The organism is Ancylobacter sp. GW821-FHT10E12 (assembly GCF_058809335.1).
In genome coordinates, this window is the sequence record NZ_JBXASN010000014.1 from 54,156 (window position 1) to 108,900 (window position 54,745).

Annotated in this window: 56 protein-coding genes (2 of these 56 only partly in view); 27 read left to right on the top strand and 29 right to left on the bottom strand. The window is 68.9% G+C overall.

Translation table 11 applies throughout. The annotated features are described in order from the left end of the window. The 5 genes from AC1RU4_RS18650 to AC1RU4_RS18670 form a co-directional block, all read left to right on the top strand. Positions 1–285, top strand: the end of a protein-coding gene (locus tag AC1RU4_RS18650) for a transglutaminase family protein (RefSeq protein ID WP_492892622.1). 603 nt of this gene lie to the left of the window's left edge; the window shows 285 of its 888 coding nt (coding positions 604–888); its start codon lies off the left edge, out of view; it ends in the stop codon at positions 283–285. Positions 286–638: 353 nt separating this feature from the next. Then, positions 639–1,625, top strand: a complete 987-nt coding sequence (locus AC1RU4_RS18655; protein WP_492892623.1) for a TRAP transporter substrate-binding protein — start codon at positions 639–641, stop codon at positions 1,623–1,625. 26 nt (positions 1,626–1,651) lie between these two features. Continuing rightward, positions 1,652–2,446, top strand: coding sequence for a maleate cis-trans isomerase family protein (locus AC1RU4_RS18660; RefSeq protein WP_492892624.1), 795 nt, complete (start codon positions 1,652–1,654; stop codon positions 2,444–2,446). Continuing rightward, positions 2,443–2,970, top strand: coding sequence for a TRAP transporter small permease (locus tag AC1RU4_RS18665; protein WP_492892625.1), 528 nt, complete (start codon positions 2,443–2,445; stop codon positions 2,968–2,970). The genes AC1RU4_RS18660 and AC1RU4_RS18665 overlap by 4 nt, the downstream gene beginning before the upstream one ends. Beyond that, positions 2,967–4,256: a TRAP transporter large permease gene (locus AC1RU4_RS18670; RefSeq protein WP_492892626.1), complete on the top strand. Its 1,290-nt coding sequence runs from the start codon at positions 2,967–2,969 to the stop codon at positions 4,254–4,256. Before AC1RU4_RS18665 ends, AC1RU4_RS18670 begins: the two co-directional genes overlap by 4 nt. A gap of 17 nt (positions 4,257–4,273) precedes the next feature. On the opposite strand, the gene AC1RU4_RS18675 is transcribed toward AC1RU4_RS18670, so the two are convergent. After that, complete coding sequence (locus tag AC1RU4_RS18675) at positions 4,274–5,170, bottom strand: universal stress protein (RefSeq protein WP_492892627.1); 897 nt, start codon at positions 5,168–5,170, stop codon at positions 4,274–4,276. A 330-nt stretch (positions 5,171–5,500) separates the two neighbouring features. Here AC1RU4_RS18675 and AC1RU4_RS18680 point away from each other — a divergent pair, with 330 nt between their 5' ends. After that, the gene (locus tag AC1RU4_RS18680; protein ID WP_492892628.1) at positions 5,501–7,237 is read left to right on the top strand and encodes an ABC transporter ATP-binding protein; all 1,737 of its coding nucleotides are present in this window, start codon (positions 5,501–5,503) and stop codon (positions 7,235–7,237) included. A 120-nt stretch (positions 7,238–7,357) separates the two neighbouring features. Here AC1RU4_RS18680 and AC1RU4_RS18685 read toward each other — a convergent pair whose 3' ends face one another. The 7 genes from AC1RU4_RS18685 to AC1RU4_RS18715 all read right to left on the bottom strand — a co-directional run bounded on the left by AC1RU4_RS18685 (position 7,358) and on the right by AC1RU4_RS18715 (position 13,910). Further along, on the bottom strand, positions 7,358–8,101 hold the full coding sequence (locus AC1RU4_RS18685) for a DUF2076 domain-containing protein (RefSeq protein ID WP_492892629.1): 744 nt from the start codon (positions 8,099–8,101) through the stop codon (positions 7,358–7,360). A 139-nt stretch (positions 8,102–8,240) separates the two neighbouring features. Further along, positions 8,241–8,963 (bottom strand): Bax inhibitor-1/YccA family protein, encoded by a 723-nt coding sequence (locus tag AC1RU4_RS18690; RefSeq protein WP_492892630.1) that lies wholly within the window; start codon positions 8,961–8,963, stop codon positions 8,241–8,243. Positions 8,964–9,002: 39 nt separating this feature from the next. Next, the gene (locus tag AC1RU4_RS18695; protein ID WP_492892631.1) at positions 9,003–9,791 is read right to left on the bottom strand and encodes an anti-sigma factor family protein; all 789 of its coding nucleotides are present in this window, start codon (positions 9,789–9,791) and stop codon (positions 9,003–9,005) included. Further along, positions 9,775–10,335, bottom strand: a complete 561-nt coding sequence (locus tag AC1RU4_RS18700) for a sigma-70 family RNA polymerase sigma factor (RefSeq protein ID WP_492892632.1) — start codon at positions 10,333–10,335, stop codon at positions 9,775–9,777. The genes AC1RU4_RS18695 and AC1RU4_RS18700 overlap by 17 nt, the downstream gene beginning before the upstream one ends. 95 nt (positions 10,336–10,430) lie before the next feature. Further along, positions 10,431–11,627: a class I SAM-dependent methyltransferase gene (locus tag AC1RU4_RS18705; protein WP_492892710.1), complete on the bottom strand. Its 1,197-nt coding sequence runs from the start codon at positions 11,625–11,627 to the stop codon at positions 10,431–10,433. Positions 11,628–11,718: 91 nt separating this feature from the next. Continuing rightward, the gene (locus AC1RU4_RS18710) at positions 11,719–12,561 is read right to left on the bottom strand and encodes a DUF1365 domain-containing protein (protein ID WP_492892633.1); all 843 of its coding nucleotides are present in this window, start codon (positions 12,559–12,561) and stop codon (positions 11,719–11,721) included. Further along, positions 12,558–13,910, bottom strand: a complete 1,353-nt coding sequence (locus AC1RU4_RS18715; RefSeq protein WP_492892634.1) for an NAD(P)/FAD-dependent oxidoreductase — start codon at positions 13,908–13,910, stop codon at positions 12,558–12,560. Before AC1RU4_RS18715 ends, AC1RU4_RS18710 begins: the two co-directional genes overlap by 4 nt. Positions 13,911–14,125: 215 nt before the next feature. On the opposite strand from AC1RU4_RS18715, the gene AC1RU4_RS18720 reads away from it, so the two are divergent. Both AC1RU4_RS18720 and AC1RU4_RS18725 read left to right on the top strand, forming a co-directional pair. Next, complete coding sequence (locus tag AC1RU4_RS18720; protein WP_492892635.1) at positions 14,126–14,704, top strand: sigma-70 family RNA polymerase sigma factor; 579 nt, start codon at positions 14,126–14,128, stop codon at positions 14,702–14,704. After that, complete coding sequence (locus tag AC1RU4_RS18725; RefSeq protein ID WP_492892636.1) at positions 14,701–15,357, top strand: ChrR family anti-sigma-E factor; 657 nt, start codon at positions 14,701–14,703, stop codon at positions 15,355–15,357. Before AC1RU4_RS18720 ends, AC1RU4_RS18725 begins: the two co-directional genes overlap by 4 nt. Before the next feature lie 92 nt (positions 15,358–15,449). Here the strand turns inward: AC1RU4_RS18725 and AC1RU4_RS18730 are convergent, their stop codons facing one another. Further along, positions 15,450–15,860, bottom strand: a complete 411-nt coding sequence (locus AC1RU4_RS18730; RefSeq protein WP_492892637.1) for a DUF2177 family protein — start codon at positions 15,858–15,860, stop codon at positions 15,450–15,452. Between the two features lie 446 nt (positions 15,861–16,306). Here AC1RU4_RS18730 and AC1RU4_RS18735 point away from each other — a divergent pair, with 446 nt between their 5' ends. After that, positions 16,307–17,629: a UDP-glucose dehydrogenase family protein gene (locus AC1RU4_RS18735; protein ID WP_492892638.1), complete on the top strand. Its 1,323-nt coding sequence runs from the start codon at positions 16,307–16,309 to the stop codon at positions 17,627–17,629. A 3-nt stretch (positions 17,630–17,632) separates the two neighbouring features. Then, a complete protein-coding gene (locus AC1RU4_RS18740) occupies positions 17,633–18,652 on the top strand; it encodes an NAD-dependent epimerase/dehydratase family protein (RefSeq protein ID WP_492892639.1) in 1,020 nt (339 codons plus the stop codon). A gap of 127 nt (positions 18,653–18,779) precedes the next feature. Here AC1RU4_RS18740 and rfbA read toward each other — a convergent pair whose 3' ends face one another. The 4 genes from rfbA to AC1RU4_RS18760 all read right to left on the bottom strand — a co-directional run bounded on the left by rfbA (position 18,780) and on the right by AC1RU4_RS18760 (position 23,015). Continuing rightward, entirely contained in the window at positions 18,780–19,658 is an 879-nt protein-coding gene (gene rfbA, locus AC1RU4_RS18745; RefSeq protein WP_492892640.1) for a glucose-1-phosphate thymidylyltransferase RfbA, read from the bottom strand. A 100-nt stretch (positions 19,659–19,758) separates the two neighbouring features. Further along, positions 19,759–20,664, bottom strand: a complete 906-nt coding sequence (rfbD, locus tag AC1RU4_RS18750) for a dTDP-4-dehydrorhamnose reductase (RefSeq protein ID WP_492892641.1) — start codon at positions 20,662–20,664, stop codon at positions 19,759–19,761. Between the two features lie 140 nt (positions 20,665–20,804). Next, a complete protein-coding gene (rfbC, locus tag AC1RU4_RS18755; RefSeq protein WP_492892642.1) occupies positions 20,805–21,410 on the bottom strand; it encodes a dTDP-4-dehydrorhamnose 3,5-epimerase in 606 nt (201 codons plus the stop codon). A gap of 105 nt (positions 21,411–21,515) precedes the next feature. Further along, a complete protein-coding gene (locus AC1RU4_RS18760) occupies positions 21,516–23,015 on the bottom strand; it encodes a phosphomannomutase/phosphoglucomutase (protein ID WP_492892643.1) in 1,500 nt (499 codons plus the stop codon). 236 nt (positions 23,016–23,251) lie between these two features. Here AC1RU4_RS18760 and AC1RU4_RS18765 point away from each other — a divergent pair, with 236 nt between their 5' ends. From AC1RU4_RS18765 to AC1RU4_RS18800, 8 genes are all read left to right on the top strand, one after another. Beyond that, the gene (locus AC1RU4_RS18765) at positions 23,252–24,076 is read left to right on the top strand and encodes an ABC transporter permease (RefSeq protein ID WP_492892644.1); all 825 of its coding nucleotides are present in this window, start codon (positions 23,252–23,254) and stop codon (positions 24,074–24,076) included. 122 nt (positions 24,077–24,198) lie between these two features. Beyond that, positions 24,199–25,164 (top strand): ABC transporter substrate-binding protein, encoded by a 966-nt coding sequence (locus AC1RU4_RS18770; protein WP_492892711.1) that lies wholly within the window; start codon positions 24,199–24,201, stop codon positions 25,162–25,164. 13 nt (positions 25,165–25,177) lie between these two features. Continuing rightward, on the top strand, positions 25,178–26,011 hold the full coding sequence (locus AC1RU4_RS18775; RefSeq protein WP_492892645.1) for an ABC transporter ATP-binding protein: 834 nt from the start codon (positions 25,178–25,180) through the stop codon (positions 26,009–26,011). 14 nt (positions 26,012–26,025) lie between these two features. After that, complete coding sequence (locus AC1RU4_RS18780; RefSeq protein WP_492892646.1) at positions 26,026–27,429, top strand: enolase C-terminal domain-like protein; 1,404 nt, start codon at positions 26,026–26,028, stop codon at positions 27,427–27,429. Next, positions 27,426–28,622, top strand: coding sequence for a Gfo/Idh/MocA family protein (locus tag AC1RU4_RS18785; protein ID WP_492892647.1), 1,197 nt, complete (start codon positions 27,426–27,428; stop codon positions 28,620–28,622). The genes AC1RU4_RS18780 and AC1RU4_RS18785 overlap by 4 nt, the downstream gene beginning before the upstream one ends. Before the next feature lie 28 nt (positions 28,623–28,650). Next, entirely contained in the window at positions 28,651–29,847 is a 1,197-nt protein-coding gene (locus AC1RU4_RS18790) for a dihydrodipicolinate synthase family protein (RefSeq protein ID WP_492892648.1), read from the top strand. Positions 29,848–29,894: 47 nt separating this feature from the next. Continuing rightward, entirely contained in the window at positions 29,895–30,758 is an 864-nt protein-coding gene (locus tag AC1RU4_RS18795; protein ID WP_492892712.1) for a sugar phosphate isomerase/epimerase family protein, read from the top strand. 45 nt (positions 30,759–30,803) lie between these two features. Then, positions 30,804–31,499, top strand: coding sequence for a TetR/AcrR family transcriptional regulator (locus AC1RU4_RS18800; protein WP_492892649.1), 696 nt, complete (start codon positions 30,804–30,806; stop codon positions 31,497–31,499). A 65-nt stretch (positions 31,500–31,564) separates the two neighbouring features. On the opposite strand, the gene AC1RU4_RS18805 is transcribed toward AC1RU4_RS18800, so the two are convergent. The 4 genes from AC1RU4_RS18805 to AC1RU4_RS18820 form a co-directional block, all read right to left on the bottom strand. Beyond that, the gene (locus tag AC1RU4_RS18805) at positions 31,565–32,128 is read right to left on the bottom strand and encodes a fasciclin domain-containing protein (RefSeq protein WP_492892650.1); all 564 of its coding nucleotides are present in this window, start codon (positions 32,126–32,128) and stop codon (positions 31,565–31,567) included. Positions 32,129–32,258: 130 nt separating this feature from the next. After that, positions 32,259–32,969: an anti-sigma factor gene (locus AC1RU4_RS18810; RefSeq protein WP_492892651.1), complete on the bottom strand. Its 711-nt coding sequence runs from the start codon at positions 32,967–32,969 to the stop codon at positions 32,259–32,261. Further along, positions 32,966–33,520 (bottom strand): sigma-70 family RNA polymerase sigma factor, encoded by a 555-nt coding sequence (locus AC1RU4_RS18815; RefSeq protein ID WP_492892652.1) that lies wholly within the window; start codon positions 33,518–33,520, stop codon positions 32,966–32,968. The genes AC1RU4_RS18810 and AC1RU4_RS18815 overlap by 4 nt, the downstream gene beginning before the upstream one ends. A gap of 44 nt (positions 33,521–33,564) precedes the next feature. Further along, complete coding sequence (locus tag AC1RU4_RS18820) at positions 33,565–34,458, bottom strand: DMT family transporter (protein WP_492892653.1); 894 nt, start codon at positions 34,456–34,458, stop codon at positions 33,565–33,567. 127 nt (positions 34,459–34,585) lie between these two features. On the opposite strand from AC1RU4_RS18820, the gene AC1RU4_RS18825 reads away from it, so the two are divergent. After that, the gene (locus AC1RU4_RS18825; protein WP_492892654.1) at positions 34,586–36,028 is read left to right on the top strand and encodes an aminotransferase-like domain-containing protein; all 1,443 of its coding nucleotides are present in this window, start codon (positions 34,586–34,588) and stop codon (positions 36,026–36,028) included. 12 nt (positions 36,029–36,040) lie between these two features. On the opposite strand, the gene AC1RU4_RS18830 is transcribed toward AC1RU4_RS18825, so the two are convergent. The 5 genes from AC1RU4_RS18830 to AC1RU4_RS18850 all read right to left on the bottom strand — a co-directional run bounded on the left by AC1RU4_RS18830 (position 36,041) and on the right by AC1RU4_RS18850 (position 38,758). Next, positions 36,041–36,931, bottom strand: a complete 891-nt coding sequence (locus tag AC1RU4_RS18830) for an anti-sigma factor (protein ID WP_492892655.1) — start codon at positions 36,929–36,931, stop codon at positions 36,041–36,043. Beyond that, complete coding sequence (locus AC1RU4_RS18835) at positions 36,928–37,443, bottom strand: RNA polymerase sigma factor (RefSeq protein ID WP_492892656.1); 516 nt, start codon at positions 37,441–37,443, stop codon at positions 36,928–36,930. The genes AC1RU4_RS18830 and AC1RU4_RS18835 overlap by 4 nt, the downstream gene beginning before the upstream one ends. Before the next feature lie 107 nt (positions 37,444–37,550). Continuing rightward, positions 37,551–37,964: a DoxX family protein gene (locus AC1RU4_RS18840; protein ID WP_492892657.1), complete on the bottom strand. Its 414-nt coding sequence runs from the start codon at positions 37,962–37,964 to the stop codon at positions 37,551–37,553. Between the two features lie 96 nt (positions 37,965–38,060). Next, positions 38,061–38,492 (bottom strand): tetratricopeptide repeat protein, encoded by a 432-nt coding sequence (locus AC1RU4_RS18845; protein WP_492892658.1) that lies wholly within the window; start codon positions 38,490–38,492, stop codon positions 38,061–38,063. Beyond that, a complete protein-coding gene (locus tag AC1RU4_RS18850) occupies positions 38,489–38,758 on the bottom strand; it encodes a hypothetical protein (RefSeq protein ID WP_492892659.1) in 270 nt (89 codons plus the stop codon). The genes AC1RU4_RS18845 and AC1RU4_RS18850 overlap by 4 nt, the downstream gene beginning before the upstream one ends. Positions 38,759–38,955: 197 nt before the next feature. Here AC1RU4_RS18850 and AC1RU4_RS18855 point away from each other — a divergent pair, with 197 nt between their 5' ends. After that, entirely contained in the window at positions 38,956–40,338 is a 1,383-nt protein-coding gene (locus tag AC1RU4_RS18855) for an aminotransferase-like domain-containing protein (protein ID WP_492892660.1), read from the top strand. A 111-nt stretch (positions 40,339–40,449) separates the two neighbouring features. Here AC1RU4_RS18855 and AC1RU4_RS18860 read toward each other — a convergent pair whose 3' ends face one another. The 3 genes from AC1RU4_RS18860 to AC1RU4_RS18870 all read right to left on the bottom strand — a co-directional run bounded on the left by AC1RU4_RS18860 (position 40,450) and on the right by AC1RU4_RS18870 (position 43,330). Further along, positions 40,450–40,851 carry a DUF983 domain-containing protein gene (locus AC1RU4_RS18860; RefSeq protein WP_492892661.1) on the bottom strand — a complete coding sequence of 134 codons (402 nt, stop codon included), beginning with the start codon at positions 40,849–40,851 and terminating at the stop codon, positions 40,450–40,452. A 79-nt stretch (positions 40,852–40,930) separates the two neighbouring features. Further along, the gene (locus AC1RU4_RS18865; RefSeq protein WP_492892662.1) at positions 40,931–42,469 is read right to left on the bottom strand and encodes a GMC family oxidoreductase; all 1,539 of its coding nucleotides are present in this window, start codon (positions 42,467–42,469) and stop codon (positions 40,931–40,933) included. Positions 42,470–42,604: 135 nt separating this feature from the next. Beyond that, a complete protein-coding gene (locus AC1RU4_RS18870) occupies positions 42,605–43,330 on the bottom strand; it encodes a FadR/GntR family transcriptional regulator (RefSeq protein ID WP_492892663.1) in 726 nt (241 codons plus the stop codon). Positions 43,331–43,725: 395 nt separating this feature from the next. Between AC1RU4_RS18870 and ppaT the strand changes: the two genes are divergently transcribed. Beyond that, positions 43,726–44,901 carry a pyridoxamine--pyruvate transaminase gene (ppaT, locus tag AC1RU4_RS18875; protein WP_492892664.1) on the top strand — a complete coding sequence of 392 codons (1,176 nt, stop codon included), beginning with the start codon at positions 43,726–43,728 and terminating at the stop codon, positions 44,899–44,901. A 17-nt stretch (positions 44,902–44,918) separates the two neighbouring features. Here the strand turns inward: ppaT and AC1RU4_RS18880 are convergent, their stop codons facing one another. From AC1RU4_RS18880 to AC1RU4_RS18895, 4 genes are all read right to left on the bottom strand, one after another. Further along, positions 44,919–45,854, bottom strand: a complete 936-nt coding sequence (locus AC1RU4_RS18880; protein WP_492892665.1) for a putative B6 ABC transporter permease subunit 1 — start codon at positions 45,852–45,854, stop codon at positions 44,919–44,921. Positions 45,855–45,866: 12 nt separating this feature from the next. Beyond that, a complete protein-coding gene (locus AC1RU4_RS18885) occupies positions 45,867–46,976 on the bottom strand; it encodes a putative B6 ABC transporter permease subunit 2 (RefSeq protein ID WP_492892666.1) in 1,110 nt (369 codons plus the stop codon). 26 nt (positions 46,977–47,002) lie between these two features. Next, positions 47,003–48,574, bottom strand: coding sequence for a putative B6 ABC transporter ATP-binding protein (locus tag AC1RU4_RS18890; RefSeq protein ID WP_492892667.1), 1,572 nt, complete (start codon positions 48,572–48,574; stop codon positions 47,003–47,005). A gap of 338 nt (positions 48,575–48,912) precedes the next feature. Beyond that, the gene (locus AC1RU4_RS18895; RefSeq protein WP_492892668.1) at positions 48,913–49,950 is read right to left on the bottom strand and encodes a putative B6 ABC transporter substrate-binding protein; all 1,038 of its coding nucleotides are present in this window, start codon (positions 49,948–49,950) and stop codon (positions 48,913–48,915) included. Positions 49,951–49,964: 14 nt separating this feature from the next. Here AC1RU4_RS18895 and AC1RU4_RS18900 point away from each other — a divergent pair, with 14 nt between their 5' ends. The 6 genes from AC1RU4_RS18900 to AC1RU4_RS18925 form a co-directional block, all read left to right on the top strand. Then, complete coding sequence (locus AC1RU4_RS18900; RefSeq protein ID WP_492892669.1) at positions 49,965–50,498, top strand: hypothetical protein; 534 nt, start codon at positions 49,965–49,967, stop codon at positions 50,496–50,498. Positions 50,499–50,526: 28 nt separating this feature from the next. Next, complete coding sequence (locus AC1RU4_RS18905; RefSeq protein ID WP_492892670.1) at positions 50,527–50,781, top strand: hypothetical protein; 255 nt, start codon at positions 50,527–50,529, stop codon at positions 50,779–50,781. 197 nt (positions 50,782–50,978) lie between these two features. After that, positions 50,979–52,475 carry a 4-hydroxyphenylacetate 3-hydroxylase N-terminal domain-containing protein gene (locus AC1RU4_RS18910; protein WP_492892671.1) on the top strand — a complete coding sequence of 499 codons (1,497 nt, stop codon included), beginning with the start codon at positions 50,979–50,981 and terminating at the stop codon, positions 52,473–52,475. A 139-nt stretch (positions 52,476–52,614) separates the two neighbouring features. Further along, complete coding sequence (locus AC1RU4_RS18915; RefSeq protein WP_492892672.1) at positions 52,615–53,070, top strand: nuclear transport factor 2 family protein; 456 nt, start codon at positions 52,615–52,617, stop codon at positions 53,068–53,070. Further along, positions 53,067–54,536 carry an amidase gene (locus AC1RU4_RS18920; RefSeq protein ID WP_492892673.1) on the top strand — a complete coding sequence of 490 codons (1,470 nt, stop codon included), beginning with the start codon at positions 53,067–53,069 and terminating at the stop codon, positions 54,534–54,536. The genes AC1RU4_RS18915 and AC1RU4_RS18920 overlap by 4 nt, the downstream gene beginning before the upstream one ends. 2 nt (positions 54,537–54,538) lie before the next feature. Continuing rightward, on the top strand, positions 54,539–54,745 hold the start of the coding sequence (locus AC1RU4_RS18925) for an amidase (protein ID WP_492892674.1). 1,077 nt of this gene lie beyond the right edge of the window; only the first 207 of its 1,284 coding nucleotides appear in the window; it begins with the start codon at positions 54,539–54,541; its stop codon lies off the right edge, out of view.

Below are 54,745 nucleotides of genomic sequence, written 5' to 3' on the forward strand. Positions count from 1 at the left end.
GGCCTCGCGACCCGCTTCGTCACCGGCTACCTCTATGACGACGCCGACGGCACCACCCGCGGCGGTGGCAGCACCCATGCCTGGTGCTCGGTCTATCTGCCCGGTGCCGGCTGGGTGGAGTATGACCCGACCAACGGGTTGGTGGCCGGCGCCAATCTCGTGCGTGTCGGGGTGACGCGCAATGCCGAGCAGGCCTCGCCGATCTCCGGCGGCTATTTCGGCGAGGCGGGCGACTCGCTCGGCATGAATGTCGATGTAAGCGTGCGCGCTTCCCCGCTGGGCTGAGATCGGGGGCCTGAGCCGGAACCTTGCCGGACTTGACTATACAAACACGCCGGATGATCGGAAAATATTATCCACAAGATCATTTAAAGTAATTACTGATCATATTACATCCAGATGGCGCATTCTTTACGTCGTCACGTCGAATGAAAAATGCATTGAATAGTTTTTTATTATGTAATAGATAAAATTGCATAATAATTCCTGATCAAATAATCATCCTCTGATACTGGACTCTGCTCTCCTGATGGGCATCGTCAATTTTACCTAGAGGAAAATCGACGAAATCGCTCTATTGGCACGATCGCTGCAATTCTTCCGCACGGTTCACACTGCAAGCGGCAAGGATGCGAAACATGCGTGCTCTCGTTTCTCTCGGTAAGCTGGCCGGCGCCGGGCTTCTCGCGCTCTCCCTCGCCGCTGGCCCGGCCGCTGCCGCGGCCAAGATGCGGATGGCGGTCGAGACCAATCAGGGCGACCCGCTCAACATCATGCTCGCGAATTTCCGCGACGCGCTGGCCAGGTCGGCCGGCTCCGACGTCACCATCGAGTTCTTCGAGGGCGGCGCGCTCGGCGACGAGACGGCTCTGATGGAGCTGATCCGCGCCGGCGAGGTGCAGGTCGTGCCGATGGGCTCGGACGTCGTCACCCTCGACAAGAGCTTTTCCGTGCTCGACACGCCGTTCCTGTTCGCCGACAAGGCGACCGCGCGCGCCGCCTTCGATGGCACGTTCGGCGAGCTGCTTGCCGCCTCGCTGCGCGAGAAGGCCGGGCTCGAGGTGCTGGCCTTCGGTGAACTGGGCTTCCGCACCATCTCCACCACGGCCAGGCAGATCAACACCCCGGCCGATCTCAAGGGGCTGAAGATCCGCACCCCCGGCAGCCCGACCCGCATCATGGCCTTCAAGACGCTGGGCGCCGCTCCGACGCCGATGCCGCTGGGCGAGGTCTACATGGCGCTGAAGCAGGGCGCGCTGGACGGCCAGGAGAATCCGCTCTCGGTGATCAAGGACTTCTCCTTCTTCGAAGTGCAGAAGTATATCGCCCTCACCAACCATGTTTACACGCCGATCACCCTCGCCATGAACGGTGTCGCCTATGACGCGCTCGCCCCGGAGCTGAAGGTGAAGCTGAAGGAGGCCGCCAAGGCGGGCAGCGCCGCCACCCGCAAGGTCTCCGACGACAGCGACGCCCGCCTCGTCGACGAGTTCAAGGCGAAGGGCGTCACCGTCACCACCCCGGACCTCGCCGCCTTCCGCAAGGCCGCCGAGCCGATCAAGAGCGAGATCGCCAAGGTCGTCGGGCCGGCCTTCATGACCAAGGTCGAAGCGGCACTGAAGTGAGCGGTGCTGAAGCGAGTGTGCCTGCAATGACCACAATCACTGGTGCCGGGGCCAAACCCGGCTTCCGCTACGACGGCTACGGAACGCTGGGCCGCATCGGCCTCATCTATATCGCCTCCAGCATCGTCATGGACGCCGAATGGGCGGCCATGGCGGCGCCGGGACTCTCGGTCCACACCACCCGCGTGCGCCTGCCCAAGGTCACGCTGGAGGGGATCGACGCCATGATGAACGCGCCGGAGCTGGAGCAGTCCGCCCGGCTCGTCGGCTCGGCGCCGATCGACGTCCTGTGCTTCGGCGGTACCAGCGCCTCCTTCGTCTACGGCACCTCCTACGACAAGGCGCTGATCGGCCGCATGGAGGGCTGGGCCCCTGGGGTGAAGGCGACCACCGCCTCCACCGCCTCGCTGGCGGCGCTGGCCGAGGTGAAGGCCGGCCCGGTGGCGCTGGCGACGCCCTATGTCGACGCCATCCACCAACGGGCGATCAGCTTCCTCGAATCCAACGGCCATCCGGTGCTGAAGCACGGCAATCTCGGCATCGACGAGGATTGGGCGCTCGCCGAGGTGCCGCTGGAGAAGGTGTTCGACCATGTGGTCGCCTGCGACCACCCGGACGCCACCGCCATCTTCATCTCCTGCACCAATTTCCGCTCCGCCGGCGTCATCGAGGCGCTGGAGACGGCGCTGGGCAAGCCGGTGATCTCGGCGGTGCAGGCGTCGTTCTGGCATTGCCTGGAGGTCGCCGACATCGACGGCGCGCGCTCCGGCTATGGAAGGCTGTTCGACCGGCGTCTGGCGAGAGAGGGCGAGGCGATATGAGCGATCAACTGACATCCGCCAGCCTTCATCCGGCACCAGCGCCGGGTCTCGTCGCGCTGGTCGGCCGGGCGGCCAACTGGCTGCTGGAGGCCGCCGGCATCGTGCTGATGACCGCGCTGAGCCTCCTCGTGCTCGCCAATGCCATGGGCCGCTACTTCTTCTCGGAGCCTCTGCCATGGACCGAGGAACTGGTGAGCATCCTCCTCGTCTGGATCGCCGCCATCGGGGTGGTGCTGGCGGCGAGCCGAGGCGCGCTGGTCGGCTGCGATATCCTCATCTGCCGGCTGCGCCCGCCGCAGGCCCGCACGGTCGGGCGCTTCGTCGCCCTTGTCGGGGCGCTGCTGATGCTGGTCGTCGCCTGGTATTCGTGGCGCTACATGGGCGTCTTCGGCCGCGACACCACGCCGATGCTCGACATCCCGAAGGCCTGGATCTCCGGCGGATTGCTGGCGGCCTCGCTCGGCATGGCGGTTGTCTTCACCTATCGCGCGATCTCGCCGCCCCGCCCGGAGATGCTGCCATGATGCTCGCCCTCGCCGGTGGATCGCTCGTCGCGCTCTGCGTGCTGGTCGTCTGCGGATTCCCGATCATCGTCGGCCTCGTCGCCGCGGTGCTGATCTTCCTCACCGTCAGCGGCGGCTGGGCGCTCGCCCTGCCGCAGCAGACCATCACCGGGCTCGCCGACTACATCCTCGTCACGCTGCCCCTGTTCATCCTCGCCGGCGGCATCATGAACAATGGCGGCATCGCCAAGCGCCTGTTCGACTTCGCGGTGGCGCTGGTCGGCTGGATGCGCGGCGGCCTCGCCCATGTCGACGTGCTCACCTCGGTGCTGTTCGGCGGCATGATCGGCACGTCGGTCGCCGATCTCGCCGGCACCGGCTCGGTCACCATCCCGCATCTGAAGAAGCACGGCTATCCCGGCCCCTTCGCCGCGGCGGTCACCGCCACCTCGTCCGGCATCGGCGTGCTGATCCCGCCATCCTCGCCGATGATCCTGTATTCCGCCGTCACCGGCACCTCGCTCGGCGCGCTGTTTCTCGCCGGCGTGGTGCCGGGCCTGCTGATGGGTGGCATGATGATGGGCGTCATCTCCTGGCTCGCGCCTCGTCGCGGCTGGGGCACGGCGGGACCCTTCGTGCCCAGCGAGGTGTGGCGCACCGGCAAGCGGGCGGTGCTGCCGCTCGGCCTGCCGGCCTTCATCCTGATCAGCCTGATCAGCGGCGTGTGCACGCCGAGCGAGGCCGGCGCCTTCGCGCTCGCCTATGCCTTCGTGCTGTCGAAGATCGTCTACCGCTCGATCTCGTGGAGCGAGCTGCGCCAGGTGGTGGTCGACGCCACCATCATGACCGGCGAGGTGCTGATCGTGGTCGGCTTCTCCACCGCGCTCGGCTGGGCGCTGTCGCAGGCCAAGGTGCCGATCGCGCTCGCCGACGGGCTGCAGATGCTGTTCCCCTTCGAGGCGCCGACGCTGAAGATCCTGGTGCTGCTCCTGCTGGCGCTGATCGCCGGCATGGTGCTGGACCCGCTGATCCCGATGATCATGCCGGTGCTGCTGCCCTCGCTGATCGCGATGCAGGTCGACCTGGTGCATTTCGGCGTGCTGATCGTGGTGACGGTGGTGATCGGCCAGATCACCCCGCCGGTCGCCATCGCGATATTGGTCTCGGCCAAGATCGCGCGCGAGGACGTGGTGCATGTGTTCCGGGCCAACATGCCGTTCTTCTGGGGCATGCTGGCGTTCCTGGTGCTGCTCACCGCGGTGCCGTGGCTCTCCACCGGCCTGCCGTCGCTGATGATGGCGGAATGAGCCCTGGCGCCTCCGCCTCAGGCGGGGGCGTCGCCCTTCGGCACCACGAGTATGTCGCAGGGCACCTCGGCGAGGATGGTGGTGTCGGTATCGCCGGCCAGAAACCGATGCAGCAGGCTCTTTTCGCCGCTGCCGATCACCACGAGGTCGACGTCGCGCGCCTCCACATGGTCGGCGAGCGCCGCGGCTGGGCTGCCGGGCACGAATACCAGCTCCAGCCTGTCGCGCGACAGGCCCGAGCCCGGCAGGTCCGCCGCCGTGAGGAAGGCCTCCGCCTCCTTCGCCACCACGGTGCGATATTCCTCGACATAGGCCTCGCGGTCGGAGGTCAGCCCGGCGAAGGGGGCGTCATAGGCGTGGAGCAGGGCGAGGCGCGCTTCGGGAAACCACGCCGCCGCGGTGGCGAGCGGGGCGGCGGAGCCGTCGCTGAAATCGCTGGCGACGACGACGCGCGCATAGGCGCCGTGCGGCCGGTCGCGCACCATCAGCAGCGGCAGATGCGCCTGCCGCACCAGCGTGTCGACGCTGCGGCCGATATGCAGCCGCCCCAGCGCCTCGTCGCGGGCGACGCCGGTGATCACCAGCCCGGCGTCGCGGCCGAGCGCGGCATCGGCCACCACCTGCGCGCAGTCGCCTTCGGCGACCATCATCCCGACCTCGTCAATGGCCTCGCCGAGGCTGCGGCGGAGCCGGCGCTTGGCGATCCCAAGCGGATTGATGGCGCGCGGCTGGGCGACGAGATGATGCGCGCCGTACCAGCCCTCCACCTCTGCGGCCGGCTCGACGGCATGGACGACCAGCAGGCTCGCCTCCCATTGCGCGGCGAGCTGCCGCGCGCGGTCCAGCGCCCGGTCGCAACGTGCCGAGAGGTCGGTTGCCAGCACCAGCCGTTCAGGTGTCGCGACAGGGTTCACGCCGTGCACTCTTTCCATTTCCGGGGCAACGCCCGCGGCGGGTTTCCGATCCTCTTGCCCGGACCGTGTCCAGGGGCACACGAGGCCATTCGCGATGGTATAAAGGTAAAGGCGTCATGCGTCGTCACCCGACTGTGCCATCCCGACCCCCGCATCGGCCAGACCCTTTGAGGCCGGACCGACAGGATGCGCCGGTCGCCGTTGCCAGGACCGGGAGCGGCCGGGCATGCGCCGCCGGCCTGCGTCTCGGCCGGTTGGCGGGCTTGCAAGCGGCGGTCGGCTCTGGAATGGAAGATGCCGGCCGGGCGCAGCGCCGCGGCGGAGTGAGTGATGATCAAGGCGTTCTTCTCGTATTACCGCCCGCACTGGCATCTCTTCGTCGTCGATTTCGGCTGTGCGGTGGTATCCGGCGTGCTCGAGCTCGGCTTTCCGATGGCGATGAAGCTGTTCGTCGACCGGCTGCTGCCGGGCGGCGATCTCGGGCTCGTCGCGCTGGCGGCGATCGGGCTGCTGCTGGTCTATGCGGTCAACAGCGCCCTGATGGCCGTCGTCACCTATTGGGGCCACGTGCTCGGCATCAATATCGAGACCGAGATGCGCGCCCGCGCCTTCGAGCACCTGCAGAAACTGTCCTTCCGCTTCTTCGACAACATCAAGACCGGCAATCTCGTCGCCCGCGTCACCAAGGACCTGGAGGAGATCGGCGAGATCGCCCATCACGGCCCCGAGGACCTGTTCATCGCGGTGATGACTTTCATCGGCGCCTTTATCCTGATGCTCTACGTGCATCCGCCACTCGCCTTCCTGACCGCGCTGATCGTGCCGATCACCGTGCTTCTGGTCGCCCGCTATGGCGGCCGCATGACGAGCAACTGGCAGGCGCAGTTCGGCCGCGTCGGGCAGTTCAACGTGCGGCTGGAAGAGAATATCGGCGGCATCCGCGTGGTGCAGGCCTTCGCCAACGAGGCCCATGAGCGCGAGCTGTTCGCCGGCGACAATGCCCGCTACCGCGCCACCAAGCTCGACGGTTACCGCGCCATGGCGGCGGGGCAGGCGCTGAACTACATGGCCATGCGCCTCGTGCAGCTCGCCGTCATGCTCGCCGGCGCCTGGTATGTCGTGCAGGGCCAGCTGTCGATCGGCGGCTTCGTCGGCTTCCTGCTGCTGGTCGGGGTGTTCTACCGCCCGCTCGACAAGATCGCCGCGGTGATGGAGACCTATCCGAAGGGCATTGCCGGGTTCCGCCGCTATCAGGAACTGCTGGCGACCGCCCCGGACATCGCCGACCGGCCCGGTGCCGTCGACGTGCGGGAATTACGCGGCGATATCCGCTTCGAGAATGTGAGCTTCGGCTACACGCCGGACCGCGCCGTGCTTTCCGGCATCGATCTCGACATCCCGGCCGGGCAGACCGCGGCCTTCGTCGGGCCCTCGGGCGCCGGCAAGACCACGCTTCTGTCGCTGGTGCCGCGTTTCTACGAGCCCACGGGCGGGCGCATCACCATCGACGGCATCGACATCGCCCAGATGACGCTCGCCTCGCTGCGCCGGCATATCGGCATCGTGCAGCAGGACATCTTCCTGTTCGGCGGCACGATCCGGGAGAACATCGCCTATGGGCGGCTCGGTGCCTCGGAGGCGGAGATCGTCGAGGCGGCCCGCCGCGCCCGGCTCGACGGCCTGGTCGCCTCGCTGCCGGACGGGCTCGACACCCTCGTCGGCGAGCGCGGGGTGAAGCTGTCCGGCGGGCAGAAGCAGCGTCTCGCCATCGCCCGCATCTTCCTCAAGAACCCGCCGATCCTCATCCTCGACGAGGCGACCTCGGCGCTCGACACCGAGACCGAGCGAGAGATCCAGGTCTCTCTGGACGAATTGTCGGAAGGCCGCACCACCCTCGTCATCGCCCATCGCCTTGCCACCATCCGCCATGCCGACCGCATCGTGGTGGTCACGCCGCAGGGCATTGCCGAGGAAGGGCCGCACGAGGAACTGCTGGCGCGCGACGGCATCTATCGTCGCCTGCATCTGGCGCAGACGCAGGGGGCGTCCGAGGCGGTGGAGCCGTAAGCCGGACAAATCGTTCTCCGCGAATGGCGGTGCGAGCCGGCCGGGCGATCCTCCTTAAAAAATGGGCCGGCGTGAGCCGGCCCAGGAGAGGAAACATATCGGGGAAGTGACGGGAGGCGATCAGAAATCCTCGCTGCCGCCGCCGCCGAAAAAGTCGTCGAAGAAGCCGCCGCCATCAGCCGCACCGGGGTCGTCGGCCATGCCGGGATCGTCGGCGGGGGTGTCGTCCGCCACAGGCTGCTCTGCCGGCGGGGGATCGGCCGGTGGGGACTCGGCCGGTGCGGCCTTGGCCTCGTTGCCGCCGAACATGCTGCCGATGGCTTGGCCGAGCAGCACGCCGCCGGCAACGCCCATCGCGGTCTGCGCGGCGCCGGCCAGAAATCCGCCGCCGCCGAAGCCGCCGCGGCCCATCGCGCCGACCTGCTGCCCGCCCCAGGGTTGGGTGCCCGTTGGCTGATTGCCTGTCGGCTGGCCGGCCATTTCCGCGGCAGCCATCGGCGCCACCGCCGGTGCGCCCATGGGGCGCGGCACGGCGGGAACCGACCCGGCGCGCGATGCCGGCGACTGGGAGGATCCGAACAATCCGCTGAACAGGCCCCCGGAGGCGGGACGGGCTCCGTCCGCCTGTGTCCGCTCCAGCTCGGCCTTGGCCTGTTCCAGCTCGGCGATGCGGGCCTGCGCCTGCCTCAGCGCGTAGTCCTGCATCACGATGGTCTGCGCCATATAATAGGGCGCGCCGGGCTGGCGGGCGATCTCCTCGCGGATGAAGCCCTCCGCACCGGCGTCGCGCGGCGGCGAATTGCGCTCCGCCCCGGCGAGGCGGGAGAACAGCGCTTCAATGGCCTGACGATCCTGCTCGTTCATCTCAATTCTCCTCGTCCGATCGGCCGGAGCCCGTTTCGCGAAGGCCGGTGGCCGTCGCGCCGGACAGGCTCCAGCGTGGGGAAGCTAGAGCACTTTCTTGTCGATCTGGTGTTCCACCGGGTCGGAAAGGCTCCGGCGATCACTCGCGCTCGCCGGTAAGGTTGAGAAGCAGCTGGAAGATGTTGATGAAATTCAGGTAGAGCGAGAAGGCGCCGAACACCGCCAGCTTCTGCTGCGATTCCGCGTCGAAATTGTCGGCATACTGCTCCTTGATCGACTGGGTGTCCCAGGCGGTCAGGCCGACGAAGACCAGGATGCCGACCACCGAGACGATGAACTGCAGCATGGTCGAGCCGAGGAAGATGTTGACCAGGCTGGCGATCACCACGCCGATCAGGCCCATGATCAGGAACGAGCCGAACTGCGACAGGTCGCGCTTGGTCGTGTAGCCGTACAGGCTCGTCGCGCCGAACATGGTGGCGGCGATGAAGAAGGTGCGGGCGATGCTGGTGCCGGTGAACACCAGGAAGATCGAGGCCATGGACAGGCCCATCACCGCGCAGAACGCCCAGAACATCGTCTGCGCGCCCGAGGCCGACATCGACTGCATGCGGAACGAGAAGACCAGCACGAAGGCGAGCGGCGCCAGCATCACCACCCATTTCAGCGGGGTGGAGAAGATCGGCACATACAGCGCCGGCGTGGTGCCGACGAAGAAGGCGACGGCGCCGGTCAGCACGAGGCCGAGCGCCATGTAATTATAGACGCGCAGCATGTGGCGGCGCAGGCCCTCGTCGAAGACGGCCTGGTCGACGCTGCGGGCGCTCGTGCCCCATTGGAAGCCGGAATTCGGCGTGTTCATCTGCTTGACTCCTTGAGAAGCGCGATCGACAAAGCGCGATCAGTAAAGCGATCTGGCGAGCCGCGAGGCCGCCTGATCGAGTTGTTTCGCGTCGCTCTGCGCCACCAGCGCATAGGCGACCTCGCCGACCTGCCAATAGGCGGCGCTGAAGGTGTCCTTCATCGCCACCGTGGCCGGCACGACGTCGAAGCTGCCGGGGCGCACCGCGAACAGCGACACCTTGCCGAGCCCCTCGGCCTCCAGCGCCAGCTCGACGCTCGGCCCGAAGGTAGAGGGGAAAACCTGCACGTCGGTGACGGACCAGCCCTTGGGCAGCTCCGGCATGACGATGGCGGTGGCCGCGCGGATATCGGCGGGGTCATAGGCGTCCGAGCCAGCCTGCGAGGACATGGCGGCGCGCATCTGCGCCGTGCGGTGCGCCATCACCGCCGCGTCGACATAGGCCGGCGGCAGGCCGGAAGCGACAACTTCGCTGACGCCGAACGGCCCGAGCTGGGCGTGGGCGAACCAGCCGGCGCCGACCAGCAGCGCCACCGCCGCCGCCGCGCGCAACTGGCGCCAGACCCGCACCCGGCCGAGCGCCCGCTCCAGCCGTCGCGCGGCCTCCACCGTCGCCACCCGCGCCGGGGCGTTCATCACCGAGCGCGGCGTATCGGCGAGCGCGAGGCGCAGCTCGTCGCGGATGCGCAGATCCGCCATCACCCGCGAGGCCGCCTCCGGCCGCTCGCTGAGATAGGCCTCGACATCGATGCGCCGGGCAACGTCCAGCTGGTCGTCGACATAGCCGGAGAGGTCGTCGTCGGACACGGGATCAACGGGTCGGTTCATCCGAGCCTCCTACGAGCTTCAGGCGCGGACGGCCGGTCGATGCCGTGCCGTCCTCGACGGCGCGCAGGCTCGCCCGCGCACGGGAGAGGCGCGACATCAGCGTGCCCTGGGGAATGTTCAGCGCGGCGGCGGCCTCGGCATAGCCGAGCCCCTCGATGGCGACGAGATGCAGCGCCGCGCGCTGCTCCTCCGGCAGGTCGAGAAAGGCGTCGCGGATCTGCGCCAGCCGGACATGGTGTTCCTGGGCGGGCTCGCTCGCCGGCACCTCTATCTGGGTAAGGCGACCGGCCCGCTCGACCTCGGCGCGGCGGGCGCGGCGGCGGTCGACGAACACGTTGTGCAGGATGGAGAACAGCCAGCCGCGCAGCCCGTGCGCGGAACGGCCGTGCCCCGGATCGAAACCGGACCGCTTTTCATAGGCGCGCAGCAGCGCGTCCTGCACCAGGTCCTCGGCGTCGGCCTCGTCGCGCGTCAACGCCCGCGCATAGCGCCGCAGCGCCGCGAGCTGGCCGAGCACGTCGAAGGTCGGATTTTCCTGCGTCATGCTCCATATACGGAGCCGGAGCCGTTCCTATTCCACCCCGATCGCACGAATCTTTCAACGCGCGGCTTCAAGCCTCGCGTATCAGGCCTCGCGTATCAGGCTTCCTGCAATCGGCGCAGCACATAGAGACCGACATCGGTCGCCCCGCTGCGGAACCCGGCCTCGCAATAGCTCAGATAATAGTCCCACATCCGCCGGAAGCGCTCGTCGAAGCCTAGCGGCGCCAGTTCCGCCGCGCCGGCGAGGAAGCGGCGGCGCCATTCGGCGAGCGTGCGGGCATAGGAGGGGCCGAAGGTCTCGCCGTGTTCGAAGGCGAGGCCGGCCCGCGCGGCCTGCTCGGCGATGATTCCGGTGGTCGGCAGCATGCCGCCGGGAAAGATGTAGCGCTGGATGAAGTCGGGATGGCTGCGATAGCCCTCGAACCGCTCGCCGGCAATGGTGATCACCTGCAGCACCGCCGTGCCGCCCGGTACCAGCCGCTCGCGCAGCGTGGCGAAATAGGTCTCCCAATAATCCTCGCCGACCGCTTCCAGCATTTCGATGGAGACGATGCGGTCGAACTGTCCCTCGACGTCGCGATAGTCCTGCAGCCGCAGCTCGACGCGATCGGCGGCGCCGATTTCCGCCATATGGGCCCGCGCATGGGCGAGCTGCTCGTGCGACAGCGTCAGCCCGGTCACGCGTGCGCCGGAGGCGGCGAGGAAGGCGGCGAGCGCGCCCCAGCCGCAGCCGATCTCCAGCACGCTCTCGCCGCCCCGGAGCGCCATCAGCTCGCGGATGCGCAGCAGCTTCGCCGCCTGCGCCGCCTCCAGCGTCTGGTGCTCGTCGGTATAGAACGCGGAGGAATAGATCATGCCGGGGTCGAGCCACAGCCGATAGAACGCGTTGCCGAGATCGTAGTGGAACGAGATGTTGCGCCGGCTGCCCTCGCGCGAATTGCGATGCGCGAGGTGCCGCAGCCGGTTGACCAGGCGTACCGGCGCGATGCCGGCGATCTGTTGGTCGAAGCCGGGGCCGTTGGCGGCGGCGAGCTCGATGAGCCGGGTCAGGTCCGGGCTGGTCCAGTCTCCGGCGATATAGCCCTCGGCAAAGCCGATATCGCCGCCGGTGACGATGCGGCGAACGGCGCGCCAATTGGCCAGCACCAGCCGCGCCTCCGGTCCCGGCCGCCCGCCGCCGCAGGCGATCCGCCCGCCGCCCGGCAGGTCGATCACCAGCCGGCCGATGGCGAGGCCGGCCAGCAGCCGCTGCAGCACGGCGGCCCCGAACCGATCGCCCCAGCGGCGGGGCATGTGGAGGCCGGCAAGCGTCTGGCCGGCGAGCGTCTGGTTGGAAAGAGTTTGGCTGGAAAGAGTTGGGCCGGTCAGCGTGGGGTGGGCTTCGCTATCGGAGTATATGGGTGGACGCATGGGCGGGCAGCTCCTTTGGCAGCGAGGCGGACGTCACGGTGACCGCGCGCTCCGGCGGCGGCGGGCGGCGGCGCAGGCCGATGCCCTTGGCCCAGATGCGCAGCGCCTCCCAATGGATGCCGGCGACGACCTTCAGCGTCAGCAGCGGATAGGCGAGGAAGGCCTTCGCGAGGGTGCGGTCGGTAAGGGGGCGGCGTTCGGCGCGTTGCACGGCGCTCAGCACCGGGCCATCGCGGTCGCAGGCGACGATGCCGACGGACAATGTCTCGCCGGGCGGACGCAGGCGGAAGGAATAGGTGAGTTCCATGTCCATGAAGGGCGAGACATAGAAGCATTTGGCGGCGCTCTGGCGCAGCAGCCCGTCGCGGCTTTCCCCGGCCGGGACGAGATAGCCGTGGCGCTGGCCGAAGGTGTTGTTCACCTCGTAGAGCACCGCCATCAGCGAGCCGTCGCGGCGATGGCAGAAGAAGATGCTCAGCGGGTTGAAGGCGTAGCCGAGGATGCGCGGCATGGTCAGCAGCCGGATCGCCCCGCCATCCGGTTCCATGCCGGCGGCACGCATATGCCGTTCCACCTGCAAGCGCAGCGGCGCACTGGAGCCGTCGCCATAGTCGCGGTCGTAGAAGCCGAACAGGTTGAAGCGGTTGCGCGAGAACAGCCGGAGGCTCGCGTCGAGCGCCTCGATCTCGTCGAGGTCGATCAGCAGCGAAAAGATGCGGTAGCTCAGCCGGTGAGCGCGCGGGCGCACCCGCTTGTGGATCACCGATCCGGCATAGAGTGAGGAATTGTCGGTGCCATTGCCGTTTCCAGCCCTCATTCCGCCGCCTCCAGCAGCGTCACCGGTGCGCGCGGGATCGGCGCCGGGCCAAGATGGATGCGACCGGACTCGTCCTCCACCTGCCAGGGCCGGCGGACCCCTCCGAGCTGTTCGGCCACCGCGAGGCCGGCCTGCAAGCCGTCTTCGTGGAATCCGGCGCCGAAATAGGCGCCGCAGAACCAAAGGCCCCCCTGTCCCTGCAGCGACCACAGGTGCTTCTGCGCCTCCATCGCCCGCGCGTCGAATTGCGGATGCGCGAAGCTCTGGCGCAGGATGACGCTATCGGGCGCCGGCTCGTGCTGCGGGTTGAGGGTGACGAAGCGCGGCGTCGCCTCCGGGATGTGCTGAAGCTTGTTCATCCAGTAGGTCACCGCGAGCCCCTCGCGGTCGCCCATATAGTTCCACGCCGCCCAGGCGCGCCGGCGCTTCGGCATCAGCCGCGGGTCGGTGTGGAGCACCACGTCGTTGGCGCGATAAGGGATGGCGCCGAGCCGCGCGGTCTCCTGCGGGGTCGGGGTTTCGATCATCGCCAGCGCCTCGTCGGCATGGGCGGCGATCACCACCCGGTCGAAGCGTTGCGCCGTGCCGCCGGCATCGACCACCGTGACGCCCTCCGCCTCGCGAATGATCCGGCGGGCGCCGCGTCCCGTGTGCGCGGTGCCGTAGAAGCCATTCATCAGCCGTTTCACATAGGCGCGGCTGCCCTCCTCGACGGTGCGCCAAACCGGGCGCCGCGTCAGTTTCAGCAGGCCGTGATTGTCGCAGAAGCGCACGAAGGAAGCGGCCGGGTAGCGGCCGACCGCCTCGCCCGGCATCGACCAGATCGCCGCCGCCATCGGCTTGAGATGATCCTCGCGGAAGGCCGCGCCATAGCCGCGCGCGTCGAGATAGTCGTCGAGGCTGGCGCCGCCCATGGTCGGCAGGTCGCGCGGTGCCTCGCGATAGAAGCGCATCAGGTCGCGCAGCATGATCCAGAAGCGCGGGCGCAGCGCATTGGACGGCTGGGCGAACAGGCCCATTAGGTCGGAGCCGGCATATTCCAGCCGCCCGCCGTCGAGCGACACCGAGAGCGACATGTCGGTCGGCTTGGTGGCGACGGCGAGATGGCGGAACAGCGCGGCGAGGTTGGGATAGGTCGCCTCGTTATAGACGATGAAGCCGGTATCGACCGGCACGCCGCCGGCCTTCACCGTGTGGCTGTGGCCGCCGAGCCGTCCGTTCGCCTCGAACAGCGTCACCCGATGCGCCTTGGACAGCAGCCACGCCGCCGACATGCCGGAAATGCCGGCCCCGATCACCGCGATGTCGAGCGGTGCCGGCGACGCGAGGGTTGCACTACGCGGGTTCATGGACCGGCCTTTTGCTGACGGCAGTGGAGGCGGCGCGAGGAGTTGTCTAATCTCCATACGAAAGCCGTCCGTCGTCGGATCACCGGCTCCGCGTCCCTCGCGCATCGGTGATCCGACCCGGCCGGGGCCGCGTAGAAGGGCGTATGAATGCGATCGAAGTCCAAGTTGCGCGGTCATCGTCGGCGGCGTGCCTCCCGCTGCCGCGGGGCGCGCTGATGATGCTGTCGGGCGAACCGGCACCGGCGCCGACAGGCGAGGAACTCGCCCGTCTCATCGTCGGCATCGGCGCGGTGCGCGACCGCCAGGCCTTTGCGCGCGTGTATGCCTATTTCGCCCCGCGGGTGAAATCCTTCCTCATGCGTTCGGGCCTGCCGGCGGTCACCGCCGAGGAACTGGCGCAGGAGACGATGATGTCGGTGTGGTCCAAGGCGGCGAGCTTCGACCCGACCCGGGCCGGCGCCTCGACCTGGATCTTCACCATCGCCCGCAACCTGCGCATCGATTACCTGCGTCGCCAGCGCCCGACCGCCGAACTCGGCCTCGCTCTCGACGACGAGCCCGACGCGGCACCGGACGGGGAGGCCCGCCTTCTGGCCGCCGAACGCGACGCGCAGCTGCGCAGCGTGCTTGCCGGCCTGTCCGACGAGCAGGCCACCATCGTCCGCCTGTCCTTCTATCAGGACAAGGCGCATTCGGAGATCGCCCGCGAGCTCGGCCTGCCACTCGGCACGGTCAAGTCGCGGGTGCGCCTCGCCCTCGGGCGCATGCGAGCGCTGCTGGAGAGCGGAGCATGAGCATCCACCACCACCCCGGCGACGAGAGCCTGCTGCGCTATGCCGCCGGCCACCTGCCGGCCGGTCCCTCCATGGTCGTCGCCACCCATCTCGACACGTGCCCGGCCTGCCGCGCCCGCGTCGCCGCCTTCGCCACGCTGGGTGGCCGGTTGGTGGAGGACGCCGAGCCCGAGCTTCTGGCGCCGACCGCGCTCGCCGATCTGCTGGCGCGCATCGACGCGGAGGAGGCCACGCCGCCGCGCGCCGTCGCGCCGCCGCGCCTGCCGAAGGTTGCGGTGGAGATCGGCCTTCCGAGGGCGCTGGCCCGCTGCGATGTCGGACCCTGGCGCTGGTTCGGTCCCGGCGTGCGGCTCAGCCGGGTCACCATTCCCGAGGCCCCCACCGCGCGGCTCACGCTGCTGCGGGTCGGACCCGGCCGCAAATTGCCCGAGCACGGCCATTCCGGGCTCGAATTCACCCAGGTGCTGGCGGGTTCCTTCACCGATGAGTTCGGCCGGTATCGGCCGGGCGACCTGTCGGAAATGGATGGCGAGGTCGAGCACCAGCCATTGGTCGACCGCGAGAGCGAATGCATCTGCCTCGCCGCCTTCGATGGCGAGATGGTGCTGAGCGGCATCGTCGGCAGGCTGATGCAGCCCTTCCTGCGTCTCTAGATATGGCTGTCGACCGGAAATGGCGCGCCGATGCCGGCCCGATGCTCCCGCCGAGCGCACCGCTTCCCGCGATGAGCGTCGCCTCAGGGGCTTCAGCGCATGCCGAGCAGAAGGCGGGTGGCGAGGAAGCCGACCGCTGCGGCGCTGGCGGTGGCAAAGGTGCCCCAGGTCATGTCGGCCAGCGTCACGGCGAGCGGCCAGCCGCGGATCGTCGCCTGGTTGGTGAGGTCATAGGTCGCATAGGCGAGGAAGCCGAGCGCGGCGCCGTGGCCGAGGGCGGTGACCCAGCGCCCGGTTCCCCACGCCGGCTGCACCGCGAAGAGCACGATGCCGGCCACATAGATGAAATAGAACGCCGCCGCCGGCCCGATGTTGAAGCCGTCGACCATCAACTCGCCCAGCAGCGGCCGGTAGAGCCGGTTGCCCATGGTGCCGAGCCAGACGGCGTCAAGCGCCAGGAAGGTAAGGCCCGTCGCCAGGTAGGAGACCAGATAGATTGCCATGATGCGCCCCGTCCTCGGCTGGTTCGGAAGCTTCTACGCGCCATCCGGGGGCTCAGATCAGGGAGGCAGTATCAGTGCCCTGTGGAGGTCCGCATACCGCTCGCCCGATCGACCCTCAACAGGCGGGTTTCCACAGCATCCTTGTGCCCGAACCCGGCGATCCCGCGGGGGCGGCGGCAGCCGCAGGAAACCGCCGGGCAGGCCCTTCGCATCGGCCCTGTCTCGCGTCGATCCTGAGTAGTTGGCTATCCATAAGGCTTTGCGCGCCTTCGGTGCTTATGTCGCTGTCGTTCGGGGGTGTTTGACGGGCGTAGGATTGTTACGGTATGCCAAGTGCGCGGAGAATGTGGAATTTATGAGAGAACCATCGTATTCCGCTTCGACGCATATTTAGCAGTTTTGCCGAGATTTGATTGCCGTAAACAGCCCCCACAGGAACTGGATTTATGAAAATTGCAGTAGTCGGATCGGGTTATGTTGGTTTGGTCTCCGGCGCATGTTTCGCCGATTTCGGGCATCAGGTTGTCTGCATCGATAAGGATCCCAAGCGGATCGAGGCGCTGAAGCAGAACATCATCCCGATCTACGAGCCGGGGCTCGATGATTTGGTCTCCAGCAATGTCAAGCAGAACCGGTTGTCCTTCACCACGTCGCTGCCCGAGGGCATCGAAGGCGCCGAGGCCATCTTCATCGCGGTGGGCACGCCCTCCCGGCGCGGCGACGGCCATGCCGACCTGCAATATGTCTATGCCGTCGCCCGCGAGATTGCGACGGCGGTGAAGGGCTTCGCCGTGGTGGTCGACAAGTCGACCGTGCCGGTCGGCACCGCCGACGAGGTCGCGCGCATCATCCGCGAGACCAATCCCGATGCCGACGTTGCGGTGGCCTCCAACCCGGAATTCCTGCGCGAAGGCGCGGCCATCACCGACTTCAAGAAGCCGGACCGCATCGTGGTCGGCATTAATGACGAGCGCGCCCGTTCGGTGATGACCGAGGTCTACCGCCCGCTTTACCTCAATTCCTCGCCGCTGCTGTTCACCGACACACGCACCGCCGAGCTGATCAAATATGCCGCCAACGCCTTCCTGGCGATGAAGATTACCTTCATCAACGAGATCGCCGATCTCTGCGAAAAGGTCGGTGCCGACGTGCAGCAGGTGTCGCGCGGCATCGGAATGGACGGCCGCATCGGCTCGAAGTTCCTGCATGCCGGCCCCGGCTATGGCGGCTCATGCTTCCCGAAGGACACGATCGCTCTCGTCAAGATCGCCCAGGACAATGACAGCCCGGTGCGGCTGATCGAGACCACGGTGGCGATCAACGACCAGCGCAAGCGCTCCATGGCGCGCAAGGTCGAGAAGGCCGTCGGCGGCAGCCTGCGTGGCAAGACCGTTGCGGTGCTCGGCCTCACCTTCAAGCCGAACACGGACGACATGCGCGAGGCGCCGGCCATCTCCATCGTGCAGGCGCTGCTGGATGCCGGCGCAACCGTGAATGCCTATGACCCGGTGGGTACCGAGCAGGCCAAGCTGGTCATGCCGTCCGGGATCAACTATTGCAGCGATCCCTACGAGGCGGCCGAGGACGCGTCCTGCATCGTCATCGTGACGGAGTGGGACCAGTTCCGGGCGCTCGACTTCACCCGGCTCAAGGACATCGTCGCCGCGCCGGTGCTCGTCGACCTGCGCAACGTCTATCCGCCGGACGAAATCGCGCGGCACGGCTTCCAGTATTCCTCAGTCGGACGGCCGGGCGCGGAAGCCCTTTGATAAATGCGCATTCTGATGACGGGGACCGCTGGATTCGTCGGGTTCCACCTGACCCAGCGGCTGATCGACGAAGGTCATACCGTCATCGGTTTCGATGCCATGACCCCCTATTACGATCGACGTCTGAAGGAGGCGCGCCACGCCATCCTTCAGAAGTCGAATCGATTCACGCCGATCATCGACCGGCTGGAGGACATGGACGCCCTCGACCGCGCCGCCGATCTCGCGGCGCCTGACATCATCGTGCATCTGGCCGCACAGGCGGGCGTGCGCTACTCGATCGAGGCGCCGCGAGCCTATGTCGAATCGAATGTCGTCGGTTCGTTCAACCTGCTCGAAGTCGCCCGGCGGGTGAAGCCGAAGCATCTGCTGCTCGCGTCGACGAGCTCCGTCTATGGCGACAATATCGACGTTCCGTTCCGCGAGATCGATTCCACCGACGCGCCGCTCAGCCTCTATGCCGCGACCAAGAAGGGCATGGAGGTGATGTCGCACTCCTATGCCCATCTGTGGAGCCTGCCCACCACCTGCTTCCGCTTCTTCACCGGCTACGGCCCGTGGGGCCGGCCGGACATGGCGCTGTTCAAATTCGTCCGGGCGATCGAACGCGACGAGCCGATCGAGATCTACGGCCATGGCGCGATGCGCCGCGATTTCACCTATATCGACGACCTGGTGGAATCGGTGATGCGGCTGATCGACCGTCCGCCGGTCGTCGGCGAGCCCGTCCTGTCGCCGGATACAACCGATACCCTGTCCGCCGTCGCGCCGTGGCGGGTGGTGAACATCGCCGGCGGCTCTCCGGTGGAACTGCTCGAATTCGTCGAGGAGATCGAGCGGGCCGTCGGCAAGCCGGCGCGCAAGGTGTTCCTGCCGATGCAGCCGGGCGACGTGACCGAGACCTTCGCCGACCATCGCCTGCTGCAGGCGGTGACGGGCTTTCGGCCGTCCACGCCGCTCGACGAAGGCATCGCCGCTTTCGTCCGCTGGTTCCGCACCTATTACAACGACGTGCCCGCCTGAGCCCGGCTCGGTCGCGGCCAGATTTCTCGTCCCCGGATCGTCGCCCAAGGCCTGCGGTGGCGGCCTGCGGCAGAGGCGTGCGCGACGGGTTCTTCTCCTGCCGCGACGATGGCGGGGGCTTGCTCCCTCAGCCCCTGGCAGCTTCGTGCAGCACCGTGCGCAGATAGGCGCCATAGGTGCTCTTGCCGAGCTTGGCCGCGTGACTTTCCAGCCGGCCGGCGTCGATATAGCCGCGGCGAAAGGCGATCTCCTCCGGTGAGGCGATCTTGAAGCCCTGCCGCTTCTCCAGTGTCCGCACGAACTCGCCGGCTTCCAGCAGGCTGTCCGGCGTGCCGGTATCGAGCCAGGCATAACCGCGCCCCATCATCGAGACGCGCAGGTCGCCGCGTTCCAGATATGCCCGGTTGACGTCGGTGATTTCCAGCTCGCCGCGCGCCGAAGGCTTGAGGCCGGCGGCGATCTCCACCACCGAGGCGTCGTAATAGTAAAGCCCGGTCACCGCCCAGTTCGATTTCGGCGCCGCCGGCTTCTCCTCGATGGAGACGGCATTGTGGCTCTTGTCGAACTCGACGACGCCATAGCGTTCCGGGTCGACGACATGATAGGCGAACACCGAGGCGCCGCGGTCGAAGGCGGTCGCCGAGGCCAGCAGCTCCGGCAAGGCGTGCCCGTAATAGATGTTGTCGCCGAGGATCAGCCAGGAGGGCTCCCCGGCGATGAAGTCGGCGCCGATGATGTAGGCCTGCGCGAGGCCGTCCGGCGAGGGCTGCACGGCATAGCTGATCTCGATGCCCCATTGCGTGCCGTCGCCGAGCAGGCGCTGGAACAGCGGCGTGTCGCTGGGGGTGGAGATGACCAGGATTTCACGGCAGCCGGCCAGCAGCAGCGTCGAAAGAGGATAGTAGATCATCGGCTTGTCATAGACCGGCAGCAGCTGCTTGCTGATGACCAGTGTCATCGGATGCAGCCTGGTGCCGGAGCCGCCGGCCAGGATGATGCCCTTCATGCTTTCCTCTTCCTCTCGCGGTGCCGTACCCGCGCGGCAGGGCCGCCGGTGCGGTCGATCCGCCTGTTGACGCGCCCTTTGCCCTCTGCCGCCGCGCGGTTCAGCCGACGCCGGGCGTTGCGACCAGAGCCGGTACGATCTGTGCCACCCGCTTGCGCCACTCGAGCGCGCGATAGCCGAAATTGCGCGCGAATGCGTCCGAATCGAGCTGCGAATTGGCCGGCCGGCGCGCCGGGGTCGGGTAGTCGGCGGTGCCGATCGCCACGACGGGCGGGTGCTTGCCGGTCAGCGGCGCCGCGGTGGCGATGATGGCCTCGGCGAAGCCGTGCCAGCTGGTCGCCCCGCTGCCGGCGAAATGATAGGTGCCCCACAGGGCTTTCGCATCGGCGTCGCCGCCGGCGGCATGCGCGGCGACGGACAGGATCGCCTCGGCGAGGTCTGGCGTCGCCGTCGGGTTGCCGATCTGGTCGGCGACCACGCGCAATTCCTCGCGCTCGGCGCCGAGCCGCAGCATGGTCTTGAGGAAATTCTGGCCGTGCCGGCCATAGACCCAGGCGGTACGCAGGATGATGTGGCGGGCGGCAGCCTGCCTCACCGCTTCTTCGCCCGCCAGCTTGGTCCGGCCATAGACGCCGAGCGGCGACACAGGGTCGCTCTCGACATAGGGGCCGGCCTTGGAGCCGTCGAACACATAGTCGGTGGAGATGTGCAGCAGCGGGATATCGAATTCCGCGGCCGCGGCGGCAAGCACCGCCGGCCCCTCGACATTGCCGCGCCGTGCCGCCTCCGGTTCGGATTCCGCCTTGTCGACCTTGGTATAGGCGGCGGCATTCACCAGCATCGCCGCCGGATGCTCGCCGAGCAGGCGTCGCACCGCTTCCGCATCGGCGATATCCAGCGCCGCGCGGTCGAAGCCGCGGGCGGGTATGCCGCGCGTCGCTGCCAGATCGAGCAACTCGCGGCCCACCTGGCCGCCGGCGCCGAAAACGAGAAGGGGATCGATCATGTCGCGTTTCCTGCTGCTGGCCGTGTCGGACGGGTCCGGTCGAATCGCCGACCGCCGCGGCTGCTACAGGATTCAAACTGTTTTCAGACAAGTGTCGAGACGTCGCGCGGGCGAGGTCTCGCCCGGCGCGGTGCGATGGCTCAGACCGGTTCGAGCGGCTGGCCGTCATAGGCGAACGGGCTGTCGAATGCCGCGAGCGTCGGCAGGATCCGGTCCTTGTCGGAGAGCACGGCTTCGACACCGGGCGGCAGCGGCCAGTCGATGCCGATGGCCGGGTCGTTCCAGGCGATACCGCCGTCGCATTGCGGGGCATAGATGTCGGACACCTTGTAGGCGACCTCGGTATCCGGCTCCAGCGTCAGGAAGCCATGCGCGAAACCCACCGGCACGAAGAGCTGCTCGCCGCCCTCGGCCGTCAGCCTTGTCGCGATGAAGTGGCCATAGGTGGGCGAGCCGCGGCGCACATCCACCGCATAATCCATCACCGAGCCGCGCAGGCAGCGCACCAGCTTTGCCTGCGCATGCGGCGGGCGCTGGAAATGCAGGCCGCGTATCGTGCCCGCCTGGCTCGAATAGGACTGGTTGTCCTGGACGAAGCGCACGGTGATCCCCGCAGCTGCCGCAGCTGCCTCCGAATAGGTTTCGGAAAACCAACCGCGTGCGTCCCCGAAACGGCGCGGCTTCAGCAAGGTGACGACATTGATTCTTTCCGGCGGCGGACGTCTGGCTGCCGATTCCGCTGACATGATTGTATCCGTCTTCTAGGCTCCCCGATCACAACCCTTAGCACTACTCGCATTGCGATGGGAGCATGGCGTTATCCGAGTTTGCGGCCTTTTCGCACCCCCGGCTCAGATGGTCTGGTTATACGTCCCGACTTCCGGATGGGTGCGCAGGATGCCGTCGACCACCCGAAACATGTCGCGCATGCGCGCCTCGGAGACCGGGCTCTCGACCACCACCACAAGCTCCGGCTTGTTCGACGATGCCCGCACCAGTCCCCACGATCCGTCCTCCACCGTGACGCGCACGCCGTTCACCGTCACGAGGTCGCGGATCTTCTGCCCGTCGATGGCCTCGCCCTGCGCGGCCATCGCCTCGAAATGCTTTACCACCGCGTCGACCACGCCGTATTTCGCCTCGTCGGCACAGTGCGGCGACATGGTCGGCGATGACCAGGTCTTGGGCAGGGCGTCCTTGAGATCGGCCATCGAGCGCCCGGGATTGCGGTCCAGCATGTCGAGAATGGCGATCGCCGAGACGAGGCCGTCGTCATAGCCGCGTCCGACCGGCTTGTTGAAGAAATAATGGCCGGACTTCTCGAAGCCGACCAGCGCCCCGCTCTCGTTCACCCGGCGCTTCATATAGGAATGGCCGGTCTTCCAGTAGTCGGCCTTCACACCGTTGGCGATCAGCACCGGGTCGGTCATGAACAGCCCGGTCGACTTCACGTCGACCACGAAGGTGGCGCCCGGATGCAGCGCGGAAAGGTCGCGCGCGAGCATCACCCCGACCTTGTCGGCGAAGATCTCCTCGCCGAGATTGTCGACCACGCCGCAGCGGTCGCCGTCGCCGTCGAAGCCGAGCCCGACATCCGCCCCGGATGCCAGCACCGCGTCGCGCATGGCGTGCAGCATGTCGAGGTCTTCCGGGTTCGGATTGTATTTCGGGAACGTGTAGTCGAGATCGCAGTCGAGCGGCACCACGTCGACGCCGAGCGCCTCCAGGATGCGCGGGGCGAAGGCGCCCGCCGTGCCATTGCCGCAGGCCACCACCGCCTTGATGCGGCTTTTCAGCTTCGGGCGGTCGGTGAGGTCCTTGATATAGACCTCCGGGAAGTTCTCGACATAGCGGTAGGCGCCGCCAGTGCGCGGCTTGCCCGCCCCGCTCAGCACGATCTCCTTCAGCCGGCTCATCTCGTCCGGCCCGAAGGTCAGCGGGCGGTTGACGCCCATCTTCACGCCGGTCCAGCCATTGTCGTTGTGCGAGGCGGTGACCATGGCGACGCAGGGCACATCCAGCGCGAACTGGGCGAAATAGGCCATGGGCGACAGCGCGAGCCCGATGTCGTGCACCGTCACCCCGGCGGCCATCAGCCCATTGGCGAGCGCCTGCTTGATCGAGGACGAATAGGCGCGGAAATCGTGCCCGGTGACGATCTCCGGCTTCACCCCGAGTTCTTGGATCAGCGTGCCGATGCCGAGCCCCAGCGCCTGCACGCCCATGAGGTTGAGCTCGCTGCCGAACAGCCAGCGGGCGTCATATTCGCGAAAGCCGGTCGGCTTCACCAGCGGCTGGGTCTCATAGGCATAGCTGTTGGCCGCGAGCGCGGGCTGGGGCAGCGGGAACATCGGGCGGGCGTCCTGTCATCCGGCGAAAACCTGCGCGATATGACGGATGTGGGCCGCAGGCGTCAACGACGGAGCGCGTGATGCCGTGCGGCTCCTGTGCGGTTCGAGCCCCGGCGAGGGTCGCGATGCCACCGCAAGTCGGCGGTTGACAAAGCGGCGGGTTGACGATGTAATTCACTGGTTAGTTACTTAAGGCGACAAAGAGCGCCATGGGATAACGATCAGGGAGATACGCCATGCCGTCTTCGCGACGTGAGGGTTTTGCGCGCGCGCTCGTCAATTCCAGATTGGTCAATTCCCCCTGGGTTCGGCCGCTGGCCCTGATGGTGATGATCGTCGTGGCCTGGGATCTGGCGGTGCGGCTGTTCCAGATTCCGGCCTATCTGATCCCGACGCCGTGGGACGTGATCCAGGCTTTCCGCACCGAAGGCGACAAGCTGCTCATCGAGGCGATCCCGACCACCGTCGCGACCGTGTCGGGCTTCCTGCTCTCGGCGCTGATCGGCATTCCGCTCGCGATGCTGATCGCCGGCTCGAAGACGGTGGAGTCCTATCTCTACCCGCTGCTGGTGTTCTCGCAGTCGATCCCCAAGGTCGCCATCGCCCCGCTCTTCGTGGTGTGGTTCGGCTTCGGCATGATGCCGAAAGTGATTTCCGCCTTTCTGCTCGGCGTGTTCCCGGTGATCGTCGCCGGCGTGCAGGGCTTCAAGTCGGTCGAGGGCGACATGCACGACCTCGCCCGCGCCATGAAGGCGACGCGGCTGCAGACCTTCACCATGATCGGCCTGCCGCATGCCCTGCCGGCCATCTTCGCCGGCCTGAAAGTGTCGGTGACGCTCGCGGTGGTCGGCGCGGTGGTCGGCGAGTTCGTCGGCTCCAATTCCGGCATCGGCTACGTGCTGCAGCGTTCCATCGGCAATTTCGAGCTGCCCACCATGTTCGCGGCGCTCACCGTCCTCGCGCTGATCGGCGCGGGCCTGTTCTGGATCGTCGATCTGACCGAACGCCTCATGGTGCCCTGGCACGCGAGCCAGAGGCACGAGGTGCTGGTGACGACCTGAGAAGAACCGGGGAGCAAGCCCTCGCAGAAGGGCTCCCCGCCTCGAAAACACATCCATGGGAGGAAGTGGAAATGGCGTTTCGAAACAGCCTCAAGGCCGCGCTCATTGCCGCCGCGGCGTTCATGCCCCTGGCCTTGCCCGTTGCCTCGGCGAAGGCGGCCGACAAGGTGACGCTGATGCTGAACTGGTACGTGTATGGCGAGCACGCGCCGTTCTTTTACGGCAAGGCGAAGGGCTTCTATGCCGCTGAAGGCATAGACCTCGACATCCAGGAGGGCCGCGGCTCGGCTGTCACCATCCAAGCCGCCGCCGCCGGCACGGTGGACTTCGCCTATGCCGACGTGCCGACCATGATTCGCGCCGCCGTGAAGGGCGCGCCGGTGACCGCGGTCGGGGTGGCGCTGCAGACGAGCCCGATGTCGGTGATGGGCTTCACGGACAAGAACATCCGCAAGCCTGACGACATCAAGGGCAAGACCGTCGCCACCACGCCCGGCGATTCCATGTCGCAGATCTGGCCGCTGTTCCTCAAGCGTGCAGGGCTCAAGGAGAGCGAGTTCCAGACCGTCTCCGGCGACGCCACCACCAAGCTCAATGCGGTGATCAACGGACAGGCCGACCTGCTGCTGGGCTATTCCATGGACCAGTCCATGAAGATCAAGGACGCCACCGGCAAGGACGTGCATCCGATCATGTTCGCCGATTACGGCATCCACCTCGTCTCCTCGGGCATCATCGTGAACAAGGAGCTGCTGGCGAAGAACCCGGATCTCGTGCGCCGCTTCATGGCGGCCACCACCAGGAGCTTCGAGGAGGCCGAGAAAAACCCCAAGGGTGCCGTCGAGGCGGTGCTGGCGGCGCTGCCGAAGGCCGGCCAGCCCGCGACCCTGCTCGAGGGCTTCCAGCTGACCATCCCGCTCTACCGCACCGCGGAGACCAGGAACCGGCGGCCCTTCCAGGTCACCGACGCCAACATGAAGGATTCGGTGGAACTGCTGGTCGAATATGGCGGGGTCGCCGCCTCCGCCAAGGACAATCCGAAGGCCTTCTATACCCGCGACTTCCTCCCGGCCGATCCGAGCAACTGAGGGGGAGGAGAGCATGTCGTCGTTGCCCCTGCGCATCGTCGCCCGGAAGGAAGCCCGAGAGGAGGCTCCCATCTCGCGCCAGCGCCTCATCGAAATCCGCGGCCTCACCAAGACCTACCGGACCCGCGACGGCGACGTGCCCTCCCTGCGGCCGATCGACCTCGATATCCACGACGGCGAGTTCGTCGCCGTCGTGGGCCCTTCCGGCTGCGGCAAGTCCACGCTGCTCAAGCTGGTGGCCGGGCTCATCCCGCCCTCGCAGGGTGAGATCCGCATCGAGGGCAAGGCGGTCTCCGAGCCGCCGGACGATGTCGGCATTGTGTTCCAGAGCCCGGTTCTGCTGGCCTGGCGCTCGGTGCTGCGCAACATCATGCTGCCGGTCGAGGTGCGCCGGCTCGACCGCGCCACCCATCTCGAACGGGCGAAGAAGCTCATCGCCACCGCCGGCCTCAACGGCTTCGAGAATAAGTATCCCTGGCAGCTCTCCGGCGGCATGCAGCAGCGCGCCTCCATCTGCCGGGCGCTGGTGCACGATCCCAAGATCGTCCTGATGGACGAGCCGTTCGGTGCGCTCGACGCCATGACCCGCGAGCGCATGAACCTCGAATTGCAGCGCATCCATTTCGAGACCCGCAAGACCATCCTGCTGATCACCCACTCCATCCCCGAGGCGGTGTTCCTCGCCGATCGGGTGGTGGTGATGACCGAGCGGCCGGGCTCGGTGGCGGCGATCTACGACGTCGACCTGCCGCGCCCGCGCCGGCTGGAGATGATGGGCGAGCCGGCCTTCGCCGCGCTGGCCCGGCAGGTGCGCAGCCATTTCTACGCCCAGGGACATCTGGATTGAACAGGGACGGCACGATGGCTCCGCGCTTCGCCATAGCCCGCGTCGACGCCTTCGAGCGGATGATGCCGTTTGCCCGCCCGTTCCGCTTCGGCGCCGCGCTGGTGGAGGCGGCGCCGCAGGCTTATCTCCGGGTCGAGATCGACCTGCCGGGGATAGGGCGCGTCGCCGGCGTCTCCGCCGAGATGATGATGCCGAAATGGTTCGACAAGGACCCGGCGAAGTCTCCGGCCGAGACGGTCGACGATCTGCGTGCCAGCCTCGTGGCCGCCGCCCGCGGATTCACGCAGGCCGGCGGGTCGGACACCGCCTTCGGCCACCACGCCGCAGCGCTGGCGCGCCAGACGCAATGGGCCGGGGAGCGGGGCATCGCCCGGCTGGCCGGCAATTTCGGGGTGGCGCTGATCGACAAGGCGGTGCTGGACGCGCTGCTCTCCGGCCTCGGCATCGGCCTCGCCGAGGGGCTGCGGACCAATGTGCCCGGCCTCGATGCCCGCCTGACGCCGGATCTCGAGGCCACGCAGATCGAGGGCTTTCTCGCCGCGCTCGTCCCGTCCCGCGACGTTGCGCTGCGCCACACCGTCGGGCTCGCCGATGCGATCGACGGGCCGGGCAGTCTCGCGGAGGAGGTCGCGGCGGCACCGCTCGCCTTCTTCAAGATCAAGATCGGCGGCGACGTCGTCGGCGACCTGAAGCGGCTGCGCGCCATCGCGGCGCTGCTGGCGGCGCGCGTGCCGGACTATGCCGCCAGCCTCGACGCCAATGAGCAATATGACCCGCCGCGCCTCGCTTTGCTCGCGGCGACGCTGCAGGAGGATCCGGCGCTGGCCGGGCTCCGTGCCCGGCTGCTGTACATCGAGCAGCCCTTCGATCGGCGCACCACCTTCGGGACGCTGCTCGATGCGGCAGCGATGGGTGTGCCGGTGATCATCGACGAGGCCGATGACAGCTACGACGCCTTCCCGCGCGCGGTGGCGCGCGGCTATCGCGGCGTGTCGTCCAAATCCTGCAAGGGTCTCTACAAGGCGGTGCTCAACGCCGCCCGCGTCGCCCGGCTGAACCGCATTCATGGCGGCGGCTATCTCATCACCGGCGAGGACCTCACCTGCCAGCCCGGCCTCGGCGTGCAGCAGGACACCGCGCTGGTCGCCGCGCTCGGCCTCGCCCATGTCGAGCGCAACGGCCATCACTATGTCGACGGCTTCGGGCCGGCGCCGGAGCGCGAGGCGCAAGCCTTCGCCGCCGCCTGGCCCGAACTCTACCGGACCTCCGCCGGCGGCATCCGCCTCGCCACAGGCAACGCCATCCTCCCCGTCGGCCGGCTTCTCGTCGGCCCGGGCTTCGCCAGCGGCGCCGAACCCGATTGGGCCACGCTGGCACCCCTCGCAACCGAACATGTCTCACAGGAGATCTTCGCATGAGCGCGCGACGCATCGGCCGAAAGCTGGGCATCGTCATGAACGGCATTACCGGCCGCATGGGCATGAACCAGCATCTGATCCGCTCGGTTGTGGCGATCCGCGCCCAGGGCGGGGTGACCCTCGCAGACGGCTCCAAGGTGCAGCTCGACCCGATCCTCGTCGGCCGCAATGCCGAGAAGATCGAGGAACTGGCCAGGGTCTACGGCATCGAGCGCTGGACCACCGACCTCGACGCCGCGCTGGCCGACCCGGCCAACGAGATCTTCTTCGACGCCGCCACGACGCAGATGCGCCCGGCGCTGCTGGAGAAGGCGATCCGCGCCGGCAAGCACGTCTATTGCGAGAAGCCGATCGCCACCAACCTCCCGGAGGCGGTACGCATCTGCAAGCTGGCCGAGGACGCCGGGGTGAAGAACGGCGCGGTGCAGGACAAGCTGTTCCTGCCCGGCCTGCAGAAGCTGCAATTCCTGCGCGACTCGGGCTTCTTCGGGCGCATCCTCTCGGTGCGCGGCGAGTTCGGCTACTGGGTGTTCGAGGGCGACTGGGGCCAGAGCGCGCAGCGCCCGTCGTGGAACTACCGCACGCAGGACGGCGGCGGCATGATCCTCGACATGGTGTGCCACTGGCGCTACGTGCTCGACAATTGCTTCGGCGAGGTGAAGGCGGTGTCCTGCCTCGGCACCACCCACATCCCAAGCCGCGTCGACGAGGCGGGCAAGGCCTATGAGGCCACCGCCGACGACGCCGCCTATGCCACGTTCGAGCTGGAAGGCGGCGCCATCGCCCATATCAACATGTCCTGGGCCACCCGCGTCTATCGCGACGACCTCGTCACCTTCCAGGTCGACGGCACCCATGGATCGGCGGTGGCGGGCCTCAGCGACTGCGTGATGCAGCCGCGCACCGCCACCCCGCGCCCGGTGTGGAACCCCGACCAGAAGCAGACCATGGACTTCTATGGCGACTGGCAGAAGGTGCCGGACAACCTCGTCTACGACAACGGCTTCAAGGTGCAGTGGGAGATGTTCGTGCGCCATGTCGTGGAGGACGCGCCCTACAAATACACGCTGCGCGAAGGCGCCAAGGGCGTGCAACTCGTCGAATGCGCGCTGAAGAGCTGGCGCGAGCGCCGCTGGATCGACGTCCCCAGCCTCGAGGAATCCGAGCACGCCGTGCTCCAGGCCGCCGAGTGATCGGCCGGTCGCTGCGGAGGAACGCGCCATGAATTCCATCGACAAGACGCTCACGGCCCTTTCCCTGCGCCTGCCGGCGTCGGATGGCAGGTTGGAGGAGTTCCGCCTCTCGGCGCCGCGCGACTTCCCGGACCGGCCGCGCGGCCCGATGAACCGCGTCGCCTTCTCGGCCGGCCATGTGGTTGCCGATCCGCTCGCCGACATCGACCCATGGCTGGCGGCGGCGGTGGACTGGGACCGCACCATCGCCTTCCGCGAGCATCTGTGGGACCTCGGCCTCGGCGTCGCCGAAGCCATGGACACCGCGCAGCGCGGCATGGGGCTCGACTGGCCGACCTCGCTGGAACTGATCCGCCGCTCGGTGGCGGCTTCCAGGGCGCGCTCGGAGCCCGGCCTCGTGTTCAGCGGCGCCGGCACCGACCACCTCGCGCCTCAGGACGCACGCGGCATCGACGACGTGATCCGCGCCTATGAGGAGCAGGTCGCCGCCGTCGAGGGTGTCGGCGGGCGCATCATCCTCATGGCCTCGCGGGCATTGGCCAGGGTTGCCAGGGATCCCGCCGACTATGCCCGCGTCTATGACCGCATCCTGTCGCAGGTGGCCGAGCCGGTGATCATCCACTGGCTGGGCGACATGTTCGACCCGGCGCTCGCCGGCTATTGGGGCGATGCCGACGCCGACCGCGCCATGGACACCGCGGTGGAGGTGATCAACGCCCATGCCGCCAAGGTCGACGGCGTGAAGATCTCGCTGCTCGACAAGGACAAGGAGATCGCCATGCGCCGGCGCCTCGCGCCCGGCGTGCGGATGTATACCGGCGACGATTTCAACTATGCCGAGCTGATCGCCGGCGACGACGAGGGCTACTCCCACGCCCTGCTCGGCATTTTCGACGCCATCGCGCCGGCCGCCTCAGCGGCGCTGGTCGCCTTGGCGGCGGGCGACCGCGCGACCTTCGACGATATATTGGAGCCGACCGTGCCGCTGTCGCGCCATATCTTCCGGGCGCCGACCCGCTTCTACAAGACCGGCGTGGTGTTCATGGCCTATCTCAACGGCCATCAGGATCATTTCACCATGGTGGGCGGGCAGGAGAGCACGCGCTCGACCCTGCATCTGGCCGAGCTGTTCCGTCTTGCCGACCGCGCCGGGCTGCTGGCCGATGCCGATCTTGCCCGCACGCGCATGCGCACGGTGATGGCCGCGCGCGGCGTCGAGAGCTGAGGCGGACCATGGGACATCACACGCCTCCCGCCGCCGCCGGCACCGCCCTGCGCGATTTCTCCGCCGATCATCGCCAGCTCTCGATCAACACCGCGACGGTGCGCAAGCAGGGCGACCTCGTCGCCATCGTCGATGCCTGCGCGCGGGCCGAGATCCGGGCGATCTCGCCCTGGCGCGACCAGGTGGCGGCCGTCGGGCTCGACCGGGCGGTCAGGGCGGTGCGCGAGACCGGCCTCGCGCTGTCCGGCTATTGCCGGGGCGGCATGTTCCCCGCCGATCCGGCGCGGCTTGCCGAGGTGCAGGACGACAACCGCCGCGCGGTGGACGAGGCGGCGGCGCTCGGCGCGGCCTGCCTGGTGCTGGTGGTCGGCGGCCTGCCGCAATTTTCGCGGCCCGGCTCGGCGCCGTCCAGGGATATCGGCGCCGCCCGTGCCATGGTCGAGGACGGCATCGGTGCGCTGCTCGACTATGCCGGCGCCGCCGGCATGCCTCTCGCCATCGAGCCGCTGCATCCGATGTATGCCGCCGAGCGCGCCTGCGTGAACACTACCGGGCAGGCGCTCGATATCTGCGACCGCCTCGATCCTGGCCGCACGGGCCGGCTCGGCGTGGCGCTGGACGTGTTTCACGTCTGGTGGGACCCGGAACTGTCCCGGCAGATCGAGCGGTGCGGCGTCGACCGGCTGCTCGCCTATCACGTCTGCGACTGGCTGGTGCCGATGGCGGACATGCTGAACGACCGCGGCATGATGGGCGACGGCGTCATCGATCTGCGCGGCATCCGCCGGCAGGTGGAAGCCGTGGGCTATCGCGGTTTCTGCGAGGTCGAGATCTTCTCCGACCACTGGTGGAGCCGGCCGATGGACGAGGTTTTGTCGACCTGTATCGCCCGTCACCGCTCCGTCGTATAGGAAAGCCGAGGGACCTTCCCGCGCGGGAGCGGGAGCGGCGAGGGCGTGGTGGAGATGGCAGTCGGGAGCAAGGGCGGTTCCGCTCCGGGTGGGGCGGCGAGCGCGGAAGCGCCGGTGCGCGAGGTGCGCGCGCGCGATCCCGAACGCACGCGGGCCAGCATCCTCGCCGCCGCCACGGTTGAGTTCGCCGCACGCGGCTTCGCTGGGGCCGGCATCGACGCCATCGCCTCGCGCTCCGGTGCCAACCGGCGGATGATCTACCATTATTTCGGCAGCAAGCGCGGCCTGTGGCTCGCCGTGCTGGAGGCCGCCTATGAGCGCGCCCGCACCTCCGAGCTTGCCCTGCATCTTGACGAATTGTCGCCGGAGCAGGCGATGCGGGCGCTGGTGACCTTCACCTTCGATTCCTTCATCGGCGACCGCACCTTCATCAATCTCCTGAACAGCGAAAACCTGCATCAGGCGCGGCACCTGAAGGAATCGGCGCGGGTGAAGGGCCTGCATTCGCCGCTGATCGGCATGCTCAAGGGCATTCTCGACCGCGGCGCCGCTGCCGGCGTGTTCCGCACCGGCGTCGATCCGGCGCAGCTCTGGATATCCATTGCCGGCCTGTCCTATTTCTACTTCTCGAACCAGTTCACCCTGTCGGTGATCCTCGACCGCAACCTGCAGAGCAAGGCCGAGCTGGACGAGCGGCGCGCCCATGTCGCCGACCTGATCGTGCATTCCCTGCTGGCCTGAGCGGCCGGGCGGGTCGGTTTGCGGCCAGGGGGCCGGCCGCCTCGCGGGCGGCCGGCGCGTCACTCTCACATGGCGGGCATGAGCACGGTGTCGATGACATGCACGACGCCATTGGCCTGCAGCACGTCGGCGGTCTGGATCATCGCCACATGGCCGGCCTGGTCGACCACCACCCACTTGCCCATCTTCTCCTCGACGGTCAGCGTCTCGCCGGCGACGGTCTTCAGCACCGCCTTGCCGCCGTGCTTCATCGCATTGGCCTTGAGGTCGGCGGCGGTGAGCTTGCCCGGCACCACGTGATAGGTGAGGATTTCGGTCAGCTGCTTCTTCATGTCCGGCTGGACGAGCTTGTCGACGGTGCCGGCCGGCAGCTTGTCGAACGCCGCATTGGTGGGGGCGAAGACGGTGAACGGGCCCTTGCCGTTGAGCGTGTCGACGAGGCCGGCGGCCTTCACCGCGGCGACCAGCGTCGTCAGGTTCTTCGCCTTCGAGGCATTCTCGGGAATCTTCTGGTCCGACATCATCGGCGCGCCGCCGACCGTCACCGAGGTGGCGGCGAGCGCCGGCATGGCGACCAGCAGGCCGGCGGTGGCGGCGGACATCATGAGCTTGGAAATCGACATGGTCATCGAACGTCTCCCTTGATCCCATGCTCTGGCGCATGGTCGAGGGAGATACGGAGCCCTGCCGGGAAAGATGCGGAAGCCGTCGAAAAATTTCCCCGACGACGGCGAAGGCGCAGTGCAGTGAGGTGTACGATCAGAGCGATTGGAGCTTGCCGACGGCGATGATCGGCCCGGTCGCCTGTCCGGTCGGCGAACCACCCGGCGGCTCGATCGAGACGGCGAGCGCGAGGCCCGGCTCGACGCCGGAGAGGACCGCGCGCGGCACCGCGATGCGGGTCGCCTGGCCGGGGTCGAACACGCCGAGCGAGACCGCCGCGCCGGAGGCCGGCACCAGCCACAGCTCGGGAACGCGGCCGGGCGTCTCCCAGGCCGCCAGCGGCACCAGCGTCGCCTGGCCGGTGCCCTTGTCGATCAGCGCGGTGAAGGTCGAGCGCCCGTCGGGCGTCGCCAGCGCGGCGACCTGCAGCGGCGCCGGCGCCGGCGGCCGGGCGACGAGGAGGGCCGCGGCGATGCTGGCGGCCGCCACCGCCATGGAACCGAAGCTCAGCCAGCGCCAGAAGGCGACGCCTTGCGCCGCCCTGGGCCGGCGGGATGTCGGCTCCGGCGCCGTCAGCCGCTCGATCCGCGACCACACGGCGGGCGGCGGCGCGACGGCGGGGATCTCCTCGGCCAGCGGCCCCAGCCGGCCCTCCCACTCGGCGATCAGCCGCGCGAAGCTTGCATCGCGCCCGGCCATCTCCTCCACGCGGCGACGCTCGCCCGCCTCCAGCACGCCGAGCGCATATTCGGCGGCGAGCTGCTCGCGGTCGTCATCGTGGGGGATGTCGGGGCGCGCGTCGCTCATGTCGCCAAGCACTCCTTGAGCGAGAGGAGGCCGCGGCGGATCCAGGACTTGACGGTGCCGAGCGGCTGGTCGAGGCGCCGGGCCAGCGCCTCATAGGTCTCGCCGCCGAAGAAGGCGTCGACGATGGCGTCGCGGCTGCGTCCTTCCAGGGCGTCGAGGCAGCGGCGCAGCCGGGCGTGGTCCTCGCTGTGCTCAAGCTGGGAGAGGGCGTCCATCGACGGATCGGCGATCGGCGCCTCCGCCTCGATCGGCCGCTCCTTGAGCCGGGGCGCGAGGCTGCGCAGCCGGTCGATCGCCTTGTTGCGCGCGATGGTCGCCAGCCAGGTGATCGGGCTCGCGCGGGCGGGATCGAACTGGTCCGCACGATGCCAGACGTTCAGATACACCTCCTGCAAGACATCCTCCGCTTCCTCTCGCGATGCCAAGATACGCAGGCACACGCCGAAAAGCTTCGCGGAGGTGAGCGCATAGACGTCGTGCAGCGCGGTGCGGTCCTTCGCGGCCACCGCCTTCAGTCGCAGCGACAGGTGCTCTCGCGATGCATCACTCACGCCCGCATCATGGCATGGGCGGCGCCTCGGCTGTCAATCGCCGCTTACCGCGCGAACTTGCGGGCGCCGGCGACGCACAGGATCACCGCCACCGTCGCCACCAGCATGGTCGGGGTCACCGTCTCGCGCAGCAGCGTCGCCGCCAGCGCCAGGCCGAAGAAGGGCTGGAGCAGCTGCAGCTGCCCGACGGCGGCGATGCCGCCGAGGGCGAGCCCGCGATACCAGAACATGAAGCCGATCAGCATGCTGAACAGCGAGACATAGCCGAGGCCGAGCCATGCGGGTGCCGCGATCCCGGCGAGGGAGGACGGCATCAGCAGCGCCGTCAGCGCCGCCATGACCGGCAGCGCCAGCACCAGCGCCCATGAGATGACCTGCCAGCCGCCGAGCTTGCGCGACAGCCGCGCCCCTTCCGCATAGCCGAGCCCGCAGGCGACGATGGCGGCAAGCATCAGCGCGTCGCCGGCGGGGGCGGCCGTCATCCCCTGCGCGAGTGCGAAGCCGACGACCAGCGCGCTGCCGAGGCCGGAGAACAGCCAGAAGGCCGGCCGCGGCCGCTCGCCGCCGCGCAGCACGCCGAAGATCGCGGTGGCGAGCGGCAGCAGGCCGATGAACACCATGGAATGCGCCGAGCTGACATGCTGCAGCGCCAGCGCGGTGAGCAGCGGGAAGCCGACCACCACCCCGAGCGCGACCACGGCGAGCGGCGCGAGGTCGGCCCGCTCCGGCCGCTTCTGCCGGAAGGCGAGCAGCAGGGCGAGCCCGAGCAGGCCGGCGACCGCCGCGCGGGCGACGGTGAGGAATACCGGATCGAACTGCATCACCGCCACGCGGGTGGCCGGCAGCGAGCCGCTGAAGATCAGCACCCCGATGAAGCCGCTGATCCATCCGCTCGCGATGCCGCCGCCCGCCATCCTGCCGCCCGCCGTCTTGTCCATGACCCGCTCCTTGCCGCCGATGCGGGTCTTATGGCGCCGGGTCTCTGGCGCCGCCAGGCACGGTGCCATACAGTTCCATCGAACTGTTATGGATACATATCCCATACGGATGGTTCACAGGATGGGAATGAGCGAACCGGCCGACCCCCGCCTTGCCGCCCCCCAACTTGCCGGCACCCGCCTTGGTGTCGTGATGGCGACGATCCGCCAGCGGATCGCCGGCCGCAGCCTGACATCCGGCGACAAGCTGCCCTCGATCCGGGCGCTGGCGGGCCAATTGCGCGTGTCGACCTCCACGGTGGTGGAAGCCTATGAGCGGCTGGTGGCGGAGGGCGTTATCCAGTCGCGGCCGGGCTCCGGCTTCTATGTCGCCGGTCCGATGGCGCCGCTGTCGATGGCGGAGATCGGGCCGAGGCTCGATCGCGCGGTCGATCCGTTCTGGGTGTCGCGCCAGTCGCTGGAGGCGGACGATGCGGTGCTCAAGCCGGGCTGCGGCTGGCTGCCGGCCGCATGGATGCCGCAGGCGGGGCTGCGCCGCTCGATGCGCGCCCTGGCCCGCGCCGATGACGGCGTGCTCGCGGATTACGGTACGCCGCTCGGATTGCCGGCGCTACGCCAGCTGCTCGCCCGCCGCATGGCCGAGCGCGGGATCGAGGCGCCGCCCGAGCAGATAGTGCTGACGGAATCCGGCACGCAGGCCATCGACCTCCTGTGCCGCCTGCTGATCGAGCCCGGCGACGCGGTGCTGGTCGACGACCCGTGCTATTTCAACTTCCACGCCTTGCTGCGCGCGCATCGGGCCCGTGCCGTCGGGGTTCCCTACACCCCGACCGGGCCGGATGTGGAACTGTTCGCGAAGGCGCTGGCCGAGCATCGCCCGCGCCTCTACATCACCAATTCGGCGATCCACAATCCGACCGGCGCCACCCTGTCGCCGGTCGTCGCCCACCGGCTGCTGAAGCTTGCCGACCAAGCCGGCCTGGTCATCGTCGAGGACGACATCTTCGCCGATTTCGAAATCGCCCCGGCGCCGCGGCTGGCGGCGTTCGACGGGCTGGAGCGGGTGGTGCATATCGGCAGCTTCTCCAAGTCGCTTTCGGCCTCCGCGCGCTGCGGCTTCATCGCCGCGCGGCCGCAATGGATCGAGGCGCTGGCCGATCTGAAGATCGCCACCTGCTTCGGAGGGGGACGGCTGGGGGCGGAGCTCGTCCACGGCGTGCTGCGCGACGGCAGCTACCGCAAGCATATGGAGGGCTTGCGCGCCCGGCTGGCGCGGGCAATGGGCGAGGTGGGCGCGCGGCTGCGCAATCTCGGCATCGTGCCCTGGCTGGAGCCGCAGGCCGGCCTGTTCCTCTGGTGCCGCCTGCCCGACGGTGTCGACGCCGCCGGCCTCGCCCGCGAGGCGCTGGCGCAGAACGTCGTCCTCGCTCCCGGCAACGTGTTCAGCCTGTCGCAGTCGGCACCGGGATTCATGCGCTTCAACGTCGCGCAATCGCTCGACGCCCGGCTGTTCGAGGTGCTGCGCGCGGGGATCCGGCAGGCGGGCCGGCCCAAGGTCGACGGCGCGTAGTCCCCCGCGCCCCTAGCCGTCCAGCCGCCGCGCCAGTGGTTGGGCGAGCGCTTCGAGCGCCGCCCGGGGCAGTCGCCCCGCCAGCAGGAAGCCGTGCCCGTCCCGCGTCCAGTAGGCGATGGACAGGCCGTGACGCTGCTCCAGCCGCAGCGCCTCGGCCCGCGCGTCCGGCATGTCGAGCACGCAGAGCAGCACCGGGCCGGCGACGGGATCGAGATAGGCGAGCTGCGCCAGCGGGCGACCCTCATAGTCGAACATCTGCGCCCGCTTGAGGTCCAGTCCCTCGATGCGGACCCGATCTCCCGAGAGGTCGAGCCCCAGCCGCTTGCCGACATTGGCAAGCTCGCGCGCCTGCCGCCGCGGATCGTCGGGAAGATCGGCGAAGGTCTCGGGGGTGTAGAGGGTGAGATAATGCGCCACCGCCTCCCGCCACTCCTCCTCGTCGGCGAGCGCGGCGATCCGGGGTGCGCCGGCATGCCGGCCCGCAAGCCACCCCGTCTGCCACCCGGCGCCGAGCCCGATGGCGAACAGCAGCGCGAAGGCGAGCGCCGCCGGTGCGAAACGCAGGGCGCCGGCCTGTCGCCGCGCCGCCAGCCAGCCGGCGAGGCGCGCCATCCCGCTCGCCGCGGTCGGCCGGCGCGGCGTGGTGGCGAGGGCGTGCGACAGGAAGTCGGCGAGCCCGGCCGGCGCCGCCGGCAGCGCCGCGAAGGCCTGCCGGGCCGCCAGATGCCCGGCCCGCATCAGGGCGAGGCGTTCGGCCGCTGCCGGGTCGTCGGCCAGCGCGCGCATGAGGCGTGCCTGCTCGTCCGGCGGCAGGGTTCCGTCGAGATGCGCCACGAGCGCGGCATCGAGCGGATGCGCCTCGGCCATGTCCTCGTGCGGCCCGTCATGGCGCCCGTTCATCTCGCGCCTTCCTTTCCCTCGCCGAGCTGTCGCCCGAGCGCGATCCGCGCCGCCGCCAGGCGGCTCATCACCGTCCCGACCGGCACCCCCAATATGTCCGCCGCCTCGCGATAGGCGAAGCCTTCCGCATAGACCAGAAACAGCGCGGCGCGCTGGCCCTCGGGCAGCGTCGCGGCGGCGCGCAGCACGTCGTTGGCCTGCAGGTGCGTGTCCATATGGGCGGCACCGTCATGCACCAGCGCATCCTCGGCGGGCAGGGTGCCTTGCCCCTGCCGTATCCGCCGCGCGCGTATCTCGTTGAGCCAGAGCCCGTGGAGGATGGCGAGCAGCCAGGCGTCGCAGCGCGTGCCCGGCGCGAACTGGTGTGCCCGCTCCAGCGCCCTGAGGCAGGTGGCCTGGACGAGGTCCTCGGCGACGTCGCGCCGGCCGGCGAGCACCAGGGCGTAGCGCCAGAGCCGCGCGAGATTGCCCGTCAGCCCGGCCCTGACCTCGTCCTCGCCGCTCGTGCCCATCGCCTTGCCATGCGCCGCGACCCGCGCGTGGTGCGGCGGCCTTCGAGGCGAGGAGACATCAGCCGCCGCGCCCGCGCAAGCGATGCGTGGTGGCCCACTGCCGCGGTTCATCGCCCGGCGCCGCGCGCGATCCAGCGGTCGAGCGACCAGCCGCCGCCGCCCAGGGCGACGAGGGCGAGGAAGCCGCCGGCGATGGCGACGTCCTTCTCGAGCTGGAGGAGCTCGTCCGCGTCGGCGATATTGCCGTGGAAGATCAGCGCGGCGAGCAGGCAGAACCCGGCAAGCGCGAAGGCCGCCGCCCGCGTCGCCAGCCCGGCGACGACCAGCAGGCCGCCGCCGAGCTCGGTGAGGATGACCAGCGGCAGCAGGCTGCCCGGCACGCCGTGCATCTCCATGTAGCCGGCGACGTCGGCATAGACGGCGATCTTCGACCAGCCTTCGTGGATGAACAGCGCCGCCAGCAGCAGCCGCGCGGCGCAGGCCAGCGGATCGACGAACGGGCCGACGAGCCTTGCCAACATGATGGCCTCCGTGTTCTTGCAGGTCCGTGTTCTTGCAGGTCCGTGTTCTTGCAGGTCCGTGTTCTTGCAGGTCGGTGTTCTCGCAGGCCCGTGCGCTCACAGGCCCGAGGGCGAGTGGATCGCCTTGGCGAGGTCTTCATATTCCTCGCAGCCGGTGCCGCAGATGCCCTTGATGACATCGAGCTGCTCACGGGCCAGATCGAGCTTGCCCTGGACGACGTAGGCCTCGCCGAGATATTCGCGGACCTGCGCGTATTGGGGATCGAGCGACACCGACTTCAGGTAGTAGCTGATGCCTTCCTCGGTGCGGCCGAGCTTGCGGGTGGCGTAGCCGCGATAGTTGAGCGCGCGCGCGGTGTTGGGGTCCTGCAGCATGTCCAGCGTGACCAGGGCCTCCTGGTAGCGGTGCGCCTTGGCGAGCGCAAAGGCATATTGCGCGACATTGTCGTCCGGCAGGGCGCCCTTCACCGCCGGCGCGCACTGGCGCTTCACGACATTCCACATCTGCCCTTTCCGGCAGGTGGTCATGTCGCCGCTCGAGCCGCCCCTGTTGCCGCTCGATCCGCCGGCGCTTCCACCGGCACCGCCACCGGCGCTTCCGCCGCCGCCGGCACTTCCACCGCCGCCGCCGCCGGCGCTTCCGCCGCCACCACCGCCACCACCGCCTCCACCGCCACCGCCGCCGGCGGCAAAGGCGGAGCCGATGCTTGCCAGGCCGAGGAGGACGGCAAGGGCGAGCGTTGCGGGACGTAGATGATTGTTGCGCGTCCGCGGCGTGGCGGATGCCAGATCATGAGGATCGCGGATCATCGGAATGTTCCTGTCTCGTCCGGGAGTGGACGAGGGGTGAACACCCCGGCCGGCGGGTTTATTCGCCACCGTGGCAAAAATCGTCGCGCCGCCGGCATGGCCCGGTCGCGTGCGCGTGCGCAGGGCGGTAGTGTCGTGCGGACAATATGTCCGAATGCATGGATTCGTGTCGGAGCACGACATGTCGAGAAGCGACCTGACCCTGCCGTGGTTGAGCGGCCTCGCGGACGGCGCCGGGCCGCGCTACCTCCAGATCGTGGTGATGATCGAGGAAGCGGTGCAGGCCGGGGGATTGCGGCCCGGCGACCGCCTGCCGCCGCAGCGACAGCTCGCCGGGCATCTCGGCGTCGACCTCACCACGGTGACCCGCGCCTATACCGAAGCGCGGCATCGCGGGCTCATCGACGCGGTGACCGGGCGCGGCTCCTTCATCGCCGCCCGGCCGGAGCCCTCGGCCTTCCTCCTCGACCTCAGCATGAACATCCCGCCGCCGCCCAAGGGCGTCAGGCTCGGCGAGCTGATGCAGGACGGGCTTTCGGAGCTGCTGCGCCGGTCGGATGTCGACCTGCTGATGAGCTATCATGTCGGGGCCGGCTCGCTCGCCGACCGCTCGGCGGGCTGCCGGTGGCTGGAGCCGCTGCTCGGCGCGGTCGATCCGCAGCGCCTCATCGTCGCGCCGGGCGCCCAGCCGGCGCTGGCGGCGCTGCTCGGGCTGCTGGCGCCGCCGGGCGACGCCGTGATCACCGACGCGCTCGCTTATCCGGGCCTGCGCGCGCTCGCCCGGCAGCAGGGGTTGCGCCTGCTCCCGGCTGCCGCGGACGAGGACGGCATGCGGCCGGACGCGCTGGAGGCGGCGCTGCAGGCGAGCGGCGCCCGGCTGCTGTGCCTCACCCCGACCATCCAGAACCCGACCGCCGTCACCCTGCCGGCCGCCCGGCGCGCGGCCATCGTGCGGATCGCCCGCGCCCGCAAGGTGACGATCATCGAGGACGATCCCTACGGGCGGCTCGCCGGCGATGCGCCCGCGCCGCTTGCGGCCCTCGCGCCCGAGCTCACCTATTACGTGGCGACGCTGTCGAAGACGCTGACGCCGGGCCTGCGCACTGCCTTCGTCGTCGCTCCCTCGATGCGGCAGAGCGAGGCGCTGGTGGCGGCGCTGCGGGCGCTGATCCTGATGCCGTCGCCGCTGATGACCGCGCTGGCGACGCACTGGATCCGGCTCGGCCTCGCGGGCGAGCTTCTGGACGGGGTGCGCCGCGAGGCGGCGGAACGCCAGAAGGCGGCGGCCGGGATCCTCCCCGACTATGCGCAGGCGCATCCGAACGGCCTGCATGTCTGGCAGCCGCTGCCCCCGCACTGGGATCGCCATCGGCTCATCGAGGCGGCGCGGCAGGAAGGGCTGGGGGTGGTCCCGTCGGACGCCTTCTCCGTCGAAGGGCGGGCGCCGGATGCGGTGCGGATATCGCTCGGCGGGGTGCCGGATCGCGCCCGGCTCATCGCCGCGCTGCGCACGCTGGCCGGCATCCTCAACGACCGGCGCCCGGCCGACCACGCCGTGGTCTGAGGGCGCGATCCGGATCCTTTTCGGTGAATCCCGGTTCACCGAAAAGGATCCGGAACATTGCTTCACGCGTTTTCTTCACGCGACCCGGTTTCCACTTCGCTTGAAAACGCTTCAGGCGCCGGCCTTTTCCACGTCCGGCCGCGACACCAGCCGGCCCTCTTCGGCCTTGTAGAAATACTGCGCCGCGACCAGCCAGCCCTTGAGCGGGCGCAGCGGCGGGATGCAGGTGAGGAACACCACCGGCAGGCTGGTCACGACATGCACCCACCATGGCGGCGCATAGGCGATCTCCAGCCACAGGCCGAAGATCACCGCCGGCACGCAGACGAACATCATGACGAAGAAGGCCGGGCCGTCGGCGGGATCGGCATAGGAATAATCGAGCCCGCAAACCTCGCAGCGCGGCTTCAGCGTGAGGAAGCCGTCGAACAGCCCGCCCTGCCCGCAACGCGGACAATGCCCGTGCACGCCGGTCCTGAACGGCGACAAAGGCGGCCATTGCACGCTGGACATGACGCTCTCCTCATTATCGGTCGCAATGCTTGCGAGCGATATATGAGAGTGTAGCCGTACAATGTCAATATTGTATGTATCAATCGAGCATCGGGCGGCTGCGTTCGGCGAAGGTCTCGGCGATCGCGAGGATCGCCGCGTGGACCGGGCCGGAGGTGATGGTGGGAATGACGGAGCCATCGACGATGTGCAGCCCGTCGAATCCTCGCAGCTTCAGATCGGCGTCGACGATTCCGGCCTCGTCGGCGCCCATGCGGCAGGTGCCGACCGGGTGGTGATGGGTGATGACCGCGCGGGCGAGGAAGGCATCGATCTCCGCCGCGTCGCGGATGTCGATCCCCGGATGGATCTCCTCCGCCCGCCAGTCGTCGAGGGTGGCGCCATGGCCGATCTCGCGCGCCAGTTCCAGCGCCCGGCGGGCGAGGCGCCGGTCGTGGTCGGTCGAGAGATAGGCCGGGTCGATGCGCGGCGGCGCGTCGAGGTCGGGGCCGGTCACGACGAGGCTGCCGCGGCTGGTCGGGTGGGTGACGCCGGACAGGATCGTATAGGCCGTGCCATAGGCCGGCGGGGTGAAGCACTCCGACATGGTGGGCGCGGCGACGCAGCCGAGCACCACATCCGGCGGGCCGTCCGGCCGCGTCGGGTCGTCGGCATCGAGATACATCAGCGATTCGGAGTGCTGCAGCCGCGAGGGCGGCACCGGCCGCTTCGCGCGATAGACGTTGCCGGCGGTCAGCAGGTGGTCGTGCAGGTTGCCGCCGACCTCGGCCCGGTCGGCGATGCAGGCGATGCCCGCCGCCTTGAGCGCCGCCTCGGGCCCGATGCCGGAGCGCATCAGCAGCAGCGGCGAGGCGACCGCGCCGGCGCACAGGCAGATCATGCCCGCCGAGAGCGTCTCGGCCATGCCGTCGATCTCGACCTGCACCCCCGTCACCCGGTTGCCGGCGAGGACGAGGCGATGCACGCGCACGCCGGTGAGCAGGTCGAGATTGGGCCGCCCGAGCACCGGCACCAGATAGGCGTCCGCCGCGCTGACCCGCCTGCCGTCGCGGATGGTGAGCGAGTTCGGCGCCACGCCGTTCAGCGGCCCGGAATTATGGTCGCCGATCGCCGGCACGCCGCGGGCGAGGCCGGCCGCCATATAGGCGCGCACCACCGGGCTGACCTCCTCGTCGGGCAGGTAGACCGTGAGCGGGCCGTCGCCGCCATGCATGGCGCTCGCGCCGCCGGAGAAGCTCTCGCTACGGCGGAAGCCCGGCAGCAGCCCCTCGAAGGACCAGCGCGCATCGCCGGTCGCCGCCGCCCAGGGCGCGAAATCGGCCGCATGGCCGCGCACATGCGCCATGGCGTGCAGGCAGCTCGACCCGCCGACGATGCGCCCGCGCGGCCAGGCATGCGCCCGCCCGGCGGTGCCCGGCTGCGGCACGGTGCGGTAGGCCCAGTCATAGGGGCGATCCTGCAGCGCCGGCCATTTCTGCGGAATGGCGATGTCGGGATCGCTCGGATGCTCGCCGGCCTCGACCAGCCCCACCTTGAGGGCCGGATTCTCCGACAGCCGGGCGGCGAGCACGCAGCCGGCCGACCCGGCGCCGATGATCAGGACATCGAAGGTTTTCATGGCCGGGATCTCCGCGAAGGCAAGGGCACACGGGAAGGCATGGGCACAAGGGAAGGCATGGGCACAAGGGAAGGCGTGTCCGCCGGGCGGGCGCCCGCGGAGGCCGGTGGTCGGGTCGGTGGGGAAAAGGCGCGCTTACGGCATGCCGCCGGGCGCGAGTCGTCCCATGATCTTCTGCTGCAGGCTGGCGAGGTGCTGCCACATGCCGCGCTCGGCCGCCTCCGGGTCGCGGGCGGCGATGGCCTCGGCGATCTGCCGATGCTCGCAATCGCGCAGCCGCACGCGCTCGGGCAGCAGCGTGGCGTCGCTGTCGGTGAAGCGCAGCCGGCCGTCATTGGCGACGCGATGCAGCAGCACGTAGAGTTCCGAGGCCAGCGCGTTGCGCGCGCCGGCCGCGATCGCCTTGTGGAACACCATGTCGGCATCGATGGGGTCGGCGTCCGGCGCCGTGGTGGCGGCGCGCAGGATGCGGTCGATCTCCACCGGGCTCGCCCGCAGCGCCGCCAGCCGCGCCAGCGACGGCTCCAGCATCAGCCGGAGCTCCATCACCTCCAGCGGGTTGGTGGAGTTGATCAGGCTGCGGCTGCTGTCGAGGCCGGTCGAGGCGCGGCGGCCGGCGCGGGCCGGCTCCAGCTCGCCGCGGGCACGCAGCACGCCGAGCGCCCGCCGCAGCGTGTGGCGCTTGACGCTCAGTTCCTCGGCGACGACGCGCTCCGGCGGCACGCTGCCGGTGCGGGCGATGATGCCGCGTATCGATTCCACCAGTTCCTCGATCCCGGCCGGCTCCTGCCCGCCGGCGCCGCGCGCGGCTTCCGGTGCCCTGCGCGCCTTGCGTCCGGTCTTGTCCGCTATCGCGTCCATCGGGGTCACTTCCGTTCTCGTGTGGGGCCGGCCCGACCCGCCGAAGCGGCGGGATCGCGCGTCGCCTGCATGGCCCGCCGATAAATGTACGGTCGGCATGCCCCAGTTACAATATTGGTTGCCATCTGGTCGAGATATGCCGGCCGCCGCGTCGCGGCCCTGCCGCTCGGCGCCGCCCCGATGCCGGGATGGCTGCCGGGGGCGAAATCGCCGGAAACCGCAGACAATCCAGAGGTGCCATGCGATGCCGGGAGATTCGCGATCGCTGTTGCTCCGGGCCGTGGGTGGTGCCAATCTGGAACCATTAAGGCGAATTCGGTCGCATTTTGGTTGCGCGTTCGGTCCGCCTTCCGGTCCCCGGTTCCGCCGCCCCGACAACGAACCCGAGCAAAGCCATGCGTTACGCGCCATCCGATCTGCCGGTCTTCACCCTGACCACCGGCCCCGTCGACGCCTATCCCGCCGTCCTGCGCGGCCTCGCCTCCACCGTGCTCTACGACTACGACCCGGCGTTCCAGGCGACCTATCAGCGGGTGATCGAGAAGCTGGCGACGGTGGTGAAGGCCGAAACGATGCCGGTCGTGCTGCAGGGCGAGCCGGTGCTCGGGCTGGAGGCCGCCGCCGCCTCGCTGATCGGCCGCGACGACGTGGTGCTCAACCTCGTCTCCGGCGTCTATGCCAAGGGCTTCGCCGGCTGGGCGGCGCGCTCGGGCGCCGAGATCGTCGAGCTCGCCGTGCCCTATGACCGGGTGATCGACCCCGAGGCCGTCGCCCGTGCGCTGGCCGCGCGGCCCGACGTCACCGTGGTCGCCGCCTGCCACCACGACACGCCGTCCGGCACCATCAACCCGGTCGCCGAGATCGGTCGCGCGGTCGCCCGCCACGGCGCGCTGTTCCTGGTCGATGCGGTGTCGTCCTTCGGCGGCATGCCGGTCGATGCCGCCTCGGCGCAGATCGACCTGCTGGTCACCGGGCCGAACAAGTGCCTCGGCTGCCCGCCCGGCCTGACCATTCTCGGCGTGTCCAACCGCGCCTGGGCGAAAATGAAGGGAAACCCAAACGCTCCCCGCGCGTCCATCCTCAGCATCCTCGACTGGGAGGAGGCCTGGCGCGCCGACCGGCCATTCCCCTTCACCCCGTCGGTCGCCGAGATCAACGGCCTGGAGGCCGCCATCGACCTCTATCTCGCCGAGGGGCCGGAAAGGGTCTGGGCGCGCCATGCGCTCACCGCCGCGGCCTGCCGCGCCGGGATCAAGGCGATGGGCCTGAGCATCTGGCCGGCCGAGGAGGACTTCGCCTCGCCCACCGCCACCGCGGTGCGCACGCCGGAGGGCATCGACGAGGCGCAGCTGCGCGCCGAGGTGCGGGCGCGCTACGGCGTCGTGCTGTCCTCCGGCCGCGGCGAGACGCTCGGCAAGCTCACCCGCATCGGCCATATGGGGCCGACCGCCCAGCCGCTCTACGCGGTGGTGGCGCTGGCCGCCTTCGGCGGGGCGCTGGGCGCGCTCGGCCACAAGGTCGATGTCGGCGCCGGGGTGGCGGCCGCCATGGCGGTGATCGACGCGGGATGAGGCCGTGCGGGGCGCGTTCATCGCGCGCCCCGCACATAATGCAGGCCCAAAGCCGGCGGCAGGCTGGCCTTGCGGCCGAACAGCACCAGCACCGCGAGCACCGCCGCGAAGGGGAGCATCTGGATCACGTCGGTCGGGATGCTGACGCCGGCGACCTGCAAGGCGGTGGTCGCCGACAGGCAGGCCCCGAACAGCAGCGCGCCGCACAGCACCCAGAGCGGCTTGCCGCGCGCCTGCATCGCCAGCACGATGCCGATGAAGCCGGCGCCATTGGTCATGAACGGCACGAAGATGCCGGCGCCGACCTCCGCCATGAAGGCGCCGCCGATGCCGGCGAGGAAGCCGGTGGTGAGCACCGCGAAGGTCCGCACCCGCACCACGTCGACGCCGGCCGCGTCCAGCGCCGCCGGCTTGTCGCCGGCCGCCTGCAAGGCGAGCCCGAGCTGGGTGGAGCGGAACACGTAGCTGGTCGCGATCACCGCCAGCACCGCGAGATAGACGATCGGCGGCCGGTCGAACAGGGCCGGCCCGATCACCGGGATCGACGACAGGCCGGGAATCGCCAGCGTCTCGACCGCCGGCAGGCGCGGATAGCTCTGCGAGAACTGGAAATGGTGCAGCAGCGCGGTGAGCCCCTCGGCGCCGAGCGTCAGCGCGATGCCGATGACGATCTGGCTGAGGCCCATGCGGATGCAGAACAGCGCCATCGGCCCGGCCACCGCCATACCACCGAGCCCGCCGCCGAGGAAGCCGAGCCAGATCGATCCGGTCTGGTAGGCGACGAGGAAGCCGATATAGGCGCCGAACAGCATCATGCCCTCGATGCCGATATTCAGCACGCCGGCCTTCTCGGAGATCTGCTCGCCGAGCCCGGCGAGCATCAGCGGAAGGCCGGCGGTGAGGGCGCCGAGCACCAGCGAGGTGAGGAAGGCTTCGGTGAACAACCCGGACATCGATGCCTCCGCTCACGTGCCGGCCGCGCGGCGGCGCTGGTCGAGATATTCGGTGATGCCGAGCATGACGAGCAGGATCGCCACCACGACGAGGGTGAAGAAATTCGGCACGCCGGTGCGCCGCGCCGCGCTCTCGCCGCCGATCGACAGCACCGAGAACAGGAACACGAAGGCGATGGAGGCGAAGCCGTTGAACCGCGCCAGGAACACCAGCGGCACCACGGTGAGGCTGTAGGCGGGGTTCCAGTCCGCCCGCACATTGCCCTGCACGCCGAGGATCTCCACCGCGCCGGCAAGGCCCGCCAGCGCCGCCGAAATCGCGAAGGTCGCCACGGTGAGCGCCGGCACCCTCAGGCCGGCATGGATGGCCGCGCGCGGGTTGGCGCCGACGATCCGCAGCTTCAGCCCGAAGGCGGTGCGCGTCATCACCAGATGCACCAGCACGATGGCGACCAGCCCGATGATCAGCCCGCTCGACACCGTGGTGTCGAACAGCCGCGGCAGCCGGTCGGCGACGGCGAGGGTGCGGGTCTGCGGCACCGTGGTGGCCGGATCGCGAAAGGCGAGCTTCACCAGCACATTGGCGAAGGACACGCCGAGAAAGGTCATCATCAGCGTGGTGATGATCTCGTTGACGCCCTGATAGGCCTTGAGCAGCGCCGGCAGCACCGACCATGCCGCCCCGACCAGCGCCCCCACCGCCAGCCCGACCAGCAGCACCAGCCAGGCCGGCAGGTGCGGCACCAGCAGCGGGCCGAGGGCCGCGACCACCACCGCGCTCAGCAGGAACTGGCCGTCGCCGCCGAGATTCCAGATGCCGGCCCGGAAGGCGACGATGAGCCCCGCCGCGATCAGCAGCAGCGGCCCCATGCGGGTCAGCGTCGCCTGCAGGCCATAGGGATTGACGAGCCCGCGGTCGATGACGAAGCCGTAATAGGCGAGGGGGTCGACGCCCAGCGCCAGCAGCAGCAGCCCGGACAGCACGATGGCGCCGAGCACCGGGCCGAGCGCCATCGCCACGAGGCGCGCCCGGTCGCGCCAGGCCTCGCCGCGGCGGGAACGGGCGGTGTCCGGGACATGGCTATCCGGGACATGGGTATCCGGGATATGGCTATCCGACATCTGGGTATCCGCTATCTGGGTATCCGTCATGCCGTCACGCCGCTCATCAGTTCGCCGACCCGGTTGCGGGCCTCGGCATCATTGTCCACCACGCCGACGATCCGGCCGCGCGACATCACCGCGATGCGGTCGGAGAGTTCCAGCACCTCCTCGAGATCGGTGGAGATCAGGATCACCGCCAGCCCGCGGTCGGCCGCCTCGCGGATGCGCTGGCGGGTGGCGCGGATGTTCTGCACATCGAGCCCATAGGTCGGCTTGGCGAAGATCACCGCGCGCGCCTGCCCGGACAGCTCGCGGGCCAGCAGCGCCTTCTGGATGTTGCCGCCGGACAATTTGCCGATGGCGGTCTCGATGCCGGGGGTGCGCACGTCGAACTCGCCCACCAGCCGCCTCGCATGGGCGGCGATGGCGTCGGGCTGCTCGATGCCGTGCCGCCAGAACGGCGCCTCGCCGACCTGCTTGAGCAGCAGGTTGAGCGAGATCGGGAAGCCGGCGACCGTGCCCTCGCCGAGCCGGTCGTCGGTGACGTAGCGCAGGCCGAGCCGGCGACGCTCGCCGACGTCCAGCCGCTCGATCGCCGCGCCGTCGAGGCGGATGCTGCCGGCGGCAAGGCGGCGCTGGCCGGCCACCGCCTCGGCGAACTGCTTCTGGCCGTTGCCGTCTATGCCGGCGAGGCCGACGATCTCGCCCGGCGCCACGGTGAGATCGATGCCGGCGACCGGCACCGCCGGATCGTCGACGGCAAGGCCTTCGATCGTCAGCAATGGCGGAGCGGAGGCGCGCGCGCGGCGCGGCGCCTGCACCGCCTGCGCGGCGGCGACGTCGGCGCCGAACATCAGCCGGATGATCTCGGCGGTGGCGGCGGCGGGGCCGAGTTGCGCGAGGCGGTCCGGCGCGATCTCGCCGACCTTGCGGCCGAGCCGCAGCACGGTGATGCGGTGGCCGAAGGCCAGCGCCTCGTTGAGCTTGTGGGTGATGAACACCACGGCGATGCCGAGCCCGACCAGCCGGCCCATCAGCGCGCCGAGATCCTCCGCGCCCTTGGGAGTCAGCATCGCGGTCGCCTCGTCGAGGATCAGCACGCGGCTGCCGCGCATCAGCGCGCGGACGATCTCCACCTGCTGCTGCTCGCCGAGCGACAGCGTGCCGACCTTGGCGTCGGGATCGATGGCGACGTCGATATCGGCGCAGACCGCCGCCATCTTGCGGGCGACGCCGGCGCGGTCCGGCCGCGACCACCAGGGGCCGCCCAGCGCCATGTTGTCGACGACGCTGAGCGAGGGCACCAGCATCGAATGCTGGAACACCGTGCCGATGCCGAGCTCCAGCGCCTGCGCCGGCGAGGAGATCCGCACCTCGCGGCCGTCGACGATGACGCCGCCCTCGTCCGGAATCTGCAGGCCCGACAGCATGCCGACCAGCGTCGACTTGCCGGCGCCGTTCTCGCCGAGCAGCACATGCACCTCGCCAGGCCACAGGTTGAAGGCGACCCGGTCATTCGCGACCACGCCGGGAAAGCGCTTGGTGACGTGGTCGAGCGAGACGATGGGCCGGGGGTCGGCGGACGAGGAGGCGGTGGCGTCGAGAAGAGGTGTCATGATTCGATTCCGGTTCCCCCTCACCCGACCCTCTCGCCGAGAGGGAGAGGGCGTCTACGCGGTGCGGATTTTGTTTTCACGCAGCGGCTTCGCCTGGTGCGGGGTTCGTATTCCGGCTCGCCCGGCATCGCATGGGTTCGATGCCGGCAGCCTGCCCCTCTCCCCGACGGGGGGAGAGGGAAGGGGTGAGGGGCCTTCCGCCGAGGATGGGCCGGCCTTTGCAGGCCCGGCCCGGCGTTTGCGTTTCCCCCGATCGTCCTCATACCGAGGCGCCCGGCCGTCGGCCGGCCCCCGAAGGAGGGATCAGGTGTTCACGACCGGCCCCGCATCGATGGTCCTCACTGCGGCAGCTGGGTGACCAGCTTGTGCACGGTGTCGGCGTCGTAATGCGCCGTCACCTTGATCTTGCCGGCGACGATGTCCTTCTTGAGCGCCTCGATCTGCGCCCACACGTCGTCGGGGATGTGCTTGCTCTTCAGGAGCGACACCGAGCCGTCGGCGAGGTTGATGTCGTAGTTGCGGCTGCCGTACTTGTCGGCCTTGATGTCGGCGATCATCGCCGAATAGACCGGGGTCAGGTTCCACACCACCGAGGAGAGCAGGTTGCCCTTGTCGATGGCGGTCTTGTCGCCGATCACGTCGATGAAATAGACCTTGCCGCCATTGGTCGCCTTGTTGGTCTCGACCGCCTGCAGCATGCCGAAGCTGGAGCCGTTGCCCTGGCCGAAGACGATGTCGGCGCCGGCGGCGATCAGCGCCTCGGTGACGCGCTTGCCGCCGGCGGCGTCGGAATAGGCCGCCGGGCCGATCACCGCGTAGCGCACGTTGATGCCGGGCTTCTCGGCCTTGGCGCCCTCGGCGAAGGCGGCGGACTGCGAGTTCCACGACGGCGGCTCGCCGGAGACCACGATGCCGACCGTGCCGGTCTTGCTCATCTTGGCGGCGAGGCGGCCGGCGAGATAGGCGCCCTCATGGCCGCTGGCGGTGTAGTCGGCCACCGCGCCCGCCTTTTTGGCATCGGGACGGTCGACGATGGCGACCGGCACCTTCATCTCCTCGCCGATTTCCGGCGCCGAGGTGTTGTAGCCGCTGGCATGGGCGATCAGCAGGCCGGCGCCGTCCTGCGCCATTTCGCGCAATGTCGGGCGCACGTCGCCATAGCCGAGATTGTCGGCGACCAGCACCTTGACGCCGGCAGCGGCGCCGGCGGCCTTGGCGGCGTCGACGCCCTGCTGGTTCCAGCCATAATCGGTGCCGGCCTCGGGGGTGAGGATGGCGATGGACTTCAGCTCGGCGGCCTGGGCCATCGACGTCATGGTCGGCGACGTCATGGCCAGCAGTGCAAGAGCCGCGCTGTTGAGAAGAATTTTCCTCATGGAAGGTCCTCTTTATGATCCCTGTGGATTTTATTATTCCACGACCGGCAGATTTATACTATCAGATCGAGTTTTCAGGCTGGAGACTCGTAGAAATGCGGAAGCGTATTCTTAATTTTTGTTTTGTTGTTGCTGTGACGGCCGCGTTCCCGGTCTTCGCCGAGGAAGTCCACGTCGTCGAGCGCGGCATCGAGGGGCTGGCTGCCGTCCCGTTGCGTGTCCAGAACGAGACCGGCCGGCCGGTCGCCTGCGCCGCCGCCATCGCGCACTGGTATTCCGCGCAGATCGGCACCGCCGCGCCGGGCGGGCGCCTTGAGGCGACGCTCTGGTCGAAGCCGGCGACCGGCGAGGTCTTCCTGCTCAACGCCACCGAGGACCACATGCCGATCCAGACCCTGTGGTGCGGCTATGCCGGTGCCGATGTCTCCACCCGCAGCGACATTCGCCTGGCGCGCCGCGCCGGGGCGAGCGAGCCGGCCATCGATCTGATATGCAGGAAGGGCGCCGGAGCGCAGGGGCTGGACTGCCGCCGGCGCGGTGCCGAATGATCGGTCGGGCTGTTGTCCGGCGCTTCGCATGCCGACCTCTCCCGCGATGGCGCTCACCGCGCTGAACTGTCCGTCGTCCTCAACCAAAAAGCCAGAACCAAATATTTTGGTCAAGGGATTGGGTGGTGGATATGGTCCGCCCAAATTGGTTGGAGACCTGCCGGCGATTTGTTGTGATCAATTTTTGAGCGACATATCGGTTCTTGTCGAGAGCAAAAATCAACATTCATCGTTCATGCTGGATGCGATTTCCGTAAGAATGTTTCGTTATGCGTCATTTTGATCTAATTTTAAGCAGACGGGTGATGGAGGAAAGGGGCTTGACCATTTTCCCGGTTTAATGGTTGGATCGTGTTCACCCGAGCCCGACACGAAGCGTGCGCCAGAGGTTCATTCGCGGCGCGCCGCCTCGCCGATGTGCCCGACCACGATCGATCGACAATGCGTCCGGGAGACGGGTCCTTCAGAGGAGAGCGGACGATGAACGCGCAGACGGCGAAACGGGAACTGCAAAGCGAGTTGTCCCCGGGCCACAAGCTCAAGACCGGTGAGGAATTCAAGAAGTCGCTCGACGACGGTCGTGCCTTGTGGGTCGGCGGCAAGCGCATCGCCCGCGTGTTCGACGATCCGGCGCTGTCGGCCGGCGTCGACCTCATCGCCTCGATGTTCGACGACCAGTTCAAGCCGGAATTCTCTGAAGCCACCACCTATGTCGACGAGAGCGGCGCGGTGGCGAGCCGGGCCTGGCAGGTGCCGCGCACGCAGCAGGACCTCGCCGATCGTCGCAGGATGATCGAATATACCAGCCTGAAGACCGCCGGCACCTTCGGCCGCCCGCCGGACCTCGCGCCCGCCATCGCCGTCGGCCTGCTCGCCTATCTCCCGACCTTCAAGGCGAAGAAGTCGCTGATCGACGGCTGCTCGCCCGATTTCGGCGAGAATATCGAGCGCTACGTCGCTTTCGGCCGCGACAACAACCTCACCGCCTCCGAGAGCCTCACCGGCCCGCAGAACGACCGCTCCAGCCCCAAGGGCGCGGAAGCCTCGCTACTCAAGGTGAAGAGCGTGGAGGCCGGCGGCATCCGCGTCTCCGGCGCCAAGACGGTCGGCTCGATCTCGGCGCAGGCCAACGAGATCTTCTTCACCAATCTCGGCGGCATCCGCGAGACGCCGGCCGAAGCCTGCATCTGGGCCTCGGTGCCGATCAATGCCGAGGGCATCAAGCTGATCTCGCGCGAGATGGTCTCGCATCCCGGCGCCGATCCCTTCGACCATCCGGTGGCCCGCCTCGGCGAGGAAGCCGACCAGCTGATCATCTTCGACGACGTCTTCGTGCCGAAGGACCGCATCTTCAACCTCGGCGACCCGACCGCCATGTCCTATTACGGGCCGGTCTGCGTGTTCGCCCACTGGCACGTGCTGACCCGTCTCGCCGTGAAGGCCGAGCTGTTCGTCGGCGCCGGCCAGCTGGTGCTCGACGTGCTCGGCACCGCGCATATCCCGGCGGTGCAGGGCATGCTGGGCGAGATCATCCAGTACGCCCAGACGCTGCGCGCCTTCATCACCGCCGCCGAGGCGCTGGCCAGGCCCACCGAGGGCGAGGTGATGGCGCCGGATGCCGGCATGCTGACCGCCGGCCGGCTCTATTCCATCGAGCATTATCCCCGCATCATCCATATCCTGCAGGAGCTGTGCGGCCAGGGGCTGGTGATGCGCTTCGGCAAGGCTGCCTTCGACAACCCGGAGATCGGCCATCACCTGGAAGAGCTGCTGCCCGGCAAGGGCGTCAGCGCCGGGGTCAAGGAACAGCTGATGAACTTCATCTGGGACATGACCTCCTCCTCGCTCGCCGGCCGCGTCGCGCTGTTCGAGAACGTCAATGCCAGCCCGGCCCCGCGCCTGCGCGAGCGCCTCTACAACGAGGTGAAGCGCGACGTCTTCATGGGGCAGGTCAAGAAGCTGGCCGGCATGCCGTGATCGGCCGGCCCTGAGGCGCCGGCCCTGATATACGCCAGCCCCGGGGCTCATCGCCCGCGCCGCGCGATGCGGCATACCGGACCGCCTTCCGCCGGCGGTCCGGCTTCCTCCCCCAGTGACGGACGACCGGAGGCACGACATGGCCCAGCAGGCGACCCGGACGTCGAACCATCCGGCGCGGGATCCGGTCGGCGCCGCCGACGTCGTGGATGCCTTCTACGACGCCTATAACCGCGCCGATGCCGCGACCGCCGCCGCGCTCTATGCCGAGGACGGCTGGCACGAGGAGGCGCATGACGGCGCCCGCCGCGAGGGCCGCGAGGCCTTGCGGGCCGGGCTGGAGCGCTTCTTCGGCTTCATCACTGAGGCGCACTGGCAGCTGCGCGAGCGCATCGATTCCGGTGCGTGCGTCGCCGTCGTCTACACGCTGACCGGCCGCCTCGGCGTCGACATCAAGGGCGCGCCGACCCGCGGCCGGGCGATCGAGCTGCGCGGCGTGCACGTATTCGATCTGGCGGGTGGAGTCCTCGTCGGAACGCGCGATTATTGGGACCCCGCCGCCTTCCAGCGGCAGATCGCCGAGGTGCCGGCATGACCACCGATTCCGACCACCCCTGCCATGCCGGCTTCGCCGGTTACGAGGATCATGACGCCACCGGACTTGCGAGCCTGGTGCGCACCGGCGAGGTGACGGCGGACGAACTGCTCGACGCGGCGCTGTCGCGGATCGAGGCGCATGAGCCGCGCCTGCACGCGCTGGTGCATCGCTTCGAGGAGAAGGGCCGCCGCGCCATCGCCGACGGCCTGCCGGACGGCCCGTTCACCGGCGTGCCGTTCCTGCTCAAGAACACCGGCTTCGAGCTGGAGGGCACCATCCTGTCGACCGGCTCGCGTCTGTTCAAGGATGCGGTCTCGACCCGCGACGGCACGCTGGCCGCCCGCTACAAGGCCGCCGGCCTCGTCATCATCGCCAAGACCAACACCCCGGAATTCGCGCTCAGCTTCACCACCGAGCCGGACGCCTTCGGCCCGACGCGCAACCCGTGGAATCCCGAGCTGAGCCCCGGCGGCTCCTCGGGCGGCTCCACCGCCGCCATTGCCGCCGGCTACGTGCCGATGGCCAATACCTCGGACGGCGCCGGCTCCACCCGGCTGCCGGCCTCGCATTGCGGCCTGTTCGGCTTCAAGCCGAGCCGCATGCTCAACCCGCTCGGCCCGGTGGTGGTGGAAGCGATCGCCGGCATGTCGACCCCCCATGCCGCCAGCCGGAGCGTGCGCGACAACGCCGCGCTGCTCGACGCCACCGCCGGGCCGGATGTCGGCGACCCGTATTTCTCGCCGGTCGGGCCGGAGAGCTACCTGTCGCAGGTGACGCGCGAGCCGGGCCGGCTGCGCATCGGCTTCACCCCGCATTCGCCGCTTGGCACCCCGGTCGATCCCGAATGCCGGCGCGTGGCAGAAGAGGCGGCGGCCCTGTGCGAGGCGCTGGGCCACCATGTCGAGATCTGCGAGCCGGGCTATGACGCCCATGCGCTGAAGGCGGCGTGGCGGATCATCGTCGGCGTCAACATCACCCCGGCGGTGGAGGCGCGCGGCAAGGCGCTCGGCCTTGCCGATCCGCTGGAATTCATCGAGCCGGTCAACGCCGAATGGGTGCGCGAGGCGCGGACCTTGCCGGCCACCGCCTATCTCGGCGCGGTGAACGTGCTGCACCAGACCGCCCGCTCGCTCGGCCGCTTCTTCGCGAAATACGACGTGCTGCTGTCGCCGACCGCGGCGGAGCTGCCGCCGCCGCTCGGCAGGCTGGCGGGCGCCGGCAAGAGCCTCGACGCCTTCTACGACGCGTTCTGGACCCATGCGCCCTTCACCTGCGCCTTCAACGCCTCGGGATGCCCGGCGATGAGCGTGCCGCTCGGCCGCTCGGCGGGCGGGTTGCCGGTCGGCGTGCATTTTGGCGCCGGCCTCGGCCGCGACGGCCTGCTGTTCAGCCTGGCCGGGCAGCTGGAGCGGGCGCGCCCGTGGTTCGGCACGCGGCCGGCATCGATCGGCTTGGGAGCATGATGATGAACGACGTGCCGACCTCGCTCGCCGATCTGTCGGCCCGCGACACCGCCCGGCGGGTGGCCGAGGGCGATCTGACCGCCGAAACCGTCTGCGCCGCCTTCGCCGAGCGCATCGCCGCCGCCGAGCCGCAGGTGCAGGCCTTCGCGCATTTCGACCGCGAGCAGGCGCTCGCCGCCGCCTTCGCCGCCCCGGCGGGGCCGCTCGCC

Bases quoted from the DNA above. Each gene is read 5' to 3' on its own strand.
- AC1RU4_RS18880 (WP_492892665.1), bottom strand. From the start codon at position 45,854: ATGTCCGGGTTGTTCACCGAAGCCTTCCTCACCTCGCTGGTGCTCGGC.
- AC1RU4_RS18740 (WP_492892639.1), top strand. From the start codon at position 17,633: ATGCGCATTCTGATGACGGGGACCGCTGGATTCGTCGGGTTCCACCTG.
- AC1RU4_RS18735 (WP_492892638.1), top strand. From the start codon at position 16,307: ATGAAAATTGCAGTAGTCGGATCGGGTTATGTTGGTTTGGTCTCCGGC.
- AC1RU4_RS18790 (WP_492892648.1), top strand. From the start codon at position 28,651: ATGAATTCCATCGACAAGACGCTCACGGCCCTTTCCCTGCGCCTGCCG.
- AC1RU4_RS18660 (WP_492892624.1), top strand. From the start codon at position 1,652: ATGACCACAATCACTGGTGCCGGGGCCAAACCCGGCTTCCGCTACGAC.
- AC1RU4_RS18835 (WP_492892656.1), bottom strand. From the start codon at position 37,443: ATGGGCACGAGCGGCGAGGACGAGGTCAGGGCCGGGCTGACGGGCAAT.
- AC1RU4_RS18855 (WP_492892660.1), top strand. From the start codon at position 38,956: ATGTCGAGAAGCGACCTGACCCTGCCGTGGTTGAGCGGCCTCGCGGAC.
- AC1RU4_RS18765 (WP_492892644.1), top strand. From the start codon at position 23,252: ATGCCGTCTTCGCGACGTGAGGGTTTTGCGCGCGCGCTCGTCAATTCC.
- AC1RU4_RS18690 (WP_492892630.1), bottom strand. From the start codon at position 8,963: ATGAACACGCCGAATTCCGGCTTCCAATGGGGCACGAGCGCCCGCAGC.
- AC1RU4_RS18680 (WP_492892628.1), top strand. From the start codon at position 5,501: ATGATCAAGGCGTTCTTCTCGTATTACCGCCCGCACTGGCATCTCTTC.
- rfbC (WP_492892642.1), bottom strand. From the start codon at position 21,410: ATGTCAGCGGAATCGGCAGCCAGACGTCCGCCGCCGGAAAGAATCAAT.
- rfbD (WP_492892641.1), bottom strand. From the start codon at position 20,664: ATGATCGATCCCCTTCTCGTTTTCGGCGCCGGCGGCCAGGTGGGCCGC.
- AC1RU4_RS18665 (WP_492892625.1), top strand. From the start codon at position 2,443: ATGAGCGATCAACTGACATCCGCCAGCCTTCATCCGGCACCAGCGCCG.
- AC1RU4_RS18905 (WP_492892670.1), top strand. From the start codon at position 50,527: ATGCCGACCTCTCCCGCGATGGCGCTCACCGCGCTGAACTGTCCGTCG.
- AC1RU4_RS18890 (WP_492892667.1), bottom strand. From the start codon at position 48,574: ATGACACCTCTTCTCGACGCCACCGCCTCCTCGTCCGCCGACCCCCGG.
- AC1RU4_RS18655 (WP_492892623.1), top strand. From the start codon at position 639: ATGCGTGCTCTCGTTTCTCTCGGTAAGCTGGCCGGCGCCGGGCTTCTC.
- AC1RU4_RS18865 (WP_492892662.1), bottom strand. From the start codon at position 42,469: ATGAAAACCTTCGATGTCCTGATCATCGGCGCCGGGTCGGCCGGCTGC.
- AC1RU4_RS18730 (WP_492892637.1), bottom strand. From the start codon at position 15,860: ATGGCAATCTATCTGGTCTCCTACCTGGCGACGGGCCTTACCTTCCTG.
- AC1RU4_RS18860 (WP_492892661.1), bottom strand. From the start codon at position 40,851: ATGTCCAGCGTGCAATGGCCGCCTTTGTCGCCGTTCAGGACCGGCGTG.
- AC1RU4_RS18825 (WP_492892654.1), top strand. From the start codon at position 34,586: ATGAGCGAACCGGCCGACCCCCGCCTTGCCGCCCCCCAACTTGCCGGC.
- AC1RU4_RS18715 (WP_492892634.1), bottom strand. From the start codon at position 13,910: ATGAACCCGCGTAGTGCAACCCTCGCGTCGCCGGCACCGCTCGACATC.
- AC1RU4_RS18785 (WP_492892647.1), top strand. From the start codon at position 27,426: ATGAGCGCGCGACGCATCGGCCGAAAGCTGGGCATCGTCATGAACGGC.
- rfbA (WP_492892640.1), bottom strand. From the start codon at position 19,658: ATGAAGGGCATCATCCTGGCCGGCGGCTCCGGCACCAGGCTGCATCCG.
- AC1RU4_RS18900 (WP_492892669.1), top strand. From the start codon at position 49,965: ATGATCCCTGTGGATTTTATTATTCCACGACCGGCAGATTTATACTAT.
- AC1RU4_RS18770 (WP_492892711.1), top strand. From the start codon at position 24,199: ATGCCCCTGGCCTTGCCCGTTGCCTCGGCGAAGGCGGCCGACAAGGTG.
- AC1RU4_RS18850 (WP_492892659.1), bottom strand. From the start codon at position 38,758: ATGATCTGGCATCCGCCACGCCGCGGACGCGCAACAATCATCTACGTC.
- AC1RU4_RS18870 (WP_492892663.1), bottom strand. From the start codon at position 43,330: ATGGACGCGATAGCGGACAAGACCGGACGCAAGGCGCGCAGGGCACCG.
- AC1RU4_RS18910 (WP_492892671.1), top strand. From the start codon at position 50,979: ATGAACGCGCAGACGGCGAAACGGGAACTGCAAAGCGAGTTGTCCCCG.
- AC1RU4_RS18920 (WP_492892673.1), top strand. From the start codon at position 53,067: ATGACCACCGATTCCGACCACCCCTGCCATGCCGGCTTCGCCGGTTAC.
- AC1RU4_RS18670 (WP_492892626.1), top strand. From the start codon at position 2,967: ATGATGCTCGCCCTCGCCGGTGGATCGCTCGTCGCGCTCTGCGTGCTG.
- AC1RU4_RS18805 (WP_492892650.1), bottom strand. From the start codon at position 32,128: ATGACCATGTCGATTTCCAAGCTCATGATGTCCGCCGCCACCGCCGGC.
- AC1RU4_RS18720 (WP_492892635.1), top strand. From the start codon at position 14,126: ATGATGCTGTCGGGCGAACCGGCACCGGCGCCGACAGGCGAGGAACTC.
- AC1RU4_RS18760 (WP_492892643.1), bottom strand. From the start codon at position 23,015: ATGTTCCCGCTGCCCCAGCCCGCGCTCGCGGCCAACAGCTATGCCTAT.
- AC1RU4_RS18705 (WP_492892710.1), bottom strand. From the start codon at position 11,627: ATGCCCCGCCGCTGGGGCGATCGGTTCGGGGCCGCCGTGCTGCAGCGG.
- AC1RU4_RS18775 (WP_492892645.1), top strand. From the start codon at position 25,178: ATGTCGTCGTTGCCCCTGCGCATCGTCGCCCGGAAGGAAGCCCGAGAG.
- ppaT (WP_492892664.1), top strand. From the start codon at position 43,726: ATGCGTTACGCGCCATCCGATCTGCCGGTCTTCACCCTGACCACCGGC.
- AC1RU4_RS18820 (WP_492892653.1), bottom strand. From the start codon at position 34,458: ATGGACAAGACGGCGGGCGGCAGGATGGCGGGCGGCGGCATCGCGAGC.
- AC1RU4_RS18710 (WP_492892633.1), bottom strand. From the start codon at position 12,561: ATGAGGGCTGGAAACGGCAATGGCACCGACAATTCCTCACTCTATGCC.
- AC1RU4_RS18700 (WP_492892632.1), bottom strand. From the start codon at position 10,335: ATGACGCAGGAAAATCCGACCTTCGACGTGCTCGGCCAGCTCGCGGCG.
- AC1RU4_RS18685 (WP_492892629.1), bottom strand. From the start codon at position 8,101: ATGAACGAGCAGGATCGTCAGGCCATTGAAGCGCTGTTCTCCCGCCTC.
- AC1RU4_RS18830 (WP_492892655.1), bottom strand. From the start codon at position 36,931: ATGAACGGGCGCCATGACGGGCCGCACGAGGACATGGCCGAGGCGCAT.
- AC1RU4_RS18895 (WP_492892668.1), bottom strand. From the start codon at position 49,950: ATGAGGAAAATTCTTCTCAACAGCGCGGCTCTTGCACTGCTGGCCATG.
- AC1RU4_RS18915 (WP_492892672.1), top strand. From the start codon at position 52,615: ATGGCCCAGCAGGCGACCCGGACGTCGAACCATCCGGCGCGGGATCCG.
- AC1RU4_RS18885 (WP_492892666.1), bottom strand. From the start codon at position 46,976: ATGTCGGATAGCCATATCCCGGATACCCATGTCCCGGATAGCCATGTC.
- AC1RU4_RS18725 (WP_492892636.1), top strand. From the start codon at position 14,701: ATGAGCATCCACCACCACCCCGGCGACGAGAGCCTGCTGCGCTATGCC.
- AC1RU4_RS18845 (WP_492892658.1), bottom strand. From the start codon at position 38,492: ATGACCACCTGCCGGAAAGGGCAGATGTGGAATGTCGTGAAGCGCCAG.
- AC1RU4_RS18840 (WP_492892657.1), bottom strand. From the start codon at position 37,964: ATGTTGGCAAGGCTCGTCGGCCCGTTCGTCGATCCGCTGGCCTGCGCC.
- AC1RU4_RS18780 (WP_492892646.1), top strand. From the start codon at position 26,026: ATGGCTCCGCGCTTCGCCATAGCCCGCGTCGACGCCTTCGAGCGGATG.
- AC1RU4_RS18695 (WP_492892631.1), bottom strand. From the start codon at position 9,791: ATGAACCGACCCGTTGATCCCGTGTCCGACGACGACCTCTCCGGCTAT.
- AC1RU4_RS18810 (WP_492892651.1), bottom strand. From the start codon at position 32,969: ATGAGCGACGCGCGCCCCGACATCCCCCACGATGACGACCGCGAGCAG.